Annotated in this window: 34 protein-coding genes and 2 riboswitches (1 of these 36 running past the window's edge); of the genes, 11 read left to right on the forward strand and 23 right to left on the reverse strand. The window is 69.3% G+C overall.

Annotated features, from left to right (window positions below; all coding sequences use genetic code 11):
• The first annotated feature begins 186 nt into the window (after positions 1 to 186).
• From NP4_RS30485 to NP4_RS30505, 5 genes are all read left to right on the forward strand, one after another.
• A complete protein-coding gene (locus NP4_RS30485; RefSeq protein WP_068005350.1) occupies positions 187 to 1,239 on the forward strand; it encodes a PQQ-dependent sugar dehydrogenase in 1,053 nt (350 codons plus the stop codon).
• Positions 1,240 to 1,337: 98 nt separating this feature from the next.
• Positions 1,338 to 2,690, forward strand: coding sequence for a glutamine synthetase family protein (locus NP4_RS30490; protein ID WP_068005352.1), 1,353 nt, complete (start codon positions 1,338 to 1,340; stop codon positions 2,688 to 2,690).
• Positions 2,671 to 3,405, forward strand: coding sequence for a gamma-glutamyl-gamma-aminobutyrate hydrolase family protein (locus tag NP4_RS30495; RefSeq protein WP_068005353.1), 735 nt, complete (start codon positions 2,671 to 2,673; stop codon positions 3,403 to 3,405). The genes NP4_RS30490 and NP4_RS30495 overlap by 20 nt, the downstream gene beginning before the upstream one ends.
• Positions 3,402 to 4,763: an aldehyde dehydrogenase family protein gene (locus NP4_RS30500; protein ID WP_082876354.1), complete on the forward strand. Its 1,362-nt coding sequence runs from the start codon at positions 3,402 to 3,404 to the stop codon at positions 4,761 to 4,763. The genes NP4_RS30495 and NP4_RS30500 overlap by 4 nt, the downstream gene beginning before the upstream one ends.
• Positions 4,745 to 5,539, forward strand: a complete 795-nt coding sequence (locus NP4_RS30505) for a 3-oxoacyl-ACP reductase (protein ID WP_245998762.1) — start codon at positions 4,745 to 4,747, stop codon at positions 5,537 to 5,539. The genes NP4_RS30500 and NP4_RS30505 overlap by 19 nt, the downstream gene beginning before the upstream one ends.
• Here NP4_RS30505 and NP4_RS30510 read toward each other — a convergent pair.
• From NP4_RS30510 to NP4_RS30580, 15 genes are all read right to left on the reverse strand, one after another.
• Positions 5,486 to 7,060, reverse strand: a complete 1,575-nt coding sequence (locus NP4_RS30510) for an amino acid permease (RefSeq protein WP_068005356.1) — start codon at positions 7,058 to 7,060, stop codon at positions 5,486 to 5,488. The two genes, NP4_RS30505 and NP4_RS30510, sit on opposite strands and share 54 nt — an antisense overlap.
• 53 nt (positions 7,061 to 7,113) lie before the next feature.
• Positions 7,114 to 8,694: a thiamine pyrophosphate-binding protein gene (locus NP4_RS30515; RefSeq protein ID WP_068005359.1), complete on the reverse strand. Its 1,581-nt coding sequence runs from the start codon at positions 8,692 to 8,694 to the stop codon at positions 7,114 to 7,116.
• Positions 8,695 to 8,698: 4 nt separating this feature from the next.
• Positions 8,699 to 10,183, reverse strand: a complete 1,485-nt coding sequence (locus NP4_RS30520) for a benzaldehyde dehydrogenase (RefSeq protein ID WP_068005361.1) — start codon at positions 10,181 to 10,183, stop codon at positions 8,699 to 8,701.
• Positions 10,180 to 11,373 (reverse strand): MFS transporter, encoded by a 1,194-nt coding sequence (locus NP4_RS30525; RefSeq protein WP_068005363.1) that lies wholly within the window; start codon positions 11,371 to 11,373, stop codon positions 10,180 to 10,182. Before NP4_RS30525 ends, NP4_RS30520 begins: the two co-directional genes overlap by 4 nt.
• Positions 11,370 to 11,753 (reverse strand): 4-carboxymuconolactone decarboxylase, encoded by a 384-nt coding sequence (gene pcaC / locus NP4_RS30530; RefSeq protein ID WP_068005365.1) that lies wholly within the window; start codon positions 11,751 to 11,753, stop codon positions 11,370 to 11,372. The genes NP4_RS30525 and pcaC overlap by 4 nt, the downstream gene beginning before the upstream one ends.
• A complete protein-coding gene (locus NP4_RS30535; protein ID WP_068005367.1) occupies positions 11,750 to 12,094 on the reverse strand; it encodes an alpha/beta hydrolase in 345 nt (114 codons plus the stop codon). Before NP4_RS30535 ends, pcaC begins: the two co-directional genes overlap by 4 nt.
• Positions 12,087 to 12,644, reverse strand: a complete 558-nt coding sequence (pcaG, locus tag NP4_RS30540; protein ID WP_068005371.1) for a protocatechuate 3,4-dioxygenase subunit alpha — start codon at positions 12,642 to 12,644, stop codon at positions 12,087 to 12,089. The genes NP4_RS30535 and pcaG overlap by 8 nt, the downstream gene beginning before the upstream one ends.
• Complete coding sequence (gene pcaH / locus NP4_RS30545; protein ID WP_068005373.1) at positions 12,637 to 13,350, reverse strand: protocatechuate 3,4-dioxygenase subunit beta; 714 nt, start codon at positions 13,348 to 13,350, stop codon at positions 12,637 to 12,639. The genes pcaG and pcaH overlap by 8 nt, the downstream gene beginning before the upstream one ends.
• Positions 13,343 to 14,524, reverse strand: a complete 1,182-nt coding sequence (locus NP4_RS30550) for a 4-hydroxybenzoate 3-monooxygenase (RefSeq protein WP_068005483.1) — start codon at positions 14,522 to 14,524, stop codon at positions 13,343 to 13,345. Before NP4_RS30550 ends, pcaH begins: the two co-directional genes overlap by 8 nt.
• Positions 14,525 to 14,595: 71 nt before the next feature.
• Positions 14,596 to 15,357 carry an IclR family transcriptional regulator gene (locus tag NP4_RS30555; protein WP_068005375.1) on the reverse strand — a complete coding sequence of 254 codons (762 nt, stop codon included), beginning with the start codon at positions 15,355 to 15,357 and terminating at the stop codon, positions 14,596 to 14,598.
• Between the two features lie 34 nt (positions 15,358 to 15,391).
• On the reverse strand, positions 15,392 to 17,611 hold the full coding sequence (locus tag NP4_RS30560; RefSeq protein WP_068005378.1) for an MMPL family transporter: 2,220 nt from the start codon (positions 17,609 to 17,611) through the stop codon (positions 15,392 to 15,394).
• Positions 17,612 to 17,618: 7 nt separating this feature from the next.
• Positions 17,619 to 18,704, reverse strand: coding sequence for an alpha/beta hydrolase (locus NP4_RS30565; protein ID WP_068005380.1), 1,086 nt, complete (start codon positions 18,702 to 18,704; stop codon positions 17,619 to 17,621).
• Positions 18,701 to 21,007 (reverse strand): thioester reductase domain-containing protein, encoded by a 2,307-nt coding sequence (locus NP4_RS30570; RefSeq protein ID WP_245998761.1) that lies wholly within the window; start codon positions 21,005 to 21,007, stop codon positions 18,701 to 18,703. The genes NP4_RS30565 and NP4_RS30570 overlap by 4 nt, the downstream gene beginning before the upstream one ends.
• Before the next feature lie 30 nt (positions 21,008 to 21,037).
• The gene (locus tag NP4_RS41275) at positions 21,038 to 36,988 is read right to left on the reverse strand and encodes a type I polyketide synthase (RefSeq protein ID WP_068005384.1); all 15,951 of its coding nucleotides are present in this window, start codon (positions 36,986 to 36,988) and stop codon (positions 21,038 to 21,040) included.
• Positions 36,989 to 37,381: 393 nt separating this feature from the next.
• A complete protein-coding gene (locus tag NP4_RS30580) occupies positions 37,382 to 38,566 on the reverse strand; it encodes an acyltransferase family protein (protein WP_068005386.1) in 1,185 nt (394 codons plus the stop codon).
• A 120-nt stretch (positions 38,567 to 38,686) separates the two neighbouring features.
• Between NP4_RS30580 and NP4_RS30585 the strand changes: the two genes are divergently transcribed.
• The 5 genes from NP4_RS30585 to NP4_RS30605 all read left to right on the forward strand — a co-directional run bounded on the left by NP4_RS30585 (position 38,687) and on the right by NP4_RS30605 (position 46,380).
• A complete protein-coding gene (locus NP4_RS30585) occupies positions 38,687 to 40,804 on the forward strand; it encodes an acyltransferase family protein (RefSeq protein ID WP_068005484.1) in 2,118 nt (705 codons plus the stop codon).
• A 102-nt stretch (positions 40,805 to 40,906) separates the two neighbouring features.
• Positions 40,907 to 42,490, forward strand: a complete 1,584-nt coding sequence (locus NP4_RS30590) for an NAD(P)-binding domain-containing protein (RefSeq protein WP_211335995.1) — start codon at positions 40,907 to 40,909, stop codon at positions 42,488 to 42,490.
• 6 nt (positions 42,491 to 42,496) lie between these two features.
• A complete protein-coding gene (locus NP4_RS30595; protein WP_082876355.1) occupies positions 42,497 to 43,585 on the forward strand; it encodes an alpha-hydroxy acid oxidase in 1,089 nt (362 codons plus the stop codon).
• Positions 43,582 to 44,982, forward strand: coding sequence for a cytochrome P450 (locus NP4_RS30600; RefSeq protein ID WP_068005388.1), 1,401 nt, complete (start codon positions 43,582 to 43,584; stop codon positions 44,980 to 44,982). Before NP4_RS30595 ends, NP4_RS30600 begins: the two co-directional genes overlap by 4 nt.
• A 129-nt stretch (positions 44,983 to 45,111) precedes the next feature.
• Positions 45,112 to 46,380 (forward strand): cation:proton antiporter, encoded by a 1,269-nt coding sequence (locus tag NP4_RS30605; RefSeq protein ID WP_068005390.1) that lies wholly within the window; start codon positions 45,112 to 45,114, stop codon positions 46,378 to 46,380.
• Positions 46,381 to 46,386: 6 nt separating this feature from the next.
• Here NP4_RS30605 and NP4_RS30610 read toward each other — a convergent pair whose 3' ends face one another.
• From NP4_RS30610 to NP4_RS30635, 6 genes are all read right to left on the reverse strand, one after another.
• Positions 46,387 to 47,235, reverse strand: a complete 849-nt coding sequence (locus NP4_RS30610; RefSeq protein ID WP_082876366.1) for a class I SAM-dependent methyltransferase — start codon at positions 47,233 to 47,235, stop codon at positions 46,387 to 46,389.
• Between the two features lie 23 nt (positions 47,236 to 47,258).
• On the reverse strand, positions 47,259 to 48,626 hold the full coding sequence (locus tag NP4_RS30615; protein ID WP_068005392.1) for an L-serine ammonia-lyase: 1,368 nt from the start codon (positions 48,624 to 48,626) through the stop codon (positions 47,259 to 47,261).
• 15 nt (positions 48,627 to 48,641) lie between these two features.
• Positions 48,642 to 49,013, reverse strand: a complete 372-nt coding sequence (gene gcvH, locus NP4_RS30620) for a glycine cleavage system protein GcvH (RefSeq protein ID WP_068005395.1) — start codon at positions 49,011 to 49,013, stop codon at positions 48,642 to 48,644.
• Positions 49,014 to 49,028: 15 nt separating this feature from the next.
• Positions 49,029 to 50,141 (reverse strand): glycine cleavage system aminomethyltransferase GcvT, encoded by a 1,113-nt coding sequence (gcvT, locus tag NP4_RS30625; RefSeq protein ID WP_068005397.1) that lies wholly within the window; start codon positions 50,139 to 50,141, stop codon positions 49,029 to 49,031.
• Positions 50,142 to 50,181: 40 nt separating this feature from the next.
• A riboswitch (glycine riboswitch) is annotated at positions 50,182 to 50,276 on the reverse strand.
• Positions 50,277 to 50,364: riboswitch (glycine riboswitch) on the reverse strand.
• Between the two features lie 66 nt (positions 50,365 to 50,430).
• Positions 50,431 to 51,981, reverse strand: coding sequence for an alkaline phosphatase D family protein (locus NP4_RS30630; protein WP_068005399.1), 1,551 nt, complete (start codon positions 51,979 to 51,981; stop codon positions 50,431 to 50,433).
• Positions 51,982 to 52,048: 67 nt separating this feature from the next.
• On the reverse strand, positions 52,049 to 53,344 hold the full coding sequence (locus NP4_RS30635) for a hypothetical protein (RefSeq protein WP_068005402.1): 1,296 nt from the start codon (positions 53,342 to 53,344) through the stop codon (positions 52,049 to 52,051).
• Positions 53,345 to 53,584: 240 nt separating this feature from the next.
• Here NP4_RS30635 and NP4_RS30640 point away from each other — a divergent pair, with 240 nt between their 5' ends.
• On the forward strand, positions 53,585 to 56,299 hold the full coding sequence (locus tag NP4_RS30640; protein ID WP_082876356.1) for an ATP-binding protein: 2,715 nt from the start codon (positions 53,585 to 53,587) through the stop codon (positions 56,297 to 56,299).
• 115 nt (positions 56,300 to 56,414) lie between these two features.
• On the opposite strand, the gene NP4_RS30645 is transcribed toward NP4_RS30640, so the two are convergent.
• Complete coding sequence (locus tag NP4_RS30645) at positions 56,415 to 57,176, reverse strand: alpha/beta fold hydrolase (RefSeq protein WP_068005406.1); 762 nt, start codon at positions 57,174 to 57,176, stop codon at positions 56,415 to 56,417.
• Between the two features lie 17 nt (positions 57,177 to 57,193).
• Positions 57,194 to 57,671 carry the 3' portion of an ABC transporter ATP-binding protein gene (locus NP4_RS30650; RefSeq protein WP_068005408.1) on the reverse strand. It continues 296 nt past the right edge of the window, so only the last 478 of its 774 coding nucleotides appear in the window; its start codon lies beyond the right edge, outside the window; its stop codon occupies positions 57,194 to 57,196.

Raw genomic sequence — 57,671 nt, forward strand, 5'->3', positions numbered from 1 at the left:
GCTACTCCAGCGTCTCCGCCTTCTCCTCGGCCTTCCGCTCCTGGAAAGGCCAGTCCCCCGGCGCCTTCGCCCGCGTCCACCGCGGCCGCGTCGCGGTCCCGGCATGAAAACCGAACGACCCCTATGCGTACTACACATGCGGAGTCAAATCGATTGATCGACACGGTAATTCGCGAAAATAGAGGTATGCGAAACACGGGTTTGGTAACAGCGCTCGTGGCGGTCGCCATAGCTGTGGCGACCGACTGCGGTCATGCGGCTGGTCCGGACGGATCGGGGCCCGCTCCGGCGCCCGATATCGTCGCACAGAATCTGAAGGTGCCCTGGGGGGTGGCATTCCTGCCGGACGGGGCGGCGCTGGTGGCGCAGCGCGGGACCGGGGAGATCCTGCGCGTCGTCGCGGGATCGCCGCCGCAGCGGGTCCATCAGGTCTCCGGCGTGGTGGCGCGCGGCGAGGGCGGGTTGCTCGGGCTCGCTGTATCGCCGCAATATGCCCAGAACGGTTACGTCTACGCGTATTTCACCGCCGCCAACGACAATCGGATCGTCCGGTTCAAACTGGGCGGACAGGCCGAGGTGATCTTCTCCGGGCTGGCGAAGAATTCCATCCACAACGGCGGGCGGATCGCCTTCGGTCCCGACGGCATGCTGTACGTCGGAACCGGCGATGCGGGACAGTCGAATCGGGCGCAGGATCCGGCCAGCCCGAACGGCAAGATCCTGCGACTGACCCCCGAGGGGAAACCGGCCCCCGGCAACCCCAACCCGAACTCCCCCGTCTACACCCTCGGTCACCGCAATGTACAAGGGCTGGCATGGGATTCGGCCGGGCGGATGTACGCCACCGAATTCGGGCAGGACACCTACGACGAGGTCAATCGAATCGAGGCCGGACGCAACTACGGCTGGCCCGTCGTAGAGGGCAAGGGCGACACCCAGGGCGGCCGCTACACCAATCCGCTGATCACCTGGACCACCGACGAGGCCTCCCCCTCCGGTCTCGCGATCGCGGGAAACACCCTGTACGTCGCGGCCTTACGCGGTGAGCGGCTGTGGACGATTCCCGAGCGCGCCGACGGCACCCTCGGCACGCCGCAATCCCAGCTCGACACCTACGGCCGACTGCGCACGGTCGCGGTGGCCCCCGACGGCTCGCTGTGGGTGACGACCTCCAATACCGACGGGCGCGGGGAACCCCTGCGCAACGACGATCACATCTACCGCATCCCCGCGCGCTGAGTACGCGTAGTTTCGGCTTGCGTGTTCCGACCCGCGCGGCCCCTCGATTCGCCTAGCGTGATCATGATGAGTCGAGAGGGGTCGTGATGCGAGCCGGAATGCTGAGTGTTGCGGATCTGGTGCGGCAGGTCGACGCGGGAAAGCTGGATACGGTCCTGGTCGCCATGACCGATATGCAGGGGCGATTGCAGGGAAAGCGCTGTTCGGCACGGTACTTCGTCGACGAGGTGCTCGACCACGCCACCGAGGCGTGCGACTACCTGCTGGCCGTGGACGTGGAGATGACCACCGTCGACGGCTATGAGATGTCCTCGTGGAACACCGGTTACGGCGATTTCGTGCTGCGCCCCGACCTGACCACGCTGCGCTTGGTGCCGTGGCAGCCGGGCACCGCGCTGGTGCTGTGCGATGTGGAACAGGTGCAGCCGCAGGGCAAGCCGGTCGCGGCCTCGCCGCGCCAGGTGCTGCGCGCCCAGCTCGACCGGCTGGCCGAACACGGCCTGCGCGCCTACGTCGGCACCGAACTGGAATTCCTGGTCTTCGACGACACCTACGAGGCCGCCTTCCGCACCGGCTATCGCGATCTGACCCCCGCCAACCAGTACAACGTCGACTACTCCATACTCGGCACCGCCCGCATCGAACCGCTGCTGCGCCGCATCCGCAACGAAATGACCGGCGCCGGAATGTATGTCGAGTCGGCCAAGGGCGAATGCAATCCCGGCCAGCACGAGATCGCCTTCCGCTACGACGAGGCGCTGGTGACCTGCGACAACCACAGCATCTACAAGACCGGCGCCAAGGAGATCGCCGCCCAGGAGGGCCGTAGCCTCACCTTCATGGCGAAATACAATGAGCGCGAGGGCAATTCGTGCCACATCCACATCAGCCTGCGCGACGAGTCGGGCGCGGCGGTACTGGCCGGCGACGGGACCGGCGGGGAATCGGCGCTGATGCGGCACTTCATCGCCGGACAGCTCGACGCCCTGCGCGAACTCACCTACTTCCTCGCCCCGAATATCAACTCCTACAAGCGTTTCCAGGAGGGCAGCTTCGCACCCACCGCGGTGGCGTGGGGACGCGACAATCGCACCTGCGCGCTGCGGGTGGTCGGCCACGGGCCCTCGCTGCGGCTGGAGAACCGGGTGCCGGGCGGGGATGTGAATCCCTATCTCGCCGTGGCGGCCTCGATCGCGGCCGGACTGCACGGCATCGAGCACCGGCTGCCGCTGGAACCGGAATTCCAGGGCAATGCCTATCGCTCCCAGCGCCCACGGGTGCCGCGCACGCTGCGCGAGGCCGCCGGGCTGTTCGGTGAGAGCAAACTCGCCAGGGCGGCCTTCGGCGAGGAGGTGGTCCGGCACTACCGCAACGCGGCACAGGTCGAACTGGACGCCTACGACGCCGCGGTGACCGATTGGGAGCGGATCCGTGGCTTCGAACGACTCTGACCGGCGGCCTTTGATCGGCCTGCCCACCTACTCCGAACGCGCCCGCTTCGGCCACTGGGACGTCGATGCCGCGATCCTGCCGCGCACCTACGTCGATATGACCGAGCGCGCGGGCGGAATCCCGATACTGCTGCCGCCCGGCGCAACTGCGCGCCCGGAGCTCGTGGCACGGCTCGACGGCCTGATATTGACCGGGGGCGCGGATCTGGATCCGGCCCGCTACGACGCCACGCCGCATCCCGAGACCCGCAGCCGTCCCGATCGCGACGAGCTCGAATTCGGCCTGTTGGCACTCGCGCGCGAGGCCGGGCTGCCGGTGCTGGCGATCTGTCGCGGACTGCAATTGGTGAACGTCGCCCTCGGCGGCACCCTGCACCAACATCTTCCGGACGTCCTCGGCCACGCCGACCACTCCCGCACCCCGGGCGTCTTCGGCGTCACCACCGTGCGGACCACGCCCGACAGCCGGGTCGCCGCCATCGTGGGACCGGAGTTGAAGGCGCACTGCCACCACCATCAGGCCATCGATATCCTCGCCCCGGACCTCACCGCCGCCGCGCACGCCGCCGACGGAACGATCGAGGCGGTCGAGGCGCGCACCGGGCCGTTCCTGATCGGCGTGCAGTGGCATCCGGAGGAGAACAGCGCCGATCGGCGGCTCGTGCGAGCGTTGGTCGAGCAGGCGGCAGCATATGGAAGGGAGCGCAGTCGGTGACAATGACGGAGGTCGTCAACCCCGCGACCGAAAAGGTCGTGGCCACGGTCGAATCGGCCGATGAGGCCGCCGCGGACGCTGCCATCGAGCGCGCGCGGCGGGCGCTGCCGGGCTGGCGCGCGATCGCGCCGGGCGATCGGGCGCGACTGCTGCGCCGCTTCGCCGAGGCCGTCGACGCCGATCTCGAGCATCTCGCGGAGCTCGAGGTGCGCAATGCGGGGCACACCATCGGCAATGCCCGCTGGGAGGCGGGCAATGTCCGCGATGTGCTGCACTACAGCGCGGGACTGCCGGAGCGGCTGCTGGGCAATCAGATTCCCGTCGCGGGCGGTGTCGACATCACCTTCCACGAACCGCTCGGCGTCGTCGGCATCATCGTGCCGTGGAATTTCCCCATGCCGATCGCGGCCTGGGGCTTCGGGCCCGCACTCGCCGCCGGGAACACCGTGGTGCTCAAACCGGCCGAGCTGACCCCGCTGACGGCCCTCCGGCTGGGCGAGCTCGCGCTGCGGGCCGGCCTGCCCGAGGGCGTCTTCCAGGTGATCCCGGGCCGGGGTTCGGTGGTGGGCAATCGCTTCGTCACCCATCCGGCCGTGCGCAAGGTGGTGTTCACCGGTTCGACCGAGGTGGGCAAGCAGATCATGGCGGGCTGCGCCGAGCAGGTGAAGCGGGTCACCCTCGAATTGGGCGGTAAGAGCGCCAATATCGTCTTCGCCGACGCCGATGTCGAGCGGGCCGCCGCCACCGCGCCCTACGGGGTGTTCGACAACGCCGGACAGGACTGCTGCGCCCGCTCGCGAATCCTGGTGCAGCGCGGTATCTTCGATCGCTTCCTGGAACTGCTGGAACCGGCGGTGAAGGGCGTGCGGGTCGGCGATCCGGCCGCGGCCGAAACCGAGATGGGTCCGCTGATCTCGGCCGCCCATCGCGAGCGGGTCGCCGGATTCCTGGAACCCTCGACCAAGGTGGCGTTCACCGGCACCCGCCCGGACGGCCCGGGCTTCTGGTTCCCGCCGACGGTCGTGCTGCCCTCGGGTCCTGGCGACCGGGTGCTGACCGAGGAGGTGTTCGGCCCGGTGGTCGCGGTGCTGCCGTTCGAGGACGAGGCCGACGCCCTGCGCATCGCCAATGACACCGAATACGGTCTGTCCGGCTCGATCTGGACCTCCGATGTGGGCCGGGCGCTGCGGGTCGCGCGCGGGGTCGAGGCGGGGAACCTGTCGGTGAATTCGCATTCCTCCGTGCGGTATTGGACGCCGTTCGGGGGGTACAAGCAGTCCGGCCTCGGCCGCGAGCTCGGGCCCGACGCCGCCCGCGCCTTCACCGAGACCAAGAACGTATTCATCGCCACCGACTAGAAGGAGATGTGTTGCAGCGCTTACAGGATCGGGTCGCGGTGATCACCGGCGGCGGCAGCGGTATCGGGCTGGCCACCGCGCGGCGCTTCGCCCAGGAGGGCGCCAAGGTGGTCGTCGCCGATATCGACGCCACCTCCGGTGAGGCCGCGGCCGCCGAGGTCGGGGGGTTGTATGTGAAGGTCGACGTCACCGACGAGGAGCAGGTGCGGGCGATGTTCCAGGCGGCCGTCGACGCCTACGGCGGCCTCGACATCGCCTTCAACAACGCGGGAATCTCACCGCCGGAGGACGATTCGATCCGCACCACCGGAATCGACGCCTGGCGGCGCGTCCAGGAGGTGAATCTCACCTCTGTGTATCTGTGCAGTAAGTACGCGATCGAGCACATGCTGGTGCGCGGTAGGGGCTCGGTGATCAATACCGCGTCGTTCGTGGCCGTCATGGGGGCGGCGACCTCGCAGATCTCCTACACCGCCTCCAAGGGCGGCGTGCTGTCGATGAGCCGCGAGCTCGGAGTTCAGTTCGCGCGCGAGGGAATTCGCGTCAATGCCCTGTGCCCGGGACCGGTGAACACTCCCCTGCTGCAGGAACTGTTCGCCAAGGATCCCGAACGCGCGGCGCGGCGGCTGGTGCACATTCCGCTCGGCCGGTTCGCCGAACCGGAGGAGATCGCCGCCGCCGTGGCCTTCCTCGCCAGCGACGACTCCTCGTTCATCACCGCCTCACAGTTCCTGGTCGACGGTGGTATCTCCGGCGCGTACGTCACCCCTCTGTAGCGGCTCGTCGACGGTTCGCTTGGGTCCGGTGAACCAGCGCCGGGCCGAGGCGAACCACCAGATCGCGATCGCGCCCACCACCCCGACCAGGGTGATGGGTGCGTAATTCACCGCGTTCCAGGTGAATTCGCTGTTCCACGGATAGCCGCGATCGTCGGTGGGCAGGATGAACAGCAGGCTGATGCAGACGATCCAGATCAGCGCGACGATGCCGATCGGGCGATACCACGAGCCGAGCCGCCACGGACCGGTCCGGAACCTGCCGCCGTGCAGCTGGCGCAGCAGCACCGGAATGCCGTAGGCGATGTAGAGGCCGATGGTGGCGACCGAGGTGGCCGCCGCATAGGCGGTCGGGGCGTTCGCGGCGGGCACCAGCATCGACGGGATCAGCAGGATGAAGGCGAACAGCGAGATGAACAGCACCGCGCTCACCGGAACTCGGCGCGCCGACAGCTTCGACCACAGCGCCGAACCCGGCACCGCGCCGTCGCGAGCGAAGGCGAACAGCATGCGCGAGGCCGAGGTGACCGAGGCGTAGCCGCAGAACAGTTGCGCCACAGCGGCGATGATCAGAAGCAATCCGGACCAGAATGGGTTCAGCGAGTTCTCCAGAATGTAGATCACCGGATAGCCGCTGTTCTTCGCCGGATCCAGCGCGTCGTCGAGATTCGGAATCGCGAAGGTCACCGCCATGATCAGCAGATAGCCCGCGACCGCGGAGGCCACGATGGTGTTGATGATCCCCTTGGCCGCCATGCGCGCGGCATCGCGGGTCTCCTCCGACATATGCGCCGAGGCGTCGTAGCCGGTGAAGGTGTACTGCGCGTGCAGCAGCCCGAGCAGAAAGCTGAACGCGACGCCGCCGAAGCCGACCGCGCTGTTGTCCACAGTCTGGGTGAAGACGAAGCCGACGCTCTGATGATGGCGCGCACCGATTCCCAGCACCAGCACGAAGATCACCACGCCGCCGACATGCCACCAGGCGGAGATATTGTTGATCACCGCGGACAGATGCGGGCCGATGATGTTCAGCACCGCGTGCAGCACCAGAATCACCGCGAACACCAGAAATATGGCGGTGCGGTCGGTTCCGATATCAATGCCGATCACATTGAGCACCACGGTGGTGAAAATGGCCGCGCCGTAATCGATCGCGGCGGTCACCGCGATCTGACCGATCAGATTGAACCACCCGGTGAACCAGCCCCAGATCGGGCCGCCCAGCTCCGAGGCCCACCAGTACAGACCGCCGGAAGTCGGGTAGGCCGAGGCCAATTCGGCCATGGCCAGCCCCACGAACAGCACCATCACCGATACCAGCGGCCACCCCCACGCCATGGTGATCGGCCCGCCGTTGGCCAGTCCGATTCCGTAACTGGCCAGGCCACCGGTCAGAATCGACACGATGGTGAAACTGATGGCGAAATTGGAGAACCCGGACCAGGACCGGGCCAGTTCCTGTTTGTAGCCGAGCTCGGCGAGGCGGCGTTCGTCGTCGGAAGGGGGCGTTACGTCGTGCATAGATCAGTCTGAAATACGCCTCCGTCAATCGTCAGCACATCGGGGAAATCGGCTCACGCGGTGACGGCGATTTCCAGGAGCAGTGGTTCGCGCCGATCGGGCAGGGTCGGCAGCACCGCGTCGAAGACCGCGATCAGGCTCGGGTGATCGGTGATGCGTTCGACCGGACAGCCGAAGCCGTGCGCGATCGCGGCGACGCCGATCTCATCGAAGCCCGGCCAGGCGGGTTCGGGGGCCCCGGCGCGGGCCGAGAGCTGATCCATGATCCGGTAGCGCCCGTTGGCCAGCACGACGAACAGCGCGCCGACGCGGTAATGCACCGCGCTCCAGACGGATTGGACGCAATACAGCGCGGAACCATCGCCGACCACGGCCACGACCGGACGGGCCGGATCGGCCAGGCGCAGACCGATGGCCGTCGGCATGGCGAAGCCGAGCCCGCCCATGGCCGCACTGAGCAGGCCGAGGGGATGACGGGCGGGCAGCAGATCGTAGAGGGCCGCGCGGGCGGACGGTGCCTCCTCGAGCACGATGGTGTCGGCCGGGATCGCCGCGGCGAGGGCCGCGAAAACGTGCGCGGCGGCCAGCGGTTCGGCGGGCGGCGGTACGGGCGTGCGGTGTCGCTCGGCCGGTTCGGACCCGGTCCGGGCGGGGACCAACTTCGCCAACCGCGCCACGGTCCGGGCCGGATCGGCGAGGATCGCCAGGGCGGCCGGGCTGCGGTGGGCCTCGTCCGGATCGTCGGTGACGACGGCGAGCGTGGTCCCCGGGGCAACGAAAGGTCCCGGCTCGTAGGCGTATTGGCGGAATGCCGCCGCCCCGACCACGAGGACCAGATCGTGACCGGCCAGGGCGTCGCGCAGGGCCGCGCGTCCGGCGGGCAGATGGCCCGCGTAGCGGCGATGGTCCTGCGGGAATCCGGCGCGTGCGCCGAAGGGCTCCTGCCACACCGGACAGCCCAGGCATTCGGCCAGTTCGACCAGGGCCTGCCAGCCCTCCGCCGAATCATTGCCGGATCCGGCCACCACACACGGAGATTTTGCGGCATACAGCATTTCGGCCAGTTCGGCCGTCGCGTACTCCTCGACCCGCACGCCCGATCGCAGCCGCGCCGGGGCATTGGGCAGCCGCTCGGCATCGATCTCGGCGTGCCAATCGTCCATGGGCACCACCACGATCGCCGGGCCCCGGCCCGCGCGGGCCTCGTACCAGGCCCGGGCCAGTGCCTCCGGGACATCTTGGGCACGGTCGGGTTGATGCGACCAGACCGGATAGTCGCCCGCGAGGCCGTGCAGCCGTCCGGTCAGGAACGGTTCCGCGCTCAGATGCCGCCGGTCCTGCTGACCGACCAGCACCACCAGCGGCGCGCGATTGACCCGCGCGGTCGCCAGGGCGCCGACCGCATTGCCGAAACCCGCTGTGGTGTGCAGCAATACGAGTGCGGGCCGTTCGGTGCGCAGCGCGTGACCGGTGGCCATGCCGACCACGGCCGACTCGTGCAGGCCCAGCACGAAATTCAGATCCTCCGGCAGTCCGGCCAGGAAATCGACCTCGGTGGAGCCCGGATTGCCGAACAGCGTGCTCAGGCCGAATCGGCGCAACACCTCGTACGTCGCCTGTTTGACCGTGGGCATACCGTCACCTCCGTATCGTCGACATCGGATAGCGCGCCGGTTCTCGGCGCATGGTGATCCACCGGGTCTCGGTGAACGCCTCGGTATTCGCCGCGGCCCCGCCGAATCGGCTGCCGGTGCCCGACGCGCCGAGCCCGCCGAACGGCGCGACCGCCTCATCGCTGACCGTCTGGTCGTTGATGTGCACGATGCCGGTCGGGATCCGGTCGGCCAGTGCGAGTCCGCGGGCCGCGTCCGCGGTCACGATGCCCAGGCTCAATCCGTATTCACCGCCGGTGGCCAAGCGCACGGCCTCGTCGGTGGAGCCGAACGACAGTACGGGCGCGACCGGGCCGAACACCTCCTGCGCGTAGGCGGGCATGGTCGCGGTCACCTCGGCCAGGACGGTGGGGCGATAGAACAGATCGTGAAAACGCCCGCCCGCGAGCAGTTTCGCGCCCGCGTCGACCGTGGCCGTCACCAGGGCGTGGATCTTGTCGCGCTGCCCGGCATCGATCACCGGGCCCAGCGCGACCTCCGCGGTGGCCGGATCGCCCACGGGCAGCGCCTCCGCGGTGGCGGCCAGCCGCTCGAGGTAGTCCGCGATCAGACTCTCGTGCACCAGATGCCGACCCGTGGTCATACAGATCTGCCCCGAATGCAGAAAGGAGCCCCACGCCCCGAGTCCGACGGCCGCGTCGAGGTCGGCGTCCTCGAGGACGATCAGCGCCGAATTGCCGCCGAGCTCGAGATGGGCCCGCTTGAGATGCCGGGCGGCCAACTCCCCCACCCGGCGACCGGCCCCGGTCGAGCCGGTGAACGAGACCACCCGCACGGCCGGATCGACGACCAGGGCCTCGCCGACCTCGGCCCCGCCCGGTAGCACATGCAGTACACCCGCGGGCAGTCCGGCCGCCTCGAAGATCCGGGCCAGCGCCACGCCACCGCAGACCGCGGTGCGCGGATCCGGTTTGAGCACAACGGTATTGCCCAGCGCCAACGCGGGCGCGATCGAGCGGATCGCCAGCACCAGCGGATAGTTGTACGGCGCGATCACTCCCACGACCCCGGCCGGAACCCGGCGGGCCATGGACAGCCGGTCGTATTCGGTGGGCAGCAGGATGCCCGGCGGCGCGGAGGTCAGCGCGGCCGCCTCGTAGCATTCCTGTTCGGCCAGATCGATTTCCACGCCCGCCTTCGCCGGAATCGACCCCGCCTCCCGGATCAGCCAGTGCTGGATATCGGGGGCGTGCTCACGTATCAGATCGCCCGCTCGGCGCAGCACGGCGGCCCGCTCGTGGAAAGCCGCTGCGGCCCAATCATTCTGAGCCACACGCGCGGCGGCGGTGGCCCGGGCGATATCGGCGGGGCCCGCGAGGCCGATCCGGGCGAGTTCGGCGCCGGTGGCCGGTTCGACGACGGCCGCCGACGCGGCCCCGTCGCGCCACCGTTCGCTGAAGACGCGGCCGCTCCACGTCGCCGGGTCGAGCAGATCTGGTACAGGCGTCATGACGATCCTTCGATGAATTCGGTGGCCGGGCGGGGCACGATCGACATGGCCGCCGATCCGATGACCGCCACCGCGGCGAACAGATAGAAGCCCCAGGGATGGGCGGATCCGGCCACGATCAGCCAGCCGGTGATGGCGGGACCGAAGATGGCGCCCAGGCGGCCCACCGCGGAGGCGAATCCCAGTGCGGTGGCGCGGAATCGGACCGGATACGCCTGGGTGACATAGGCGTATACGAGCACCTGCGCCGAGAAGACGAAGACGCCGGTGATCAATACGACCGCATCGAGCAGCAGGGTGCTCGACACCTTGACGCTGAGCACGGCCAAAAGCAGCGCGGCCAGCCCGAACCAGACGATCACCACCGCCTTGGTGCCGCGTCGATCCGCCAACAGCCCCGCGCCGAGCAGGCCGATGATCGCGCCCACATTCAGCACCAGCAGCAGTGTGAGCGAGGTCGACATGCTGTATCCGGCGTCGCGCATGAGTTTGGGCAGCCAGGTGTTGAGCCCGTACACCAGCAGCAGACCCATGAACGAGGCGATCCAGACCCCCAGCGTCGCGCGCAGATACATCGGCTGCCACAGCGTCGGGCGCAGCGGTTCGGGCGTGGCCCGAGCCACCAGATACGCCCGCGATTCCGGCAGTTTCGCCCACATCAGCGGCAGCAGCAGCAATCCCGCCGCGCCGCCGAGATAGAACAGCGGCTGCCAGTGCGGGACGCTCCACAGCGCGGCGAGCGAGGTCAGCACCGCGCCGGTGTGATAGCCGGTCATCGTGACGGTACTGGCGAACGCCCGCCGCGACGGCGGCATATGTTCGGCCATGAAGGTCAGCGCGGTCGGCATACAGGCGCCGAGCCCGAGTCCGGCGAGGAATCGGAACGCGCCGAAAACCGCGGTGGAACCCGCGAGCGGGACGAGGGCGGTGCAGACCGAGAACAGCGCGACCGAACCCAACAGCAGCGCGCGCCTGCCGAATCGGTCGGCCAGCGGTCCGACCAGCACCGCGCCGACGGCGACGCCGACCAGTGAGATCGTGGCCGCGAAAGTGGCCGCGGCGGCGGTGAATCCGATGTGATGATGTTCGATCAGGGTGGGTATCACCGCACCGAGAACGACCAGGTCGTAGCCCTCGAGCAGGACGGTGAGCCAGCACAGTGCGGCGGGCCAGGACAGCAGTTTGCTCATGACGGATTCTCGGGAGGTTCGGACAGCACCTCGTCGGCGATCGCGAAGGCCGCGTTGGCGCGCGGAACTCCGGCGTAAACGCCTGTGTGGAGCAGTATTTCGGCGATTTCGGTGGCTGTGAGGCCATTGCGCAGCGCGCCGCGCACATGCATGGCGATCTCCTCGCGACAGCCCAGCGCGGTCAGGACGGCCAGGGTGATCGCGCTGCGGGTGCGGCGGTCCAGACCGGCGCGGGTCCAGATCGCGCCCCAGGCGGCGGTGGTGATGTATTCCTGGAAGGGACGGGTGAATTCGGTGGTTCGGGCCTCGGCGCGAGCGACGTGTTCATCGCCGAGTACGGCGCGGCGCACGGCCATGGCGGCGTCGCGATCGTCGCTCATACCGCTCCTCTCAGATGGTCGATGATCAGATCCGGCAATCGAGCGGACTGTTCCAAGACGGCCAGATGCGCTGCCCTGTCCAGTATTTCGAAATGTGCGCCGGGAATGGCGGCGGCGACGCGACGGCCGCGCTCGGGCGGCAGCGCGCCGTCCCGCGTGGCGGAGACGACCAGCGTGGGCGCGGGGATATCGGCCAGGGTGTAGGGACCGGGCGGGACGGGTGAGCCGTCGTGGCCGCGCAGATCGTGGCGCACCACGCGGAATCCATTGTCGGCGAGCAGAACCGGGACCCCGTCGGCGGGGCCGTCGACCCGACGGTAGATCTCGACCGGCTCAGACATCGAAGAACACCGTCTCGCCATCGCCCTGCAGCCGCACGGTGAACCGATAGCCGCCCGGTGCGAGCGCCGCCACCAGGGTCGAACGCCGGTGCTCCGGAACGAGATTCAGCACCGGATCGGTTCGGTGCAGCGCGGTGTGTTCCGGGAAGTAGATCCGCGTCACCACCCGATGCAGCAGGCCGCGCGCGAAGATCGACACGTTCACATGCGGGGCCTGCGGCCGCCCGTCCGCGGCGGGGACGACGCCGGGAACCACGGTGTGGACGGCGAATTCGCCGAGATGGGTATCGCTGCGGCCGAATCCGCGCCATTCACGCACCGCGTCGCGCGAATCGTCCGGATGGTCGAACAGCCCGTCCGGATCGGCCTGCCAGGTCTCGACGAGGGCGTCGTGGATCGGTTCACCCGCACCGTCGAGCACCGCGCCCCGGATCCAGCAGGCGTCCGGTGTACCGGTCGGGACCACGAAGGGGCCGTCCTCCCAACGCAATCCGATATGCAGGAAGGGGCCGACGGTCTGCGACGGCGTACTGGGCAGGGCTTCAGTCATCGTGCGGATCCTCGAACGGGGTGGCGTGGCGGCCGCGCAGCACAATGTCGAATTCGAAGGCCAGCGCCCATTCGGGCCGGGTGCGCGCGAGGCTGAAACGTGAGATCAGCCGGGGCCGAGCGGATTCGGGCACCGAGTTGAAGATCGGATCCTGCGCGAACAGCGGATCGTCGGGGAAATACATCTGGGTGACCAGTCGCTGGGTGAAGGCGCGGCCGAAGACCGAGAAGTGGATATGCGCCGGACGCCAGGCATTGTGGTGATTGCGCCACGGATACGCGCCCGGTTTGACGGTGACGAATTCGTAGCGGCCCTGCCGGTCGGTGACCGTGCGGCCCACCCCGTCGAAATTCGGATCCAGCGGCGCGGCCCAGCGGTCGCCGACATGCCGATAGCGTCCGGCGGCATTGGCCTGCCAGATCTCGATGAGCGAATCCGGAATCGGCCGCCCGTCCCCGTCGATCAGCCTGCCGAACACCACAATTCGCTGGCCCATCGGCTCCTCGCGATGCTGGAAGGTCAGATCGTGATCGCCCGGCCGGACGCGGTCGCGCCCGAGCAGGGGTCCGGTGATCTCGGTGAGCGATTGCGGCAGCGGACGCAGCGACTGTCTCGGATGCCGCAGCGCGGTGGATCGGTAGTCCGGCGAATCCGGCGACGGATGCGTATCGGCCGGATCGAGACGATAGCCCGGCAGGTCAGCCATGGCGCACTCCTTCGATCGGTAGTCCGGCATAGTTCTGCGCGAGTTCGGTTGCCGCGGCGGGTGATCGCACCACCCGCCGCAGCTGGGCCAGTTGCAGGCGGGCGTCGAAATCGTCGCCGAGGCGATGCAGCATGGTGGTCATCCACCACGAGAAGTGGGTGCAGCGCCAGACCCGACGCAGCGCGGTCTCCGAATACGCCGCCGCCGGGCGGGTGTCACCGTCGCGCAGCCAGGCGGCGATGGCCTCGAACAGCAGGGCCACATCGGCGACCGCGAGATTGAGCCCCTTGGCCCCGGTCGGCGGGACGATATGCGCGGCGTCACCGGCGAGGAACAGTCGACCGTGGCGCATCGGGGCGGTGACGAAACTGCGCATGGGCAGTACGGATCGGTCGAGGATGGGTCCGGTCCGCAGTTCCCAGCCCGGCAGGGCGAATCGGGTGACCAGGGCCGACCAGATGCGGTCGTCGCTCCACCGGGCGATCTCCGCCTGTCGCGGTACCTGGAGATAGAACCGGCTCACGGTGTGCGAGCGCATGCTGTGCAGGGCGAAACCGTCCGGATGCCAGGCGTAGATCAGTTCGTCGGACGACGGCGGCGCCTGCGCGAGTACGCCCAGCCACGCGAAAGGGTATGCGCGCTCCCAGGTTTCACGCAGCGATGACGAAATCGCCTGCTTACTCGGCCCGTGGAAGCCGTCGCATCCGGCCACGATCTCGGCGTCGATCCGCTGTGCGCGGCCCGCCGAATCCACGAAGGTGACGGCGGGCCGTTCGGTGTCCACATCGTGTGGTGTCACCTCGGTGGCCCCGTAGAACACGGGCTGTCCCGCAGCGGCGCGAGCGGCCATCAGATCCGCGGTCAGCTCGGTCTGCCCGTAGATCCACACCGAGCGTCCGGCCAGATCCACGAAATCCAGGTGATGGCGTTCACCGGGCCACTGCAGATAGATGCCGCGATGCTCGATCCCGTTGCGCAGCAGCCGATCTGCCACGCCCGCCCGCGTCAGCAATTCGACCGTGGACGATTCCAGCATCCCCGCGCGGATGCGGGACCGCACATGGTCGGCGGTCTGGCGTTCGATCAGGACCGACTCGATTCCCGCCGAGCCCAGTAGCTGCGACAACAGCAGTCCGGCCGGGCCCGCACCGATGATCACGACCCGGGTTCGCATGGGGGACAGCATGTCCCCGCTGTGACCCGCATCACTACGGATCTTTCATTGAATGAGAGGGTTTCGCAATTTCAGCCCGGCGTGACGGGCGCGCCGAGTGCGCGTGAGATGCCGTGTGCGGTCGCCTGCACCGCGGGGATATAGGTGCGCGCCGCACCGCCGTTGGGCACGATCAGCGCCAGCGCGGCCACGGTGTGCCCGCCCGCGCCGCGCACGGGGGCCGCGATCGAGGTGGTGGTCTTGTCGATATGCCCTACCAGACAGACGAATTCGGCCCGGCGCACCGCATCGAGCAAGGCGCGCAATGCTTTCGGCTCGGTGACGGTATTGGGGGTGAACGCGGGCAGTGGTCCGGCGAGGACCGACTCCTGCAGGTTCGCCGGGCTGTCGGCGAGCAGCACCACACCGGCCGAGGAGGCGTGCAGCGGAAGCCGCCCGGCCAGTCGGCTCAGATTGCGGACCGCGCCGGGCGCGGACAGTCGCTCGATGTAGAGGACCTCGTGGCCTTGACGCACCCCCAACTGCACATGATTGCCCACCACCGCGTGCAGATCCTGCATGAACGGCATGGCCGCCTCGCGCAGCCCGAGCGTCGGGGAGGCCCGCGACACCAGCTCCCACACCCGCATGCCGATCCGGACCCGCCCGCTGCCGTCGCGGCGCAGCCAGCCGTAGCCGACCAGTTCGGTCACCAGCCGCGAGGTGGTCGCCAGCGGGATTCCGGTGCGCCGGGCCAGCTCGGATACCGACACCGCCGGGGTATCGGCATCGAACGCCTCGAAGATCCGCACCGCGCGCGAGAGTACGGATTCACCACTGCTGGACCGGGCCATGGGACTGTTTCTAGTCGCAGGACCAGGTTCTCGCCTACCCTCGCGTCGGAATCGGATCGGATGCGGCGGATTCGGCCTCGGACAGGCCGATGCGGCGGTGCAGGGCCGCGAGCGGACCGGGACACCACCAGTTGGCCGTCCCCATCAATCGCATGGCCGCGGGCACCAGCAGCGACCGGATGACGGTGGCGTCGCTGAGCACAGCCAGCGCCAGGCCCAGGCCGAACATCTGCATGAACGAGGCGTGCGAGGTGGTGACCGCCAGGAAGATGATGGCCATCAGCCCGGCGGCCGCGGTGAAGATACGCCCGGTACGGGCCAGGCCCATGGCCACGGCATGGGTGTTGGCGGCCGGACCGCGATCGGAATCGAGCCACTGCTCGCGAATGCGGGCCAGCAGGAATACCTCGTAGTCCATCGACAAGCCGAAGGCCAGACAGAACATCAGCACCGGCATCCCCGCGGCGCTGAGCATGCCGGTCGGGGTGAAACCGAACAGCCCGGCCAGATGGCCCTGCTGGAAGATCCACACGGTCGCGCCGAAGGAGGCCGACAACGACAGCAGATTCAGTACCAGCGCCTTCAGCGGCAGCACCACCGAACCGGTGAAAAGGAACAGCAGGACGAACGAGGTCAGCGCCACAATGGCCAGCACCAGCGGCAATCGCGCGTAGAGCGCGTCGAAGCCGTCCTTGTTCAGCACGGCATTACCCGCGAACACCGTGGAGCCGGGCGCGGGCACCGCACGCAACGCGGTGAGCTGATCGGCACCGGCCTTCGCGTACGGGTCGACGGTGGTGTGCACGGCCAGATAGGTGCCCGCATCGGTCGACATGCCCGGCCGGGCATCGGCGATGCGCTGTCCGCCGCGGAAGACGCCGTCGGCGGATTCGACATTCGCCACCCCGCCCACCCCCGACAGCGCCGCGGCGTATCCGGCGACCGGCCCGTGATAGTCCGGAAGGGCCACGGCCACACCGGAACCGAGGTCCAGATCGAATTCGCGGTGCACGATATCGCCGACCTGGCGGCTCTGCGAACTCTCCGACATCGCCCGATAGTCCGGATAGGCCAGCGTGACCGACAGGAACGGCGAACCGAGCAGCAGCAGCGCCGCGACGGTTCCCACTGTCACCGCGATCGGCCGCGTCATGACCCCCGCGGCCCAGCGATACCAGCCCGATTCGGCGGGGGCGACCGGACGGACCGGACCGCGGCGCAGCAGCCGCCGCAGCGGTTCGCGCAGATCCAGCGCATTGACCTTGTCGCCCAACAGGATCAGGCAGGCGGGCAGGATGGCGACCGCGGCGAAGGCGGCGGTCGCGACGACCGGCAATCCCGCGTAGGCGAACGAGCGCAGGAAATACGCGGGGAAGATGACCAGCGCGCCGAGCCCGAGCGCGACGGTCGCCGCGGAGAACAGCACGGTCCGTCCCGCGGTCCGCACGGTGCGGATCGTCGCGGCGCGGTGATCGAGTCCGGCGTCGATCTCCTCGCGATATCGCGAGACCATCAGCAGGCTGTAGTCGATGGCCAGGGCCAGACCGAGCACCGTGGTCATATTCAGCGCGAAGATCGACACATCGGTGAACTTGGTGACCGCCTCCAGAATCCCGAGGGTCGTGACGATCGAGAACAGCCCGATCACCAGCGGCAGCGCCGCCGCGACAAGACTGCCGAACACCAGGATCAGCACCAGGAAGGTCAGCGGCAGGGCGACGCCCTCGGCCAGGGCCAGATCCTTCGCGGCCCCGGTATTGGTGTCGTAGGTCTCCCCCGCGAATCCGCCCACCCGCACAGTCACCGCGCCCGAGGTGGTCGAGACCGCCCGCTGAATCTCCCCGGCCGCCTTCATACTCACTGTGTCCTCACCGGCCAGATCGGCCAGGATCAGCCCGTCGGTCCCCGAGCGCCCGCGCAGCGCCGCCGCACCCGGATCCAAGAACGACTGCACGCTGCGGACATCGGTGCGCTCGCGCAGCCGATCCAACACCCCGCGCGCCGCCGCGACCGCGGCCGGACTGTCCACGCCCGCGGGCGATTCGACCGTGATCACCAGATTCGGGCTCGCGCCCGGGAATCCGTCGTGAACGGTACGCGCCGCGGATTCGGTTGCGGGCGGGGCGAATCCGCCGATCTTCAGATCCGATTGCAGATCCTTGCCGAACAGACCGCACAGCAGCATGAGCAGCAGGCTTGCGGCGAGGACCACCCGCGGCCGGGCGGTGGTGAGGCGAGCCAGGGTGGTCAGCATCGGACTCTCAGTGGTGGTCGGACAGGAATCGCAGGATGTGGCCGAATACGTCCAGGGCGGCTCCGCGCCCGATGAACGTGTCGAGATGCCCGTATCCGGGGACCTCGGCATAGCTCACGTCCAGTTGCGGGTGCCGGGTGGTGAGCACCTCGTGACACAGCTTGTTCGAGTCGTGCCAGAACCTGTTCTCGCTGCCCGACAGCAGCAGCACCGGGCAGTCGATGCGATCGGCGTGGTCGAGTGCGTTCTCCGGCAGCGCGCGGTAGCGATCGTCGCCGTCGTTCCAGCGAAGCATGCTGTGCGCCAACTCGACTCGGCGCAGATGCGGCAGGATCCACAGCGGCGCGGGACCCAGCAGTTCGGGCAGCCGGTTGTGGGTGCGCGGATCGAGGTTGTCGTGGTTGTACAGCGCCCCGCCCAGGCCCCAGGAGTTCTGCAGCAGTCGGCAGGTGGGGTCCGGGCAGTTGCCGCGGCGGCCGGTGAGCGCGAAGATCGGCGTGTAGCGCGACCACATGCCGACCTGACGGAAGTCGGTGGGCAGGTGATCGATACGCGAGCGCATGAGTTCGGTGCCGACCGACATGCGCAGTCGCGCACCGCCGCTCATCTTGGGGGTCAGGAACACCCCCTGCGCCACCACCCCGGCCAGGCCGGGCACCAGGCCCGCGGCCAGACTCATCGACAGCGACAGCGCGCCGATGCAGTGCGCGACCACGAACAGCGGCCGGTCCCCGATCCGGGAGCGGATGTGCGCGACCGCCTCCGGGATGTCGTAGAGCGCGACATCGTCATAGGTGAATCGACTTCCGTTGTGGTTGTACGGAAGTCGGCAGCTGCCTCGCCAATCCAGCAGCCACGGTTCATATCCCGCGTCGACCAGGGTGTCGGACAGGTTGCGGGTCTCCGGCAGCCGGAACATATCCGAGGAGGCGGTGTGCCCGTGCAGCAACAGCACCGCGGGCCGATCCTCGACCGGGCGCGCGCCAGTGGTGACCCGGCGCAGGGTCAGCTGCGTGCCGTCGCCGACGCGCAGGGAGATGTCCTCGATACCCGGATCGCCGTAGCGGGCGGGCAGGGGCAGTACGGGTGTCAACGCAGCTCCTTGGTGATGGCGTCGCGGCCCAGATCCAGCAGTTCGGCGCCGGCCCGCAGCAGTGGCTGGGCGAGTCCGCGCCCGACCTGGGAACCGAACCAGGCCAGCCAGACCAGCTTGGCGGTGCGGCGTTCGCGATCGGACAGTCGCGGATCGGTGTGGATGCCGTCGATCTGGTCGCGCACATAGCTGTCCGCGGGGACCACGACCTCGCCGATCAGTCGGGCGGGCTCGTCCGCGCGGCCGATCCGCACGCTCAGCGCCCGGGCCTGCCGCCACAGATCGCGGCGGGCGCGGGCGATCTTCTCACCCTCGAGCCACCAGACGCCGCCGTCGACATCGCGCAGTTGCAGGCGGTAGCGCAGCAGCGGATGCCGCAGGCCGCTCAGCGCGACGCCCTCCTGCGGGCGCACCCACACGTCACCGCGCTCGACCTTCAGCGGTTCGGGATGTACCGCCGCGCAGCGCAATTCGCCGGTGACGTCCACGCGCCGCTCGGTGACCAGCTGGTACATGCTCGCGATGGACAGCGTCAGCGACAGCGTGCAGGGATGTTCGCTGTGCTCCTTGCCCGCGGTGCCCTCGCCCGCGGCGACGACCGTGCCCTCCATGAGTTCGGGGAACCACAGATAGGGATCGTCCTCGCGCTGCGGCAGGCGGGCCACGCCGAGTTCGGCCAGTCGCTCGAAGGTCTTCTGCTGGGCGCGCGCGTCGTAGCGCGTCGCGGGCGGCAGACCGTGTTTCGCGACGAAGGCGCGGGTGCGTTCCCCGGTCGCGGCGGGCGCGGTCATCGACGCCTCGCAGAGTTGTTGCGCGGTAGGGCTTTCCAGCATGCGCGCCAGGAACTCGAGTTCGGTGATGCCGTCGCGGCGGATGCGGGCCAGGGTGTCGGCGCGCCACTCCCGCCAATCCTGCACCCGCACATTCATACCGCCGAGCGACATGTCCCGGCGCACATCGTCGAGGGTGCTCGGAATGCCGGTGAGGTGGTAGTTGTAACCCCAGGCCGAGGGATCGGCGACGATCGATGTGGCGATGCGGCTGACCCAATCCACCGGGGCGACATTGAGATACCGGAACGCGGGCATGGTCCGGAACCGGGAGAACGCGGCCAGGAAGGCGCTGCTCAGATCGTGCGGATTGTGCGCGCCGGTGTGGACGTTGCCGCCGATGCCCGCCGGGCGCAGGAAGGTCACCACGAGGCCGTGTTCGCGGGCGCGACGCAGCAGCGCCTCGGCGGCCCACTTGGATTTGTCGTAACCCGCGCCGAGCCGGTCGAGGTGGGCGACCGGATCGTCCTCGCCCATCGAGGGCGCGTTCACCTCGTTGTACACCGCGACCGACGAGATATGGTGCAGCGGTTTGATTGTGCCGGTCATGGCGAGTTCGGCCAGGGTCAGCGGGCCGAGGACATTGGTGCGCCGCAGCGACGGGTAACCGCGCAGAAAGTCCACGGCGGCGGCGACATTGACAATGGCGTCGATCTCGGCGGCCAGTACTCCCCACCACTCGTCGGACAGCCCCAGCCGGGGTTGGCGCACATCACCGGCCAGCACCGTGATCCGCCGCTCGATCTCCGGCGACCACGGCAGCTGGAAACTCTCGAGGGCCCGGCCCAGGCGCTGCACCGCGGCCGCGTCGTCGTCGGCGCGGACCACACAGACCACGTGGGCGTCGCTGGTGCGCAACAGATCCAGCAGCATATGGCTGCCGAGGAAGCCGGTGGCCCCGGTCAGCAGCACTCGCCGCGGCGCGGCCGGTTCCGGCGGTCCGACCCACGGCAGCCGGTCCGCGCCCGAGACATCGGCCATCACCTGCGCGATGTCCTCGTCGGGCATCGCGATCGCCGCCTCGGCCACCGGAACCGGAAGCGCCTCAGTCGCGGGGGTTCGCGTCACCGGGGCGTCGCCGCGGGCGGCCAGCCAGCGCTGCGCGAGGCGGCGCGGGCGGGCGTCGGCGAAGATGTCGTCGAGGCTCAGATCGATGCCGTGATCGCGAATCAGCGTGGCCACCAACTCGACCGCGGCGACCGAGGTCGCACCGCCGTCGAAGAAGTCGGTATCCGCGTCGATCGGCGTGGCCAGCAGCCGGTTGGCCACCGTGGTAATGGTCGCGGCGATCTGCTCGGCATCGCCCGGCGCGCTGTCCGCGGCGGTGGCGGGCCGCTGATCGGTCGCGGCGCCGGAGACTCCGGCCAGTAGGGCGGCCACATCGAGTCCGGCGCTGCCGCCGCGTTCGATCGCCTCGGCACGTGCCCGGCGATCGTCGCCGAGCGGAATCGGTTCTCGGTCAAGCATTGTCATGATCGGTGCTCCTGCTTCGTCACTTCCGCGTCACCGCTGCCAGGACCGATACGCGCGCAGCTGCGACGGCGTGACGGTGATGTCGATGACCGGGTCGTCGATCCGCGCACCGCCGAGTCCGGCGATCAGCTTGCGCGCGGGGACATTTCGCGGGGTGGCGTGTGCGATCACGCGCACCCCGGCACAGCCGAGCGCCTCGGCGCGCTCGGCGAGGAACGTCAGCAAGCGCTCCTCCACGCCGCGCCCGAGCGCGCGGCAGCTCATCTGCCAGCCCTGCACCAGCAGGGTGTCGCCGTCCACCCGCAGGGCCAGCACACTGATCTGGCCGTAGTCGCCGAAGCGATCGCGGGCCGCCGCCGTCCACACCTCACCTTCATCGCGCCAGCGCGACAATTCGGTATCGGCGACCTTGCGCAGCGTGAATTGATTGGTGCGGCGGATCAATTGGGCGGCCCGTTCGGCGGTCTCGTCGGTGAGCTCGGCGATATCGACCTCGAGTCCCAGCCCGGCCAGGAATTCGGCGAAGTCGGTCTCGGCCATCGCCGCGTCGCGCAGCCGCTCCTGCTGATAGAACTCGGCGCGGGCGGCGTCCTCGGCGGTGGCGGGCATGGGGACCAACGGCCACAGCCGGTTGAGGAAACCCTCCAGTTCGTCGACGGGCGGACAGGTCACGCTCAGCACATGCGGCAGCGCGGCGCGCACGGCCGCGACCTCGACCGGGTTGTCGTCGAGGAATACGAAACTGTCCAGACCCAAACGCAATTGGTCCGCCGCGGCGGCCAGTCGCCGCGACTTCGGATCCCAGCCGGTGGAGATGACGGCGAAATGCTCAGCGTGCAGGACACTGTCGGGTCGGGCCAGCACGGACCGCACGGTCGCGTCGTCGTTGTTGCTGACCAAGACCAGCAGCACCCCGGCGGCCCGCCATCGCAGCAACCGCCGCGCCAGCGCCGCCCGCGGCCCGCCGAGGTCGACACCGCCGGGCCCGACCTCACCGGCGATTCCGCTCCACAGCGTCTCGTCGCCGTCGACCGCGATCACCTTCGGCGGCGTCGCCCGGACCTCGCGCAGCACCTCGGCCAGCGTCAGGGCAACGGCCGCTTGGAATTCCACGCTGAACGGCAGATGCGCCAGGCGATCGGTGTGCTCGTCGAAGCGCTGCGCGACCGGATGCGCCCGCGTCCAGTCCGGCGCCGTCACCACGGCCACCCCGGGTGTGTCGCGCAACTGGGCGGCGACGCGCTGCTCCCAGCGCGTCCAGCGCGCCTCCGGCTGGGCGGTGGGCAGGAATCCGACGATCAGCGGGGTGCGCCCGCGTGCCACGACCGCTCGGATCGCGGCCGGATACTGCTCGGCGAGTTCGTCGAGGGCCGCGTCGTCGACGGGACCGAATCGTTCCAGATCGGTCGCCCGCAGCAGGACCACACCCGCCTGGACCGCGGGATCGGCGAATGCGCCGGCCGGATCGCGCAGCGCGGCGAGCGCCTGATGGTAGGGCGCTTCGACCAGTTCGGGTTCGGGTCCGTCGACGATCTGACCGAAGGCCGCACGGCACAGGTCGGGCAGTCTGCCGAGGGCGAATCCGGCGGCGATCGCGATGCTGTGCCGCGGGTGCGGTTCGGGCACCGGGCGCGGCGAGGCGGCCCGATCCGGATCCTCGACCGCCGCGGCGAGCAGTTCCAGATATTCCGAACCCAGTGCGGCGGCGGCGGATTCGTCGATGATGTCGAGGTTGTAGTTCAGGCAGATCTGCCCCAGATCGGCCATGACGGTGATCATCAGGTCCAGATCGCTGTACCCGGTGCCGACCGGCACCATACCCACCTGGGTGAACGCCGCCTGGGAGCGCAGGAAGTTGAAGTACACCTCCACCATCGGCGCGTTGTCCCGATACAGGCCCTGTGCGGCCAGCACCGCGAGGGTGTCGGAGAAGTTCGCGCCCTTGGCCAGCAGTCGCCGCAGCCGATCCGCGGTGCGCCGCAGCACATCCGCGACGCTGTCGGCGGGATCGACCTGTCCCGGATACGGCACCGGCACACCGAAGTAGCCGACGCCGCGCAGGGCGTCCACGTGGATGCGGGTGTCGACCGGAACCGCCAGCGCGAACCGTTGCGCGCCCTGCCGTGCCGCGAGCAGCACCTGCAGCGTGCCGAGGAAGAAGGCCGCGGGTGTGACGCCGAGGTCGCGGGCCCGGTCGCAGACCCGGTCGAACAGTTCGGCCGACATCGGCTGCACCAGGGTGCCCGCCCGATAGCCACGGGTGGTCGGGCGCTCGGCGGCCAGCGTCAGATCGAGTCGGCGGCTGCCCTCGAACGCGGCCCGCCACTGCGCCAATTCCGCTGTGTCGGTGGCATTGTCGCGACCCTGCTGCGCCTCGAGCAGTTGCAGCATGTCGTCGTTGGTCGGCGCGTCCGGCAGGGCGAGGCCCGACAGTTCCGCATCGATCTCGGCGGCCACCAGCAGCAGTGACTGCGCGTCGGAGACGGCGTGATGGGCGCCGAACACCAGAGCCTGTGCGCCGCCGGGCGATTCGAGCAGTTCGAAGCGCCACAGCGAGGTGGTCTCCAGCTCGAACTCCGGTTCCATCAGGGCGCGTAGGCGTTCCGCGATCGCGGCGTCGGTGAGCTCGTCGATACCGGCCCACCGCAGCAGTTCTCGCTGCGGAACCCGCCGGATCTCGAGTTCGCGGCCATGTTCGGGGCTCGGTCGCACCGCGGTGCGCAGCGCGGCGTGGCGGGCGGCCAGCCGGTCCAGGATCGCGGTCAGCTCCGCGCGGGTCACCGGCCGCTGCAGGCGGATCGCCGAGCCGACCGAATGCGCGGCGCTGGGTATGCCCTGCCCGCTGCGCAGCAGCCGCATGACGTCGCGGGTGGCGGGGAAGGTCTGCGACTGCGGCACTTCCGCGGGTTCGGTGGCCGCGACGACCTCGGTCGCACCGGCGAATTCGGTCGCCGCGCGCAGCACATGCCGCGCCAGCGCCGCCGGGGACGGATTGTCGAACATGGCGGTCACCGGCAGCGGGCAGCCGGTCGCCGCGCGCAGCCCATTGCGCAGCTCGACCGCCATGAGCGAGTCGAATCCCATGTGCTGGAACGCCTGTTCGGGATCGATCGCGGCCGGATCGGTGTGGCCGAGCACCTTCGCGGTCTGGGTGCGCACGACCTCGAGGGCGACGGCGAAAGCGGCCTGTTCGTCCAGGCCCGCCAGCCGCTTCGAGAACGCCGCGACATCGACCGGCGCATCCGACCGCGCGGCCGCCCGCCGGGGGCGACTGCGCACCAGACCGCTGAACAGCGGTGGTAGGCCGGGCAATTCGCGCAGGGTCGCGGCATCGATCCGGACCGGGGCGAGGGTGGGCGCGTCGACGGTGAGCGCGGCGTCGAACAGCGCCAGACCCTCGGCCTCGGACATCGCGCGCAAACCCGACCTCGCGAACCGAGCCCGGTCGCCCTCGCTCAGGCCGCCCACCAGACCGGCGTCCCACACACCCCACGCCAGCGACTGCGCGGACAGACCCTGAGCGCGTCGATGTATGGCCAGACCGTCGAGGAACGCATTGGCCGCGGCGTAGTTGGCCTGTCCCGGACCGCCGGCGAGCCCGGCCATCGACGAGAACAGCACGAACATCGACACATTGCGGTGCGCGGTGAGCTCGTGCAGATGCAGTGCGCCGTCCACCTTGGGCCGCAGTACGTTCGAAACCCGTTGCGGGGTCAGGGCGTCCACGGTGCCGTCGTCGAGAACGGCCGCGGCGTGCACGATTCCGGCCGGCTCGACGCGATCCAGCAGGGCCGCGAGGCCGGTGCGGTCGGTGATGTCGCAGGCGGCGATCGTCACCTCCGCGCCGAGTTCGGTCAGTTCGGCGTGTAACGCCTCGGCCCCCGGCGCGTCCATACCGCGCCTGCTCACCAGGACCAACTGCTTGATCCCGTGCGCGGTCACCAGATGCCGGGCCAGCAGTGAGCCCAATCCGCCCGGCGCGCCGGTGACCAGTACCGCACCGCCGGGCGGCAGCGCCGCGGCGATCTCGGTACCCGGTGCGGGCGCGCGGCCGAGTCGGGCGGCATGGACCACGCCGTCCCGCACAAGCAATTGCGGCTCATCGGCGGCCAGAATCCGCGGCAGGTCGACCTCACTATCGCTGTCCACCAACACGAATCGGTCCGGATGTTCGGACTGCGCCGAGCGGACCAGACCCCATACCGCGGCGGCGGCCAGATCGGTGACGGCCGCGCCGGGCAGCGCCACCGCGCCGCGGGTCACGACGACCAGCCGTGTGCGCTCCCCCGCCACAACGCGCTGCAGTTCGGCCAGCGCGTCCCGGGTCACGGCGTGCACGGCCGCGATCGTGTCGCCGCCGCGCACCTCGAACACCTCGACCGAATCCGAGATCGCGGCCGCCTGGTGACGCGCCGGAATCGGCTGCCACTGCAGCTGATAGAGATCCTCGTGACCGGAGGCCCGCTGCGACAGGGTCAGCTGCTCGGCCGAGATCTTGCGCAGCACAACAGATTCCGCGTCCAGGACCGGATTACCGGCGGGATCGTAGGCGGTCAGAGTCGCGGAATCCGGGCCGGTGCGGGCGATGCGCACCCGCAGCGCGGTCGCTCCGGTCGCGAACAGTCGCACGCCGGTCCAGGCCAGCGGCAGCGCGATGGCGTCGCCGGTATCCCCGGTCAGGGCCAGGGCGTGCAGGGCGGCGTCCAGCAGCGCCGGATGCAGGTGATAGCGGTCGCCGTCGGCGACGGGCAGTTCGACCTCGGCGAAGATCACGGCGTCGTCGTCCGCGTCGCGCCACGCACGACGCAGGCCGCGGAACGCGGGCCCGTATCCGTAACCGCGCCCGGCCAATCCGTCGTAGAGCTCGGCGGTATCGATGGATTCGGCCGCGGGCGGCCAGACCGGGCACGGCGCGACGGCTTCGGTGAGCTCGGCCGGTGCCAGCACGCCGGTGGCGTGCAGCACCCACTCCGCGGCCCTGCCGCGCGCGGCGGCCGATCGGATCGACACCTCGCGGCGGCCGGATTCATCGGCCGCGCCGACGGCCACATGCAGCCGCAAACCCTCGGCGGGTACCGGCATCGGCGTCTGCAGCACCAGTTCCACCAGTTCGGGGCAGTCGACCTCGTCACCGGCCCGCAACGCCAGTTCCACCAGTCCGGTGCCCGCCATGAGGACCGTGCCGGAGACGGCGTGATCGGCCAGCCACGGCTGGCGGTGCGCGGAGACCAGTCCGGTGACCACGACGGCATCGGAATCGAATTGCGGCACAACCGCGCCCAGGAACGGATGATCGGCCGAGTCGAGACCGGCCTCGGCGACGCCCGCCCCGGATTCGGTGGCCTCGAGCCAGTAACGCTCGCGCTGGAACGCGTAGGTCGGCAGCGCGACGGTGGCCGCGCCGGGGAACGCGGCTCGCCAGTCCACCGGCACACCCGCCACATGCGCGCGGGCCACGGCGGTCAGGAAGTCCGCGAAACCGTCCTCGTCGCGACGCAGTGTGCCGCCGACGAATACGGCCGCGTCCGGGTCGAGACTCTCGAGCGTCTCGGTCAGGATCGGTGTCAGTACCGGATGCGGGCCGATCTCGAGGAAGGCCCGGTGCCCGAGGGCGTAGGCCGTGCGCACCGCGTCCTCGAAGCGGACCATATCGCGCACATTGCGGTACCAGTAGTCCCCGTCGAGTGTCGCGGTATCGCGCACCTCGCCGGTGACCGTCGAAATGTAGGTCACCGCGGTCGATTCGGCCGCGATGCCGGTCAGCGCCGCGCGAATGGCGGGCTCGACCGGTTCGACATATACCGAATGCGAGGCGAATTCGATCGGCACCCGCCGGGCGCGCACGCCCTCGGTCTTGTACTCGGCAACCAGTTCCTCGATCGCGTCGATCTCGCCCGACACCACCGTCGAGATCGGGCTGTTGATCGCGCCGATCTCGACGCGACCGTCCCACCGCGCCAACCGTTCTCGCATTTGATCCACCGGCAACGCCACCACGGCCATGGCCCCGGTGCCCGCCAGCGGCGCCAGCGCCCGGCCCCGTGCCGCGATCAGCGCCGTGGCATCGCGCAGCGACAGCGCGCCCACCACATGCGCGGCCAGGATCTCGCCCTGGGAGTGTCCGATGACCGCGGCGGGCCGCACCCCGAACGACTCCCACAGCCGGGTCAGCGACACCGTCACCGCGAACAGGGCGGGCTGCACCACATCCAGCCGGTCCACCGGCGGCGCGCCGTCCGCGCCGCGCAGCACGTCCAGCAGCGACCAGTCCACGAATTCGGCCAGGATCTCGGCGCATTCGGTCAGTTGGGCGGCGAAGACCGGTGCGGAATCCAGCAGCGTCAACGCCATACCCACCCACTGCGCGCCGTGGCCGGGGAAGACGAACACCGGTCCGTTCGCGACCACCGCGCGGCCGCGGGCGACGTGCGCGGCGGTCGCGCCGTCTGCGATCGCGCGCAGACCCGAGAGCAGTTCGTCGCGATCGCGTCCGACCGCGACGGCACGATCGGGAAAGACGCTCCGGGCGGTCAGCGACCAGCCGACATCGATCGGATCCAGATCGGGCCGCCGCTCCAAATGGTTCAGCAGTCGTTCGGCCTGCGCCGAGACGGTCTGCGCGCCGATACCCGAGAGCACCCACGCCACCGCGTCCGGCCGCGAATCGACCGGTGCGACAGTGGGTTCCGGGGCGGGCGGCTCGGACAGGATCAGATGGGCATTGGTGCCGCTGATGCCGAAGCCGGAGATCGCCGCGCGGCGCGGACGGTCCCCGCGCGGCCACGGCCGCGCCTCGGTCAACAGTTCCACCGCGCCCTCGGACCAGTCCACATGCCGCGACGGCGCGTCGACATGCAGTGTGGCGGGCAGGGTTTCGTGTCGCAGCGCGGCGACCAGCTTGATGACACCGGCCACTCCGGCGGCCGCCTGGGAGTGGCCGAGATTGGATTTCACCGAACCCAACCACAGCGGGCGCTCGGCCTCGCGCCCGCGACCGTAGGTCGCCAGCAGGGCCTGCGCCTCGATCGGATCGCCCAGGGCGGTACCGGTGCCGTGCGCCTCGACCGCGTCGATCTCGGCGGCGGTGAGTCCGGCATTGCTCAGCGCGGCGCGGATCACCCGCTGCTGTGCGGGACCGTTGGGTGCGGCCAGTCCATTGCTCGCGCCGTCCTGGTTGAGCGCCGAGCCCTCGAGCACCGCGAGCACCCGATGGCCGTTGCGCACCGCGTCGGAAAGACGTTCCAGCACAACCACGCCCGCGCCCTCGGAGAATCCGGTGCCGTCGGCGGCATCGGCGAATGCCTTGCAGCGCCCGTCCGGGGACAGTCCGCGCTGGCGCGCGAAGCCGATCAGCACACCCGGTGAGGACATGATCGTGACGCCGCCCGCCAGGGCGAGCGAACATTCGCCGGTCCGCAGCGCCTGCGCCGCGAGGTGCATGGCGACCAGCGACGACGAGCAGGCGGTGTCCACCGTGACGGCCGGACCCTCGAGGCCGAGGGTGTAGGCGACCCGACCGGAAGCGACGCTCGAGGTGCTGCTCTCACCGAGGTAGGCCTCGACCTCCTCGGGCACCCGGGCCAGGCGGGTGGCGTAATCGGCGTAGGTGATGCCGGTATACACGCCGGTGGCGCTGCCCTGCAACGACTTCGGGTCTATCCCGGCGTGTTCGAGGGCCTCCCAGGACACCTCCAGGATCAGCCGCTGCTGCGGATCGATCGCCAGGGCCTCGCGCGGACTGATCCGGAAGAAGCCCGCGTCGAAATCGGCCACATCCGACAGGAAGCCACCGGCCCGGGTGTAGGTGGTTCCGGTCGCGTCGGGATCCGGATCGTAGAGCCGATCCAGATCCCAGCCGCGATCGGTCGGGAAATCACCCAGTACGTCGCGCTTTTCGGCGACGACGTCCCACAGATCGTCCATCGACGCGATGCCGCCGGGATAGCGGCAGCCGATGCCGACGATCACGACGGGATCGGACTCCTGCCGCGCCGCGGTCACTTTCGCGGCGACCTCGGTGACGGCCTCGGCCGGTGCGAGTTCGGTACGCAGATGCGTGGCCAGGGCGCGCGGGGTCGGGAAGTCGAAGACAGCGGTCGCGGGCAGCCGCACCGGCAACGCGCGCTGTAGGCGATTGCGGAACTCGACGGCGCTGAGCGAATCGAATCCCAGGTCCTTGAAGGTGAATTCGGTATCGATCGCCGCCTCGGACGGATACCCCAGCACCGCCGCGGCGTGTTCGGTGATCATCGCCAGCAGCAGCCGGTCCTGATCCGCGCGCGACAATCCGGCCAGCCGGGCGGCCAGTTCGGAGGTCGTCGGCGCGGCGGCTGCGACGGACCGCCGCCGCGACGGCAGCAGGCCGCGCAGTATGCCCGGCGCGGTATCGGTTTCGGCGAGGGCGGCGGTGTCGAGGTGGGCGGCCGCGACGAGCGGACTGCCCAGGGTCAGGGCGGTGTCGAACAGGGCCAGGCCCTGCTCGGCCGACAGCGGGGTGACGCCGCCGCGGCGCAGCCGGGCCAGGTCCTGATCGGACAGCTTGCCGGTCATACCGCCGCCGGTCTCCCACAGCCCCCAGGCCACCGACAACGCGGGCAGCCCGCGATGGGCGCGATGCTGGGCCAGGGCGTCCAGGAAGGTGTTGGCCGCGGCGTAATTGGCCTGTCCCGCACCGCCGATCAACCCGGCCAGCGAGGAGAACAGTACGAAGGCCGACAGATCCAGTTCGGCGGTCAGTTCGTGCAGATGCCAGGCCGCGTCGACCTTGGGACGCAGGGCCGCGGTCAGCGCGTCCGGCGTCAGCTCCGCGAAGGTCGCGTCCTCCAGTACACCCGCGGCGTGCACGACGGCGGTGAGCGGATGTTCGGCCGGGATGTCCGCGATCGCCGCGGCGAGGGTCGCGCGATCGGCGACGTCCCCGGCTATCACCCGTACCTCGGCATCCGCCTCGGCCAGCTCCGCCACCAGTTCCCGCGCGCCCGGCGCGGCCGGACCCGAGCGACTCAGCAGCACCAGCCGCCGCGCGCCGTGGGCGGTCACCAGATGCCGGGCCAGCAGCGCGCCGAGTGCGCCGGTGCCGCCGGTCATCAGCACGGTGCCCGCCGGATCGAATGTCGTCGGCATGGTGAGCACGTTCTTGCCGATGTGGCGGGCCTCGCTGATGTAGCGCAGCACCTCGGGCGCGCGCCGCGCGTCCCAGGCCGCCACGGGCAGCGGGGTGAGGGCCTCGTCGGCGAACAGGGCCATGAGTTCGCCGAACATGCGCCCGATCAGATCCGGCGCGAGATCGGGCAGCGAGAAGGCCCGGTAGTCGACGTTCGGATGCTGTGCGGCAACGACATTCGCGTCCCGGATATCGGTCTTGCCCAGCTCCACGAATCGGCCGCCGCGCGGCAGCAGCCGCAGCGACGCGTCGACGAATTCACCCGACAGCGAGCCGAGCACCACATCCATGCCCCGGCCCGCGGTGGCGACGAGGAATTCGGCCTCGAAGCTCAGCGCGCGCGAATCGGCGATCCGGATGTCCTCGAAACCGAGATCGCGCAGCACCGGCCATTTCGCGGGGTGCGCGGTGACGAACACCTCCGCGCCGCGCAACCGGGCCAATTGCACCGCGGCCATACCGACTCCGCCGGTCGCGGCGTGCACCAGCACCGTATCGCCGGGTTCGAGCCGGGCGAGTTCGTGCAGGGCATAGTAGGCGGTGAGGAATACCGCGGGCACGCCCGCCGCCTCGTGGAAGGTCCAGCGCGCCGGAATCGCGGTGAGTTCGCGACGGTCGGCGACCACCTCGGGTCCGGTGGCGGGCAATAGTCCGAAAACCCGGTCGCCCGGGGCGAATTCGGTGACATCGTCGCCGACCTCGAGTACGACGCCCGCGCCCTCGCCGCCGAATACCGAGGTGTCGTCGCTGACCAGACCCAGCGCCATGGCCACATCGCGGAAGTTCACGCCGGTGGCCCGCACCGCCAGCCGGACGTCGCCCGGGCCGAGTTCGGTTGCGGCAGCGGGCGTCGCGGTGATGTTGTCCCCGGTCAGCTCGCCGGTTCCGGCCACCCGCACCTGCCAGCCGGGCTCGCGGGTCAGGGCCACCGCCCCGATCGTGCCCACGACGCCGCGGGTCAGCCGCGGGGTGTAGGCCGCGCCGTGGCGCAGTGCCAGTTGCGGTTCACCGGCGGTGACGGCCAGCGATACCGCGCGTTCGGCGTCGGTCCAGGCGTCGACGTCGACCAGCAGCACACGGTCCGGATATTCGGTCTGCGCCGAGCGCAGCAGACCCCAGGCCGAGGCGTGCGCCAGATCGGTGACGCCGTCGCCGCCGCTGATCGCGATCGCCTGGCGGGTCACCACCGCGATCCGGTCGGTGGTGGCGGTGAGCCGTTCGCGGACGCGGTCGAGCAGATCGGTCAGCTCGTGATGCACCCGATCGAGCAGGCTGCCGGAAGGTTCGGCGGCATAGCGCAATTCGATGATCTCGGGGATGCTCTCGACGGTCGCCGACGGCAGCGGCGGCAGCGGCAGCCACTGCACGCCGTAGAGGTGTTCGTCCGTACCGGCCGGGGATCCCGCCAGCGCCTCCGGCGACAGTGCGCGCAGCGTCACCTCGGCCGTGGCGACCGGCGCACCGGACGGATCGGCGAGGGTCACCCGCACGCGATCGGAGCCGAGCGGGCTCAGCCGCACCCGCAACGCCGTCGCGCCCACCGCGGACAGCGACACCGCGGACCAGGCGAACGGAACCAGCACGGCCTCCGAGGCCGCGGCGAAATCGAGGAACCGGCTGGCGTGCAGGGCCGCGTCCAGCAGTGCGGGGTGCAGGCCGTAGTCCGCCGCGTCGTCGCGCAGCGCCTCCGGCAGCGCGACCTCGGCGAGGACTTCCTCGCCGCTGCGCCACGCCGCGCGCAGTCCCTGGAAGCCCGGACCGTAGGCATATCCCCGATCGGCCAGGCGCGCATAGCAATCGGTGACATCGAGCGCTTCGGCCTCGGCCACCGGCCAGGACAGATCGGCGACCGGTTCGGGTTGCGCCGTGGTCAAGACGCCACGGGCGTGCAACGTCCACGGGATGTCGCCCGCCGCCGGCCGGGAATAGACAGCCACGGCGCGATCGCCGTCGTCGACGCCGCCGACGGTGATCTGCACGTCACGATCGGTGTCGAAAGTCATGGGGGCGTACAGGATCAGCTCGCGCAGCACACCGGCCCCGACCGCGTCGCCCGCGCGGATGGCGAGCTCCACATAGGCGGTGCCGGGCAGGATGACGGTATCGCCGACGGCGTGATCGGCCAGCCACGGTACGGCGGCCGCGGCGATCCGGCCGGTGAGGCTCGCGCCCCCCGAATCAGGCTGCGTCAGTACGGCATTGAGCAGGGGATGATCGACGCTGTCCCAGCCCGCCCCGCTGCCGCGTCGGACCGGTTCGGCCCAGTAGGTCTGCTCGTCCCAGGCATAGGTCGGCAGCTCCGCCCAGTCACCCTCGGGGATGAGCTTCGCCCAATCCAGTTGCAGGCCACCGACATACAGTTGCGCCAGCGACCGGTCCAGGCAGCGCGCACCGTCGGCGTCGCGGCGCAGCGAGCCGACCGCGACCAGTTCCCGCTCACCCGCGATCGCCTCGAGAGCCGTCAGCAGTGCCGGATGCGGACTCAGCTCGACGAAATAGCGCACCCCGTCAGCCAGCATGCGGGCCACGGTGTCGGCGAAGCGCACCGGCTCGCGCAGATTGCGGTACCAGTACTCGGCGGCCAGCGTCGTTTCGACCGGTTCGGCCGATACCGTCGAATACCATTGCGCGGCGGTCGATGTGGTGTCGATTCCGGCCAGATCGGTGAGCAGCCGCTCGCGCAGCGGCTCCATGCCCGCGGTGTGCGAGGCGTAGTCGACCGGAAGTTCACGGGTGAACACCCCGGCGGCGTCCAGTTCGGCCAGCACCGCGCGCAACGCCTCGGGGACGCCCGCGATGACCGTGGCGCGGTCGCTGTTGATCGCGGCGATCGAGACCTGTCCGTCGAAAGCCGCCAGCCGCGCGGCGATTTCGTCCACGGCGGCCCCGACGACGGCCATGCGGCCGCTGCCCGCGACATCGGCCAGCGCGCGACTGCGCAGCACCACGACGGTCACCGCGTCGCGCAGCGACAGCGCGCCGGCGAGGTAGGCGGCGGCGATTTCGCCCTGGCTGTGGCCGATCACCGCGTCCGGTTCGATTCCGGCCGCACGCCAGAGCGCGGCCAGCGAGACCATCACCGCGAACAGCACCGGCTGCACGACATCGTCGCGATCCAGTCCGGGCGCGTCGGGCGCGCCGGTGAGCACCGCCACCGGCGACCAGCCCGCCAGCGAGCGGACCACGGCGTCGCAACGCTCGAATTCGGTACGGAATACGGGTGAATTCGCGAGCAGATCGCGGGCCATCCCGTCCCACTGCGCGCCCTGACCCGGGCAGACGAATGCGATCCGCCCGCCCGCCAGCGCCGGGCGGGTGGCCACCGCGACATCCGCGTCGTCCGCCTCGGCGCGCAGCGCGTCCAGTCCGCGCAGCAGATCCTCGCGCCGGTCGGCGACGATCGCGGCACGCCATTCGAAATGCGTGCGGTGCGTGGCCAGAGTACGCGCGACGGCGGCCGGTTCGAGCTCGGGACGATCGCGCAGGGCGGCGGCGAGCCGCGCGGCCTGGCCGCGCAGCGCGGTCTCGCTGCGGGCCGAAATCGGCAGCAGGCGAGGCGCACCCGGCTCGGCGGCGACGGTGGCCGCGACGGGCGGTTCCTCGAGGATCACATGCGCGTTGGTGCCGCTGATACCGAATGAGCTCACCCCGGCGCGCCGCACGCGATCGGTCCGGGGCCACGGCCGCGAACGCGTCTGAAGGGCCAACCCGCTTGCCGCCCAGTCGATCTGCGTGGTCGGTTCGGCGGCGTGCAGGGTCGGTGGCAGGGTCTGCCCGGTCAGGGCCAAGACGGTCTTGATGACGCCGCCGATTCCGGCGGCGGCCTGCATATGACCGAGATTGGATTTCAGCGAGCCCAGTCCGACCGGATTGTCGGCCGCGCGCCCCGGGCCGAAAACCCGTGCCAACGCGCGGGCTTCGATGGGATCGCCCAGGGTGGTGCCGGTGCCGTGCGCCTCGACGTAGTCGATATCGGCGGGTTCGAGTCCGGCCGTGGCCAGCGCCGCGCGCACCACACGCTCCTGCGCCAGGCCGTTCGGCGCGGTCAGACCCTGACTGCGCCCGTCCTGATTGATCGCCGAACCGCGAATGACCGCGCGTACGCGATCGCCGTCGCGCAGCGCGTCGGACAGCCGCTTGACCAGGACCACACCGCAGCCCTCGGCCCAGACCATACCGTCGGCCGATTCCGCGAACGCCCGGGTCTCGCCCGACGGCGACAGCGCGCCCATGCGGCTGAACTCCACATGCGCGTTCGGCGTCACCAACAGCGTCACGCCACCGGCGAGCGCGGCATCGCATTCGCCCGCGCGCAGCGCCTGAATCGCCAAGTGCAGCGCGACGAGTGAGGACGAGCAGGCGGTGTCGACGGTGACCGCGGGGCCGTGCAGACCCAGCGAATACGCGATGCGCCCGGATACGACGCTGCCCGCCGAGCCGACCGCCACATGCCCGTCGAGCTGTTCGAGCGCGGCCCCGGCCAGATAACCGCTCTGATAGCAGCCCAGATACACACCCGTGCTGGTGCCGCCGAGGCTGCGCGGATCGATACCCGCCCGCTCGATGGCCTCCCAGGCGGTCTGCAGGGCCAGCCGCTGCTGCGGATCCATCGCGGTGGCCTCGTTCGGGCTGATGCCGAAGAACGCGGCGTCGAATCCGTCGATGGCGTCGAGGAATCCGCCGCGCAGCGAATAGGCCAACCCCTCGGCGTCCCAGCGCCCGGCGGGCGCCTCGTCGACGACGTCGCGGCCGTCGATCAGAAGCTGCCACAGCGCGTCCGGATCGCCGACGCCGCCCGGGAATCGGCATGCCATCGACACGATGGCGATGGGGTCGTCGGTGGCGGCGGTGTGCGAGATCGGCTGCGCCGCATCGGCTTCCGGCTCGATGGCGGCGGCGAGCAGGGTGATGGTCGGATGTTCGAAGGCGAGGCTCGGATCGAGGCTGCGGCCCACGACCTCACCCAGTTCGGTCATCAATTCGACCAGACCCCGTGAGCCAAGCCCCAATTCGGCCAGCGGCCGGTCGGGATCGATGCGCGCGGCGGCCAGGCCGGTGCGCGCGGCGACGCGATCGATCAGCCAGGATCGCACCGAGACCGGATCCGGCGACCGGATTGGATCCGCTACGGGCGCAGCCGGTTCCACCACCGCGAGCGAACCCTCGAGATAGCCGATTCGGCAGGCTTGCCGCTGGATCTTGCCGCTGCTGGTCTTGGGAATCGTGCGCGGCCGCAGCAGCACCACCGCGGCGAGGGTGACCGCGTGCTCGGCGCTGACGGCGGCCCGGATGGCGTCCTCGATCTCGGCCAGCCGCCGCGGATCGTCGGATTTGACCTCGGCCGCGATGACCGCGCGCTCCTCGTCAGCGGCGTCGATCGCGAAGGCCGCGACGCATCCGGCGCGCACATCGCGATGCGCGGATTCGACGGTCTGCTCGATGTCCTGCGGATAGTGGTTCTTGCCGTCAACGATCAGCAGATCCTTCGACCGGCCGGTGACGAACAGTTCGCCGTCATGCCAGACGCCCAGATCGCCGGTGCGCAGGAAGCCGTCGCGGCCATCCGCGAGCCGAGCGCCGAAGACCTCACGACTCTTGTCCGGATCGCCCAGATAGCCCTGTGCGACACCCGCACCCGCCACCCAGATCTCGCCCTCGTCACCCTCGGCGCATTCGGTGGCGGTCTCGGGATCGGCGACCACGACCGTGACACCGCTGGGCGGTACGCCGACCCCGACCAGATCCGCGACGCCGGGCCGGGGGCGCAGCGTCGGCGCGCGATCCACCGGGGCGCCCGCGACCAGGAGCGTGGCCTCGGCCAAGCCGTAGACGGGTTGGAAGGCGGTCGAGCGGAATCCCGCGGGCGCGAACGCCTCCGCGAAGCGGGTCAGGGTCGAGGCGCGCACCGGTTCCGCGCCGTTGAACGCCACCCGCCAGGAGCTCAGATCCAGTTCCTCGAGCAGTTCGGGCGTGGCGCGGCGCAGGCACAGTTCGTAGCCGAAATTCGGGGAGCCGCTGGTGTGCACGCCGTATTCGGAGATCGCGCGCAGCCAGCGCTCGGGCTTCTGCAGGAAGTGCAGCGGCGAGAGCAGCGCCGCGCCCGCCCCGGTGTAGACGTTGTGCAGCACCGGGCCGATCAGACCCATGTCGTGGTACATCGGCAGCCAGCTGACGAACAGCCGCCGATCGTATTCCTCGACCAGTTCCGGGTGATGGCCCATCGTCTCGGAGATGGCGCGCTGATTGTCGAGCAGATTGCCGTGGGTGACCATCACCCCGCGCGGCGCGCTGGTCGATCCGGAGGTGTACTGCAGGAAGGCCACCGCGTCCGGGTCCGGCCGCGGATCATGCCAATTCGCGCCCGCCCCGTCGGGGATGTCCTCGGTCGCGATCCAGGTCAGGGCGGCCAGGCGGGTGAATTCGGGGCCCATACTCGCCACCGCGCCGATGACCGGGGCAGTGGACAGCACCGCGGACACCTCGGCGTCGTCGATCACCTGACGCAGCCGCCGCAGGCCGCGATCGAATTCGTGCGGTTGCGGCAGCGGCATGGGCACGGCGACCACCCCGGCCGCCAGACAGCCGAAGAAGCCGGTCACGAAATCCAGGCCCGGCGGATACAGCAGCAGCACACGGGAACCGGCGAGTCCGCGCTCGACCAGATCCGCGGCAATGGCCCGACTGCGGCGGCCGAGGTCGCCGTAGGTCAGCTCGTCGACGGGACCGTCGAGGTCACCTGTGGTCAGAAAATGGAACGCCCAGTCCTGGGACTGCTCGTGGGCGCGGGAAAAGACGACATCAACAAATGAGCGATACATCGCGATGGTGAAACTCTCTTCGTGAAGCCGGCGGCGGACCGCACCGTCCCACGGCGATCACAGGCGGACCCGACAGGTTTCCGAAATCCGCACCGTTACCCGTGACCGCGATTACCGAGCACTACCACGGCAATCGAGTAGTACCAGTTCCCAACGTAGGGTGTCAAAAGCTGAGAGGGTTCCCAATTCGCTTGCCTGCTGGCGATTTCCACGTCTTGACAAGTGCCGCTTTCTGACATTGAGATACGGCTGATCCGCATAGTTCTAGGTCATCGCCACCCCCGACAACCTACACGCTGCGAACCGCACACTGTTCCCCCGCGACGCATCGATATCCCGCCCATTCGGAGTGTGTTGGAGCGCACATTCGCGGCGTGCGAATTAATAATCAAGTCATGTAAATGGAGTAACTCGCGGAAGCACAGGAACGGCGAGCGTTCGTTGTGCATCATGTCGAACAGAAATCGGCGACAGCGTATGCAGCATCGGCCGCCCGGTGAGGGTACGGCTGCCGGGAATTCGGCGCAGCACCTCGGCCCCGGCCAGCGACCCGACGAGCACCAGAGCGTAGAGCGTCACGATGCCCCACACCGGCCCGAAAGCGCTTGTCAGCCGCGGCGTCACCGGCCCGAGCAGTTGCAGCACGAGCGGATGCAGCAGGAATACCGCCAGCGAGCGATCGGCACCGTGGGCGACCGCGCGGGCGGTGATCGAATCCGCCCGCCGCCGACGCGCCCACCACCGGCCGATCGTGTAGAGCGCGGGAATTATCAGGACGTAGAACACCATCAGATGCGGTTGGAACACCTCACTGGCCGCCCACGCGGGCGCACCGCGGCGGGTCTGATACACCAGCACCGCCACCGAGCCCGCCCCCGCGAGCGCCGCCGCGCCGACGAGCACCGCGCCGAACCGGTCCACGATCGAGTCCACGGCGTCGATATGCCAGGCCGCGACCGCGCCGAGCAGCACGTAGAACTGATACGGCAGCACCGTGACATACAGATGCGCCCACACCCCGCCGGCCGCACCGCTCAGCGCGGGCGGATGCGACAGCCACACCAGACAGCCCACCTGAACGACGGCGCTGACCGCCAGCACCCAACGATGATGCCCCACAGTGACTTTCAGTAGCCGCAGGATCAACGGGAACAGCAGATACACCTGCAGCGACACCAGCAGGAAGTACAGCTGATACCACGCCCCACCGGTCGCCACCTCGAATACCAAGCGCCACAACGCCGCCCGCATCGTCTCGGCGTGCATCCCGGTCACCACCGAATAGGCCCAGTAGATCACCGACCACAGCAGATACGGAATCCCCACCAGCAGAAACCGCCGCCGCCAGAACGTCCCCGCCGCCAACGGCCGACCCGCGTGCTGATAGACCAACACGAACCCGGTCAGCGCGAAGAACGCCTCCCGCGTGAAGTGCAGCAGCACGATCACCCCATTGGCCGCCACATTCGCCGGATCAGTCGACCGGTCCACCACATGCACCCCGACCACACACGCGAAGGTGAACACCCGGAACAGGTCCAGCTGATACAGATACCGCTTCACCGAATCCAGCGTCATCACCGTTTCTGTGAATCAGCTCAGCACAGCCTCCGGACCCTCGCAGAGCCGTCCGCGCGGGCGTGAAGGTGGAGCTAAAGTTGCTGGCTCTTAGCCGGGGGCGTGGTCAGAATGCGGGTCATGCTGAAAGCCGCTGTCGCCCGCGGGCCGAGGACGTTTCGGGCCGATATCGAGGGTCTCCGGGCTATCGCGGTGGTGGCGGTCGTGCTGTTCCACGCCGGGCTCGGTGGGATCGCGGGCGGGTTCGCCGGGGTGGACGTGTTCTTCGTGATCTCCGGATTTCTGATCACCGGGATGCTCTGGCGTGAGGTCGCGGGGGACGGGACGATCGGGCTCGCGCGGTTCTACGGGGCGCGGGCGCGGCGGCTGCTGCCCGCGGCCGGAATCGTGCTGGTGAGTACGGCGGTGGCGGCCGCGGCGCTGCTGCCGCCGCTGCAGGCGCGGACCGTGCTGGGCGATGCGATCGCCAGTGCGCTGTATGTGGGCAATTATCGGCTCGCGTCGCAGGGCACCGACTATCTCAACGCGGGGGCTCCGCCGTCGCCGTTCCAGCACTACTGGTCGCTCGGGGTGGAGGAGCAGTTCTATCTGGTCTGGCCCGCGCTGATCATCGTGACCGCGCTGATCGTCCGGCGCTGGGCGCGACGGCCGTCGCCGGTGCCGTATCTCGTCGTCCTCGGTGTGGTTTCCGCGCTGTCGTTCGCGCTGTCGCTGCAATGGACGAGGACCTCACCGCCATGGGCGTTCTTCGGATTACCCACGCGGGCCTGGGAATTGGGGATCGGCGGGATGGTCGCGCTGTCGGTTCCGCTGTGGCGCAAGCTACCGGCGTGGTCGTCGGCCGTCATCGGCTGGGCCGGACTGGGTTCGATCGTGCTGGCGTATGCGCGCCTCGGTGAGCGAACGCCCTATCCGGGGGTCGCGGCGCTGCTGCCGGTCCTGGGCGCGGCGCTGGTCATCGCGGCCGGTTGTGCCGCACCGCGTTTCGGCGCGGGCCGCGCGCTGTCGCTGCCGACGATGCGGGCGATCGGGCGGCTGTCGTACTCCTGGTATCTGTGGCACTGGCCGGTACTGATCCTCGCCCCGCATTTCCTCGGCCATCCGCTCGGCACAACCGGCGCCGCCGGTGCGGTGCTGATGTCCGGCGGCCTGGCCATGCTGACCTTCCAACTGGTGGAGAATCCGGTGCGCTTCGCCTCGCGGCTGCGCCGATCGGCCGCGCGCAGTTTGGTTTTCGGCGGCGCGGTCAGCACCGTGGCGGGCGGTGTGGCGATGGCGCTGCTGGTCGCGGTGCCCGTACCCGTCGGTCACGGGGAGGCCGTCGAGGCCCTGTCGGTCAGGGCGGCGCCGGTCGCGCCGACCGCCGATCCGATCGACGACCAGGTCGCGCAGCTCACCGATCAGGTCCAGGCCGCGATCGCGGATGCGGCCCGAACCTCCTCGGTCCCTTCGAATCTCACCCCGTCGCTGGCCGACGCGCCCGGCGACAAGGCCGATGTCTTCGTCAACGGCTGTGTGCGCTCCTGGCGCGATCTGGGCCAGCCCGACTGCGTCGCCGGGGATCCGGACTCCCTCACCGATATCGCGCTGGTCGGCGATTCGCACGCCGCCATGTGGAATCCGGCCTTCGAACGCATTGCCACCCAGCGCCATTGGCGCCTGCGCACGATGAGCAAGGTCACCTGCCCGCTGCTCGATCTGCCGATCACCAGCCCGTATCTGGGCCGCGAATACACCGAATGCGAACAGTGGCGTCAGCTGGTGCTGGATCGACTGCGCGCCGAACATCCCCGCCTGATCGTGATGGACATGTCGCGGCGCTACGGCGCGGATTTCGGCTTCTCCTCCTACGATCCGGCCTGGACCGCCGCCCTCGCCCGCCTGGTCGGCCAGTTGCGCGCCACCGGCGCCGCGGTCCTGGTCCTCGGCCCGATCCCCGATCCGCACACCACCGTGCCCACCTGTCTGTCCAACCACATCGACAGCGCCCTCACCTGCGCGCCGACCCGTCTGGAAGCGGTGAACGATCTGGGCATCGCCGCCGAATCCACCGCGACCGAATCCGCGGACGGGCGCTACGCGGACCTCACGGCCCTGTTCTGCACCGCGACCCGCTGCCCGCTGGTCAATCGCAAGGACCTGATCTACCGCGACGACAACCACCTGACCGTCACCTACGCCGAAACCCTTACCCCCGTGATCGATGCCCTGGTGGATCGCGCACTGAACCACGATTGATCGAAACTTCAACTATCGCACCCGATCTCATCGTAAAATCGAGTCTTTCAGAGTCTTCACCTTTGTAACGCTCGGCTTCACAACTCCCTTGGTGGTGATCAAGTGCGGAACGGCGATCTCGGAGAGCTACTGGACTATCTCGTTGTCGGGGCGGGCCCGGGCGGGCTCCAGCTCGGACAGTGGTTGCGGGAACGGGGCCACAGCTATCGGATCTTGGAGCGGGATGCGGTGGCGGGCAGCTTCTTCCGGACCTTTCCACGGCATCGGCAGATGATCTCGAACAACAAGCGGCACACCGGAACCGATGATCCAGAGCTGAATCTGCGGATGGACTGGAACTCCCTGTTGTCACCCGATCCGCGAATGTTGTTCACGCGCTACAGCGCGCGATACTTTCCCGAGGCCGACACCATGGTGCGATATTTGGGCGATTTCGCCGAAGCGCACGAGCTGGCCGTTTCCTACAACACGCGGGTATCCCGGATCGCTAGGGACACAGACGGTTTCGTGGTGACCGACGAGGCGGGCGGACAATACCGCGCGCGGCGGGTGGTGCTGGCGACCGGGGTGAGCGTGGCGAATACTCCGGCCATCCCGGGTATCGAACACGCCGAGCAATACTCCACCGTCCCAACCGATCCCGAGGAATTCGTCGATCAACGGGTGCTGATCATCGGCAAGGGCAATTCGGCATTCGAAACCGCCGACAATCTCATCGCCCACGCCGCGGTGATCCATGTGGTCGGGCGCAGTTCGATCCGGCTGGCCTGGAAAACCCATTACGTCGGACATCTGCGGGCGGTCAACAACAACTTCCTCGACACCTACGAGCTCAAATCGCAGAACGCGGTACTCGACGGCGAGGTGCTGTCGATCGAACGCGACGGCGACGGCTATCTGGTCGACGTCAGCTTCGCCCGCGCCGACGAGGTGGTCAAGCGGCTGCGCTACGACCGGGTCATCGCCTGCACCGGATTCCGTTTCGACGCCTCGATTTTCGAGCCCGATACCCGTCCGCGCCTGATGATCGAGGACCGCTTCGCGGAGCTGAATCCGTGCTACGAATCGGTGAACGTGCCGGGGCTGTACTTCGCCGGAACGATCATGCAGCAGCGCGATTTCAAGAAGTCCACCACCGGATTCATCCACGGATTCCGCTACGCGGTCCGGGCCCTCGGCCACATCCTCGACGAGCGACATCACGACCACCCCTGGCCGCGCCGCCCGCTCGAGCCCACCGCCGACGCCCTCGCCGACGCGGTCGTCGCCCGGGTCAATCGCACCTCGGCGCTGTGGCAGATGTTCGGGGTCCTCGGCGATGTGCTGCTCGTGCCGTCCTCCGGCCCGGCGCACCACCTCGAGGAGGTTCCGGTCGACTACGCGCACGAAAGCGATTACGGCTGCGACTATTTCACCGTCACGCTGGAGTACGGACCCGACCACGACAAGGTCGACCCGTTCGACATCTCCGTGCGCCGCGCCGCGCAGAACTCCCCCGATCAGGCCATCGACGCCTCGTATCTGCATCCGGTGATCCGGCACTGGCACGCCGGGCAGCTGCTCGACGTGCATCACATGGCGGAGAATCTGGAAAACGAATGGGACGATCCGCGCGCGCATCGCGCGCCCCTGGCCGGATTCTTCACGCGGGCACTGGCATCGGTGAGCGTCGGTTCGGGCCGGTGAACTCTCGTGACGGATCTGCGAAATCTGGTGAATCTGGCCGAGATCGAGGCCGCCGGGCGCGCGGCGCTGGATCCGGTGTACGTCGACTACATCGCGGGCGCCGCCCGCGACGAGATCACCGCGCGGGCGAACGAGACGGCGTTCGCGCGGCTGCAGCTGCTGCCTCGCATGCTGCGCGGCAGCCATAAGCGCGAACTGGCCGTGAATCTGCTCGGCAGCTCAGCGAGTATGCCGATCATCGTCTCACCCACCGCCTTTCACAAACTCCTCCATCCCGACGGTGAACTGGCCACCGCGCGAGCGGTCGCGGCCGCCGACACGATCATGATCGTCGCCATGGCCGCCACGGTCGCGGTGGACCAGGTCGCCGCCGCGGCCCGCGCCGCCACCGGCGGCCGCGCGTCGCTGTGGTTTCAGCTCTACATCCAGCCCGATCCGGAACTCACCGAGATCCTGGTCCGGCGCGCGAGCGCCGCGGGCTGCGAGGCGCTCGTGGTCACCGTGGACTCACCCACGCTGGGGGTCAACGAACGCAATCGGCGTAATGGCTTCAACGATCTGCCGAATGGCCTGGCCTGCGAGAATCTCCGCGACCTGCGCGACGGCGAGACCGGTCACGTCCGCCAGATCGTGATGTCGCCGGAGATCTCCTGGACCCATATCGAATGGCTGCGCGGGATCACCACACTGCCGATCCTGCTCAAGGGACTGCTGCATCCCGAGGACATCCGCACCGCCGTGCGGCTCGGCGTGGACGGACTGGTGCTGTCCAATCACGGTGGGCGGCAATTGGATACGGTGCCATCGACCATCGAGTTGCTCCCCGAGGTGGCCGCCGCCACGGCCGGTCGGATACCGATCGTGCTCGACGGCGGTATCCGGCGCGGCACCGATGTGGTGAAGGCCCTGGCGCTGGGCGCGTCCGCGGTGGGCATCGGCCGCCCGGTGCTGTGGGGGCTGGCGTGCGGCGGCGAGGCCGGGGTGCGGCGGGTGCTGGAATTGCTGCGCGAGGAGTACGACCACGCGCTGACGCTGTGCGGCGGTGCGGGTATTCGCGATCTCACGGCCGATCTCGTGCGCGGGACGCCGCGATGAGCCGGTGGTGGGCGGCGGCGCTGGCCGTGCCGGTGGCCGCCAGCCTCCCGCACTGGCTGCCCGCATCCGTCGTCGCGCTGCGGGTGCGAATCTTCGATCTGGTCAACGGCGAGACCGGCCTGCCGACGCCCAGCGACCGCCTGCCGATCGGGGATTTCAAACGGCTGTACGGACATCCGGCCGCCAATGGCCGCAGCGCGGGCGCGGCGCTGTCGGATCTGTTCTGGTACTGGCTGGCCCCCGGCCCGCAGGTGCATCAGGAACATCTGGAACCCGGCCCGCGCTACGACGCCGTCGCCAAAACCACCCGGCGCATTCTGGCCCGACTCGACCGGACCGCCTGGACGGAACTAGTGACCCGCGCCACGAGCCGGATCGCCGACGAACTCGGTACGCACGCACAACATCGGGTGCGTCTGCGCGATCTGATGATGCCGATCTGGGCCGAGGTGTACTACGAACTCGTCTTCGCCCAACCCTGTCCGCGCACGGCACGGGACCTGATCACCGGCAATGCCGACGATGTGGTGCATTCGCTCAAATGCACGCGCCCGCGGCATATGAAACGACGCGCCCGGCTCACGGCGTACCTGCGCGAGCGGATCGCCACCGACCCGCCCGCCGAACCACTACCCGCCGCACTCACTGCCCAGGAACAGGCCTACTACCTACAGGGCACGTTCTTCAATACGGCCGTGGTGCAGATGTCGGAGGCGATGGCGCATCTGCTGCTGGCCATTGCCACCAATCCGGCCGTCCAGGACCGGCTGGTCGCCGATCCGCTCGACGATACCTATCTCGACCACGTCATCGACGAAACGCTGTGGCACTACCCACTTTTCGGAATAGCCCATCGGATAACCACCGACGAGATCCCCGCCACCGCGAACTGCCCGGCCGTACCGACCGGATCGGTTCTACTGTTCGACTACCCGCGCTATCAGCAGGGCGACAGGGATCACCGATTCGATCCGGATCGGTGGAGTCAGCCGGAATCGCGTCCACCGCAATATATTCCATTCGGCATTGCCGCCAATCGGCCCTGCCCGGCCCGCGGCTTCGCCACCCTGACGATGCGGGTCTGCGCGCGAGAGATGTTGCGCCGCTACCATCTCGACTCCGCGGTCGAACATACCCGCTCGTTACCCAGCCGCGGACCGTGTGTTCTCACCCCGCGCGCGGCCGCGCGGCCCACCCGGATCCGCCTGGCCGCGACGCGCTGGCGGGACCGCTGGGAAACAGTGCCGCGCAGTCTGATCCAGCTCGTCCTGGGCAGCTGGATGGTCTACGACGCACGCCGGAAACGGTTGTGCGAGAACTACTTCGCCGATCGACAACCGATCGCGAGCCGAGGTGCGCATGACACGACGAATCCCCCCGACCGTCCAACCCCGTAACTCCGGTCTACCCGAACCCTCGCAACGCTGGTTTAGTGGCAAACCAATCACATACTCGGCAGCCTGGGCCCGTTTCCACGTGCCGCCATTGCTGTGCGAGGAATCCTTCGCCCATCGGTAGGGAGCGTCATGAGCGCAAGTGAACTCGCACCGGCTTTCTTCATCGCGGCCGTAGTCATCCTCCTGGTCTGCCGCATCGTCTCGTTCATCCTCACCAGACTCGGCCAGCCCGCGGTGGTGGGTGAGATGATCGCGGGCGTCGTACTCGGCCCGTCGGTATTCGGGCTGCTCGCACCCGGCCTGTCCAAGGAGGTCTTTCCCACCGAACTCCGTCCGATCCTCTATGTCGTCGGCCAGATCGGGCTGGTGGCATTGATGTTCCACGCGGGATACGAATTTCGGCGGCACGCCGGGCGCGGACTCGCCAGGAGCGCGCTGATTATCTCGGTGGCCGGAATGGTCGTGCCGATGCTGGGGGGCACGGTCCTGGCGCTGGGAGCCCGCGACAGGGTGGACATCTTCGTCCCGGGCGTAGCGATCGGCGTCACTGTCGCCTTCGTCGCCGTGGCATTGGCCATCACCGCCTTCCCCATGCTGGCCAGGATCATCACCGAACGCGGCATCTCCGGCACCCGCTTCGGCTCGCTGTCACTGGCCGCCGGGGCCACCGACGACGTCGTCGCGTGGATCCTGCTCGCGGGCGTGCTCAGCGTGGCCTCCGGACACGTCAAGCCCATCCTGCTGGCGGTCGGGGGCAGCGTACTTTTCGTGATACTGCTGGTATTGGTGGTCCGGCGCTTCCTCGCCTGGTACCTGACGCGGCCCGGGGCGGGCACCGAGACGCGGCTGCTGGTCGTCAGCACGGTGTTGTTCGGCGCGGCCTGGTTCACCGACGTGGCTGGGCTGTACGCGGTGTTCGGCGCGTTCTGCCTCGGACTGGTCATGCCGCCGGGCGAGGCCTCCGACGAGATCGTGCACGGTATGCACTCGGTGACCCGGGTCCTGTTCCTGCCCATGTTCTTCACCTATTCGGGCCTGCAGACCCGCTTCGACCTGTTCACCAAGCCGTCCGTGATCATCTTCGCCGCCGCCTCGGTCGCCGTGGCCGTACTCGGCAAATACGGCGGCTGCTGGGCGGCGGCTCGGCTGTGCGGTGAGGACAATCTGACCGCGCTGCGCGTCGGAGCGCTCATGAACGCTCGCGGTCTGATGCAGCTCATCGCGCTCAATATCGGCCTGGCCGCGGGCATCGTCACCAACCAGCTGTTCACCGCACTGGTCCTGGTGGCTTTGGTGACCACGACAATGGCGTCGCCGATCCTGTCCTGGCTGGACCGCCGAGAACCCAAGTCCCCCGGGCAGATCGAGGAACCCGCGCTCAGCGCGCCGCGAACGTGACGCCGATCAGACCTTCTCGGCCAGAACACAGCGCTCGATCCGGGTGACCCGGCCCGGCCTACGGGCCGGGTCGAGGTAGCGGGTGCGGCAGGCGGTGTCGTCGAGCTGTTCGGTTTCACGCCAACCGTATTCGGCCAGCAGCGGGCCGACCCGGTCCGGGGCGAGACCGAACAGCCAGAGCTTGTCGCGGACGACATGACGACGATGAAAACTCTCGAGGCCGTCGAGATCGACGCCCTCGAGGAAATCGGCGAGCACATAGGTGAAGGCCAGCCTGCTGCGGGGCGCGGCATCGGCCAGGGCGGACAGCGTTGCGCGCACGGCGTTTTCGGTGAGGTACTGGGTGACGCCCTCCCAGACGAAGACGGTCCGGCGGTCGGTGCGGTAGCCGTAGCGCGCGAGAACCTCGGCCAGATCCTCGGTTTCGAAGTCGATCGGCACCAGGGTGACGTGCTCGGGCACCGGCATCCGGGACCGCTTGGCGGCGATGTTGACCGGTTGGTCCACCTCCAGCACCGGCACCTCACCACCGGATCGGTAACCGCGCGTATCGAATCCAGCGCCCAGAATGACCACGGCCTCGCAGCCGTCGGCGATGGCGGCGGTCACAACATCGTCGAGATAGCGCTTGCGGCAGACCATCCACAGCAGCACGCTCGCGCCGACCACACGCCCCATCGCCCACAGCAGCGCCTCGCGCACCGGCCGCCACCGCGCCGCCGCGACGAGCCGCCGACCCGCGGGCGGCAGCATCCCGAGCGCCAGCTCGTCGGTGAACACACGTCGCTCGCGGGGAACGTACTGTTCGATCGCGGCCACCGTGATCGGGCCGATCGCGGTATCGGAAGCTCGCACGGCCCCAGGATAGCTCGCGCGGTTCAGCACTCGATGACATTGACGGCGAGGCCGCCCCGGCTGGTCTCCTTGTACTTGTCGCTCATATCCGCGCCGGTGGCACGCATGGTCCGGATCGCCTTGTCGAGCGAGACCACATGAATTCCGTTACCGCGCAGGGCTATTCGGGAGGCATTGATCGCCTTTACCGCCGCCACCGCATTGCGCTCGATGCACGGGATCTGGACCAGGCCGCCGATCGGATCGCAGGTCAGTCCGAGATGGTGTTCGAGGCCGATCTCGGCGGCATTCTCCACCTGTTCGGGCGTACCGCCCAGCACCTCGGTCAGCGCCCCGGCGGCCATGGCGCACGCCGAACCGACCTCGCCCTGACAACCCACCTCCGCGCCGGAGATCGAGCCGGTTTCCTTGAGCACCACGCCGATCGCGCCCGCGGTCAGCAGGAACCGAACCGTGCCCGCGTCGTCGGCTCCCGGTACGAAGTGGCGGTAGTAGTGCAGGACCGCCGGGACGATACCCGCCGCGCCGTTGGTGGGCGCGGTGACCACCCGCCCGCCCGCGGCATTCTCCTCGTTGACCGCCATCGCGTACAGGCTGACCCAGTCCATGGTGACCAGCGGATCGTCGGACTGTTCCGAATTCAGCTTGTCGCACAGGGTTTTCGCGCGGCGCGGCACGAGCAGTCCGCCGGGCAGCACACCGTCGCGCTCACAGCCGCGACGCACGCAATCGGCCATCACCTGCCAGATCCGCAGCAGGCCCGCGTCGATCTCGGCGTCATCGCCCAGCGCCCGCTCGTTGGCGCGCATCACCCCGCTCACCGGAAGGCCGCTGGCGCGGCAGTGGGCGAGCAGTTCGTCGGCGGTGCGGAACGGGTGGGGTACGGCCCGTTCGGCGACGCTCGCCGGTTGCGCCGGGGCGGATTCGTCGTGGACGAAGCCGCCGCCGACGGAGTAGTAAACGCGTTCGGACAGTACGGTATTCGCCTCGTCGAAGGCGCGAAAGCGCATGCCGTTGGGATGTCCCGGCAGCGATTCGCGTCCGAGCAGCAGCAGATCGGTCGACTCGTCGAAGTCGATCTCGGGTCCGCCCGGCAGCGACAGCCGACGGTTCAGGCGCACGGCCTCGACGGTCTTCGGCGCGAGATCGGTGTCGACGCTCTCCGGGCGCTCACCGCACAGCCCGAGGATCACCGCGTGATCGCTGCCGTGCCCGCGTCCGGTCGCGCCCAGCGAACCGTAGAGCTCGGCGCGGATCCGCGCGGTCTGCTTCGAATGCCCTTGCGCGGTCAGGGATTCGACGAACATCAGGGCCGCGCGCATCGGGCCGACGGTATGCGAACTCGACGGTCCGACGCCGATGCTGAACATGTCGAACACGCTCAGGGTCATGGCCGCGTCACCCTTCTAGGCGCCGGTCAGCGCCGCATAGGCCGCGGCGTCCAGCAGTTCGCCGAACTCCTCGACGCGGACCCGGAACAGCCAGCCCTCGCCGTAGGGATCGGTATTGACCACCTCGGGGCCGTCGACGACGACCTCGTTGACCGCGACGACCTCACCGGACACCGGCGAATACAGATCGCTCACCGATTTGGTGGATTCGATCTCACCGCAGGTCGCCCCGCGGGTGACCCGATCGCCGACCGCGGGCAGCTGGACGAACACGATATCGCCGAGCGAGGAGGCGGCGTATTCGGTCACGCCGACGGTCGCGACGCCGTCATCGGTCGAGAGCCACTCGTGCTCCTCGGTATAACGCAGATGTTCGGGGAATCCCATATCGGACAGCGCCTTTCAGGAGCGAGAGTAGAAGGGCAGGGCGACGACCTCGACCGGCTCGTGGCGGCCGCGCAGATCGACGGTCAGCGCGGTTCCCGGTTCGGCGTATTTCGGGGCCACCATCGCCATCGCGATCGGGCGGCCCAGCGTGGGCGAGAGCGCACCGCTGGTGACGACGCCGATCTCGGTGTCGCCGTGGAAGATCGGATAACCGTGGCGGCCCGCGCGGCGACCGTCGCCGACCAGTCCGACCAGAATTCGCTCGGGGCCGCTGTCGCGCCGAGCGGCCAGGGCGGCGCGTCCGACGAAGGCGCCGGGCTTGTCGAATTTCACGACCCGGCCCAGCCCGACCTCGAACGGCGTGACGCCGACATGAAGTTCATTGCCGTACAACGGCATTCCGGCCTCGAGTCGCAACGTGTCGCGGCACGCCAGTCCGGCCGGTATCAGACCGTGCGGATCACCGGCCTCGACCAGGGACTGCCAGATGTCGGCGGCCCGCTCCGGCGGGCAGTACACCTCGAAACCGTCCTCGCCGGTGTAGCCGGTGCGGGCCAGCAGCACATCGGTTCCGGCGATGCGGGCGGGCACGCTCGCGTAGTACTTCAGCGCCGCGAGTTCGGCGTCGGTGACCGCGCCGACGATGGCGGCCGAGCGGGGACCCTGCACCGCGATCAGCGCGAATTCGGCCGAGCGGTTGGTCACCTCGACCGCGAAACCGTGCGCGCGATCGCGCAGCAGCACATGGATCACATGCGCGTTGGCCGCGTTGGCGACCACCAGGAAGCGGTCGGCGGCCAGTCGATACACCACGAGATCGTCGAGAACGCCGCCGTTGTCGTGGCACAGCATCGTGTAGCGGGCGCGCCCCACCGCGACCGCGGACAGATGACCGACCAGCGCGAAGTCGAGCATGCGGGCGGCCTCGGGCCCGGAGATCTCGATTTCGCCCATATGCGACAGGTCGAAGATTCCGGCCGCCTCCCGCACCGCGCGATGTTCGGCCAGTTCGCTGCCGTAGCGCACGGGCATGCGCCAACCGCCGAAGTCGATGAACGAGGCGCCTGCTGCGGCGTGTACGGAATCCAGGGGCGACAGCGTGCTCGCCGTCGGCCGAACGACAGTCATGGGAGGTCCTCGAGTCGACCGGACTCGCGCCCGGTAGCGGAACTCCCCCTCTGTCATGGGACCTGAGAGCTTCACCGCCGTGTGGCGGTTTGCACCGTGGGTGAGGCGCTCGGTGCGCCTGCTTTCCAGAGTGGCCTGTTCGAAACGGTACCTGTACCTGAGAGATTCCGGGGAGGTTGCTCCTTCGGCGCCCCGTGTCCGGGGACTCTCCCGCTCCGATTCATAGCGGCCCGATATTCGATTGTGTCGGTCAGCATAGGCGAAGTCGGGGCCCCCGGCACATCGGGTGCTAGCGCGGCGGGGTGAGGCGCTGGGTGAACAGCACCGTTCCGGACGCGTCGCACAGGTTCACCGTCAGCTCCCGCGTCCTGCCGTCGATCAGCACCTCGCCGAAATGCTGGAAGCCGCTGTCCAGGGGTGAGGTGTTCTGGGTGGGCGGCGCGTGCACGAAAACCGCCTCGGGGCCGAAGGTCGCGTCGAGGACATTGGGGCCGAAGGCGCCCGCGTGCAGCGGTCCGGAGACGAATTCCCAGAACTCGTCGAAATCGGTGAAGGCGGCCCGCTCCGGCGAGTACCGATGCGCGGCACTGTAGTGCACATCGGCGGTCAACCACACCACGCCGCTCACGCGGTTGGCCTTCACCGCCGAGAGCACCTGCGCGATTTCCGATTCCCGGCCCGAGGGCGCGCCGGGATCGCCGTTGGCGGGGCCCTCGAACGCGGTCTTGCCGTCGGGCACCACCAGACCCAGCGGCAGATCGTTGGCCACGAGCTTCCAGGTGGCCCGCGAATCCCGCAGGCCCTCGATCAGCCAGCGGGTCTGGTCGGGGCCGAAGATGCGACCGCCCGGTGCGGTATTGACGCCGTTGGTGTCCTTGTAGGTGCGCATATCCAGGACGAAGATGTCCAGCAGCGGACCGTAGGAGATCTTGCGGTACAGCCGCCCATCGGCCGTCTCGCGCGGATCCAGCGGCATCCACTCGTGGAACGCCTGCCAGGATCGGGTGGCCAGCACATCCATATTGCGTTCGTGGTAGCCCTTGTCCGCGGCCACGGCGCCGCCCGGGGACCAGTTGTTGGTCGTCTCGTGGTCGTCCCACTGAACCACCTGCGCCACCGCGGCATTGAAGCGTCGGTAGTGCTCGTCGCCCAGGTTGTAGGCGTATTGGCCGCGGTACTGCTCGAGCGTCTCGGCGGGGGCGTGTTTGGCCTCGGTGACGATATTGCGCCACACCCGGCCGTCGGGCAGCGTCACCGATTCCTGCATCGGATTGTCGGCGTAGATGGCATCGCCGGAGTGCAGGAACAGATGCGGGTCGCGCGCGGCCATGGCCGAGAAGATTCGCATACCGCCCAGATCCGGATTGCGGCCGAAGCCCTGGCCCGCGACATCGCCGGACCAGTGCAGTCGAATATCCGCCGCGGCCGTGGGCACGGTGCGGAATACGCCGGTGACCGGTTCGGAGGTCGCGCCGTCCTCACCCTCGAGGGTCACCCGATAGTGCACCGTCTGGCCCGCGGGCAGACCCGCCAGGCGCAACCGGCCCGTGCCGTCCGATTCGGGGGTGAGCATTGCACCGCTGAATCGCCGTGCGTCGGTGAACGATTCGGTGGCCGCGGTCTCCACCACCAGTCGGGCAGGTCGATCCGACCGGGCCCAGATCAGCGCGCCGTCGCTGCGGGGATCGCCCACCGCGACGCCGTGTGTGAGGCTCGGCCGCGCGCGCACCAGCCCGGGCCCGTCGCTGGAGCAGGCGGCCAGGGCCGGGACCGCGACGAGCCCGAGGGCGGAGGTGCGCAGCAGCGTGCGCCGGGAAACACCGAGATCGGAACCGAGCATGCCCACACTCAAATGCAGCGAACCCAACGAAATGTGAACGCGCAGGGAACAGTCCCGCCAGCGCCGGCTATTCGGACGTCACCGTGAGCTGGTATCGGGCCAGCACCCGGTGCACCGCCTCGGTCAGCTGTTCGAGGTTTTCGAGGGCGGGTGGGTGGAACGCGTTGATCTGCAGGCTGATTCGATCGCCGCATTCGAAGAACAGGCCGTAGAGCGTTCCGCCGCGACCGGCCACCACCGCGCGCGAGGTCAGGCTCTGATTGATCAGGCCGATCCGCAGCGACGTCGCCGCCGAACCGTCGATATCGACCATGCGCGGATCGAGTTCGCCGAGGTTGGAGCACACCGTGCGGGTCGAGTCGGTGGCCGCCTGCCGCGCGAGAACGCCGTAGAGTCCGCGCGGCAGCGCCACCGCCACCGGAAAGACCGGCGGCGGCGCCTGTCCCGCGGCGGCGGCCGCGGACAGCTTCTCCTTCATCAGCGCGCGCAGCGGGGCCAGATCGTCCGGTACGTCGCCGACCTCGAATTCGATCGAGCCCAGCGCATTGGCGCGGTGATCGTCCTCGACGCGGGTGCTGACCGGCATCATCATCCGGACCGTGCCCTGGTCGTCGACCCGTCCGGCCGCCGCGGCGATTTCGGCCATGACCGCGACCGCCAGCGTGGTGGCCGTTCCCCCGCGCGCCGCCGCGGCCGCACGCCACAGCCGCGCCGGAACCTTCACATCGAGGGTCGGCACGCGAAATCCCGGCTCCGGCGCGGCGTCGATCGCGGGCTGCGCGCGCCGGGCCGCGGCGAGGCGCGCGCCGAGCACCACGGCCGTGAGCGCCGGTCCCACCCTTTTCGCGGCGGCGGCGAGATCGGCGAACAATCGCCGGGTCGCGCCGAATTCGTCACTGCGGTAATGGAATTCGGTCCGCTCGCGCGCGACCGCGGCGAGCACCGCATCGCAGAGCCCGCGCCCGTCGACGATGGTGTGCGAGACGAGCAGCGAAACCACGCTGCCCCCGTCGTCGAGCCGGGCCACCGCCAACCGCCACGCCGGTCCGCCATAGGTCCGCAACTCCGCGCGAGCCTGTTCGGCGATCCACTCCTCGAGCTCCCCGCGCGCGATCGCCGCCGGAGCCACCTCGACCGGAGCGATCTCCGCACGCGCGGTCCACCGATCCCCCGCGGCCGGAATCACCGCCGCCGCCACCGCACGCCCCAACTTGCCGTCCCGCAGCGCGGCATGAAACTCCGCCAGCCCGGCCATATCCACGGCACGGTCGTACAACCACACCGCTTGAATGGCCATGGCCCCGCCGATTGCCGCATGCCCTCGCGCGCTGACACAGTCGACATCATCCAGGCGGTACAACACAGATCTACTCCCCTTCGAAATCAATCGACGACATCGCCACATCAGCGATGCCGTCGGTCGAGACAATACGTGCTCGCCGACGGGAAGGGGATGCGCTCAGGCGAAACTCGAGGACAATCCGGCGGTCCGGAGTCCATGGTCATCGGATCACCACCTGTCGTTTCCGGCGGCGCATACGACAGCTTTGGGGGCATTCGAGGCGGTGACATCGTGTTCCGGGCCTCAGTATCCTGAAACATCATGGGTGCGGTGGGTGACGCTCGTGGGGGCGGCCGGAGCTCTACACCACGAACGCTTTTCGCTGCCAGGCTGGCGGAGCTGTGGGAGGCCGCGGGTAATCCGACGCTGCAGCAGGTCGCCAGCGCGACCGAGTCGCGGATGCGGGCGACCCGGGCGCCGGGGCGCGGGCGCGGTTCCCTGGTACAGCGGATCAGCGACTGGCGGGCCGGGCGCAATGTGCCGTACCGGTTCGAATCGTTCGAGCCGGTGCTGGTCACCCTGTTGCGCATGGCCGAGGCCACCGCGAAACCCGCGCCCGCGGGACTGTCCAATCACGCGGCCTGGCACCGACTGTGGAAGGCCGCGGCGACCGCGGAGCCCGCGCGCCCGGTGGTCACGACCGCGCTGCGTCGCGACATCGCCACCTTCGTCGGGCGCGACGCCGAGGTGCGTCGCCTGCTCGAGGCGGCGCGCCCGGGCGGAGTGGTCGCGATCCACACCGTCGACGGTATGCCGGGCATCGGTAAGACCGCCCTGGTCACCCGTGCCGCGCATCTGCTGGCCGACCGGTTCCCCGACGGCCGGTTCTTCGTCGAACTCAACGCGCACACACCGGGCCACACCCCCGCCGATCCCTTCACCGTGCTCGGCACGCTGCTCACCAATCTCGGCATCGCCGACGGACATCTGCCCGAATCGCTCGAGGCGCGCTGCGCGCTGTGGCGAGACCGCCTGTCCGACAAGCGAGTCCTCCTGGTCCTCGACGACGCCCGCGACCACACCCAGATCGAACCGCTGCTGCCCGCGGGCCCGGGCTGTCTGACCCTGATCACCAGTCGCCGCCGCCTGATCGCCCTCGACGGCGCGCAACCGCTGCCGCTGGAGACCCTCGATCCCGAGCACGCAGCCGAACTGTTCTGCCGTCTGGCGCAACGCGATCCGACCGGCAGCGAGGCCGACGCCGTCGCCGATATCGTCCGCTCCTGCGGATATCTGCCGCTCGCGCTGGTGCTGCTGGCCGGTCGGCTCGCCCACCACCCGACCTGGACCCTCACCGGCCTGGCCACCGAACTCGGCAGCACCCGCGACCGCCTCGGCGAACTCGATACCGGCCATCGGGCCGCGCACGCCGCGTTCACCACGTCCTACCGCAATCTGCCCACCGACCGGCAGCGGTTGTTCCGCCGCCTGGGCCTGCATCCCGGGGTCGATCTGGACGCCTACGCGGTCGCGGCGCTGTGCGATCTGCCGCTGACCGCCGCCCGCCACGCCCTCGAAGACCTCTACACCGATCATCTGATCGACGAGATCTCCCTGGGCCGCTACCGATTGCACGATCTGCTCCGCGAATTCGCTGACAACCTGGCCCGCGACGATCCGACCGAGGACCGCGCCCGGGCCATGGACCGGCTGCTCGACTACTACCAGCGCGCCGCGCTCACGGCCGTGCGGCTGCTGCCCGGCTATCCGGAATCGCGCTCCGCCACATCGGATCCCGTCATTCCGGATCTGTCCACCTCGGCCCGCGCCGTGACCTGGGTGCGCCGCGAACGCGCGAATCTCATGGCCTGCCTGGAATACGCCACCGCCAACGCGATGCTCGGGCGTGTGATCACCCTGACCGACGCGCTCATCGGCGAACTGCGCCTGTGCGGTCCGTGGCAGAAGTTCCTGGCCTTCGCCCGGCACGACGCGGTGACCGGACTCAATCAGTTCCGCGCCGGACAGCTCGGCCTGCCGGATCTGGGCGCGGCGGATCTGCCCGCCGAAAGCTATTCGCAGGCGGCCGATCTGCTGCAGCGCCTGGTGGACGACGAGGCCAGCGGCGACGACCGCCATGCCCGCGCGGAGGCGCTGCACACCCTGGCCTGGGCGCGATTCCTGTCCGATCATCACGAGGCGGCCATCGACGCGCTCGAGCAGTCGGTGACGATGCACCGCGAACTCGGCGACCGCGCCGGGGAGGCCGCCGCGCTCACCATTCTGGGCTGGATCGAACATGTGGTCGGCGACGATGTCACCGCGGTCGCCCTGCTGCAGCGGGCCCTGACCCTGCATCGCGATCTGGGCAATCGGGCCGGGGAAGCCGAGGCGCTGCGCCATCTGGGGATCCTGCGTCATATCGCGGGCGACCATGTGGCCGGTATGCATGTGCTGCGACGGGTCGCGCAGATCTATTCCGAACTCGGCGACCGCTACGAGCAGGCGCTCGCCACCGGAATGCAGGCCTGGATCGCCAGTTTCGCCACCGATCGCGCCACGGTGGTCGCCCTACATCAGCACGCGCTGGCGATCTATCGCGACGCCGAGGATCTGCCCGGGCAGGCCATGACCCTCAACGCGCTGGGCTGGATTCACCATCAGGCCGGAAATCTGCCCGCCGCATGGGAATTGACGCGTCGCGCACTGGCGCTGTACCGCGAGATCGGCGATCGCACCGGGGAGGCCTCCGTCCTGCACAATATGGGCAGGCTGCGATTCCTCGAACACGATTACGCCGACGCCACGGATCTGATCGGTCAGGCGTGCGAGGTCTACCGCGGCAGCGGCAATCTCGCGGGCGAGGCCGTCGCGCTCGGCAATCTCGGCTGGGTGCGATATCTGACCGGGGACCGGCAGGCCGCGACCGACCTCCTCGAGCTGGCCCTGGCGCGATCGCGTGCCATCGGTCATCGCCGCGGCGAGATCGAGGCCCTCGATCGACTGGACAAGATCAAGAATGGGACGACGCCCTGAGGCGTGCCGCCGGTCCCCTCCGCCGGCGGCACATCCCGATTCTCGGGATCGCATGTGCCGATCGGTCGGCTCGAAACGGAAGAAACCGCCCGGAGGCGCAGATCAGGCGGGCGTATCAGATTTTCCGGTCCGGAACGGAAATTTCCGCCCGCGCCAGAAACTCTTCCAGTACCGCGTTGAACCCCGGCGCCTGCGGCACCCCGTGTCCGGCCCCGGGCAACCGGACCCGTTGGGCGCGCAGCCGATCCGCGAGGCGGTCGCTCAGCAGCTCCAAGGCCGGGTGATGATCCCCCGAGACGATCAGCGCCGGAACGTCCGCGGCGACGATCGACTCGAACCGCGGGGCCGCCTCCCAGGGCGAGCGCATCGCACGGCCCAGCGCGATCGCCTGGCGCAGCGATTCACTCCGATCCGCCGGATCCAGCCCGACCAGGGCGAAGAACTCCTGCTCGGCCCGCGCGTCGTCGGCACTCGTGGCGAACCGCTCGGACAGGTCCGCCAGCTCGCGTACCGATGCGTCGTCCTCGGCGGCGATCCACAACGGCGCCTCGATCAGGGTCAACGACCGAACCCGTCGCGGCACTCGCTCGGCCACCAGGCACGCGCTCAGGCCGCCGTAGGAGAACCCGACCAGATGCGCGCCGCCGGGCACGGATTCGACGAGGTCGGTCAGATCCACCGCATCGACGAGGAAGTCCTGCGTCGCCGCGGAAGGACTCGGTGAGAACCCGCGCCTGCTGGGCACGATCAGCGACCAGCGGGCAGCGAGCGCGTCCTGTCGCGACCAGGTCATATCCGGCGGCAGCCCACCGTGGATCAACATCACGGCGGGCCCGCTCCCCGAGCGCCGGACGAACAGGGGCTCGGCGGAGGTCATAGCTGACGAGCGTACGCTCAAAACGGAAGTACCGGAACGGCTTCCAACAGCGTCCGCGTGTAGGGATGCTCCGGTCGTTCCAGGATCGCGCCCACCTCACCGCGCTCGACGACCACCCCGTCCTTCAATACCAGCAGCCGATCGCACATCGACTGCACGACGGCCATATCGTGGGAGACGATGATCAGGGTCAGGCCGAGCCGATCCGCCAAACCCTTCAGCAGGCCCATGATCTGGGCTCGGGTCGGAATGTCCAGCGCGGAGAACGGTTCGTCGCCGACGAGCACCTTCGGATCCGGGGCCAGCGCGCGAGCGATGGCGATGCGCTGGCGCTGACCGCCGGAGAACTGATGCGGATAGCGCCGCGCCGCATCGGGTTCCATGCCGACGGCCATCAGCAGCTCGGCCACGCGCTGCCGGTGATCGCCGGGCACGCGCAGGCAGCGCAGCGGTTCGGCGATCGAATGCCCCACCGACAATTGCGGATTGAGCGAG

The sequence above is a fragment of the Nocardia pseudobrasiliensis NBRC 108224 genome (assembly GCF_001613105.1).
In the GTDB taxonomy this organism is placed as follows: domain Bacteria; phylum Actinomycetota; class Actinomycetes; order Mycobacteriales; family Mycobacteriaceae; genus Nocardia; species Nocardia pseudobrasiliensis.

What these genes read in the sequence shown, in the direction of transcription:
- NP4_RS30525 (WP_068005363.1), bottom strand. Translation starts at nt 11,373, where the DNA reads ATGAGCAAACTGCTGTCCTGGCCCGCCGCACTGTGCTGGCTCACCGTC.
- NP4_RS30605 (WP_068005390.1), top strand. Translation starts at nt 45,112, where the DNA reads ATGAGCGCAAGTGAACTCGCACCGGCTTTCTTCATCGCGGCCGTAGTC.
- NP4_RS30510 (WP_068005356.1), bottom strand. Translation starts at nt 7,060, where the DNA reads ATGCACGACGTAACGCCCCCTTCCGACGACGAACGCCGCCTCGCCGAG.
- NP4_RS30555 (WP_068005375.1), bottom strand. Translation starts at nt 15,357, where the DNA reads ATGGCCCGGTCCAGCAGTGGTGAATCCGTACTCTCGCGCGCGGTGCGG.
- NP4_RS30630 (WP_068005399.1), bottom strand. Translation starts at nt 51,981, where the DNA reads ATGCTCGGTTCCGATCTCGGTGTTTCCCGGCGCACGCTGCTGCGCACC.
- NP4_RS30485 (WP_068005350.1), top strand. Translation starts at nt 187, where the DNA reads ATGCGAAACACGGGTTTGGTAACAGCGCTCGTGGCGGTCGCCATAGCT.
- NP4_RS30515 (WP_068005359.1), bottom strand. Translation starts at nt 8,694, where the DNA reads ATGCCCACGGTCAAACAGGCGACGTACGAGGTGTTGCGCCGATTCGGC.
- pcaC (WP_068005365.1), bottom strand. Translation starts at nt 11,753, where the DNA reads ATGAGCGACGATCGCGACGCCGCCATGGCCGTGCGCCGCGCCGTACTC.
- NP4_RS30520 (WP_068005361.1), bottom strand. Translation starts at nt 10,183, where the DNA reads ATGACGCCTGTACCAGATCTGCTCGACCCGGCGACGTGGAGCGGCCGC.
- NP4_RS30560 (WP_068005378.1), bottom strand. Translation starts at nt 17,611, where the DNA reads ATGCTGACCACCCTGGCTCGCCTCACCACCGCCCGGCCGCGGGTGGTC.
- NP4_RS30640 (WP_082876356.1), top strand. Translation starts at nt 53,585, where the DNA reads ATGGGTGCGGTGGGTGACGCTCGTGGGGGCGGCCGGAGCTCTACACCA.
- NP4_RS30490 (WP_068005352.1), top strand. Translation starts at nt 1,338, where the DNA reads ATGCTGAGTGTTGCGGATCTGGTGCGGCAGGTCGACGCGGGAAAGCTG.
- NP4_RS30570 (WP_245998761.1), bottom strand. Translation starts at nt 21,007, where the DNA reads ATGACAATGCTTGACCGAGAACCGATTCCGCTCGGCGACGATCGCCGG.
- NP4_RS30645 (WP_068005406.1), bottom strand. Translation starts at nt 57,176, where the DNA reads ATGACCTCCGCCGAGCCCCTGTTCGTCCGGCGCTCGGGGAGCGGGCCC.
- NP4_RS30600 (WP_068005388.1), top strand. Translation starts at nt 43,582, where the DNA reads ATGAGCCGGTGGTGGGCGGCGGCGCTGGCCGTGCCGGTGGCCGCCAGC.
- NP4_RS30580 (WP_068005386.1), bottom strand. Translation starts at nt 38,566, where the DNA reads ATGACGCTGGATTCGGTGAAGCGGTATCTGTATCAGCTGGACCTGTTC.
- pcaH (WP_068005373.1), bottom strand. Translation starts at nt 13,350, where the DNA reads ATGGCTGACCTGCCGGGCTATCGTCTCGATCCGGCCGATACGCATCCG.
- pcaG (WP_068005371.1), bottom strand. Translation starts at nt 12,644, where the DNA reads ATGACTGAAGCCCTGCCCAGTACGCCGTCGCAGACCGTCGGCCCCTTC.
- NP4_RS30550 (WP_068005483.1), bottom strand. Translation starts at nt 14,524, where the DNA reads ATGCGAACCCGGGTCGTGATCATCGGTGCGGGCCCGGCCGGACTGCTG.
- gcvT (WP_068005397.1), bottom strand. Translation starts at nt 50,141, where the DNA reads ATGACTGTCGTTCGGCCGACGGCGAGCACGCTGTCGCCCCTGGATTCC.
- NP4_RS30615 (WP_068005392.1), bottom strand. Translation starts at nt 48,626, where the DNA reads ATGACCCTGAGCGTGTTCGACATGTTCAGCATCGGCGTCGGACCGTCG.
- gcvH (WP_068005395.1), bottom strand. Translation starts at nt 49,013, where the DNA reads ATGGGATTCCCCGAACATCTGCGTTATACCGAGGAGCACGAGTGGCTC.
- NP4_RS41275 (WP_068005384.1), bottom strand. Translation starts at nt 36,988, where the DNA reads ATGTATCGCTCATTTGTTGATGTCGTCTTTTCCCGCGCCCACGAGCAG.
- NP4_RS30585 (WP_068005484.1), top strand. Translation starts at nt 38,687, where the DNA reads ATGCTGAAAGCCGCTGTCGCCCGCGGGCCGAGGACGTTTCGGGCCGAT.
- NP4_RS30535 (WP_068005367.1), bottom strand. Translation starts at nt 12,094, where the DNA reads ATGTCTGAGCCGGTCGAGATCTACCGTCGGGTCGACGGCCCCGCCGAC.